This is a genomic window from Paracoccus yeei ATCC BAA-599 (assembly GCF_000622145.1).
GTDB classification, from domain to species: Bacteria; Pseudomonadota; Alphaproteobacteria; order Rhodobacterales; family Rhodobacteraceae; genus Paracoccus; species Paracoccus yeei.
In genome coordinates, this window is record NZ_JHWH01000001.1 from 21,447 (window position 1) to 76,776 (window position 55,330).

53 protein-coding genes, 2 tRNA genes and 2 pseudogenes (1 of these 57 running past the window's edge) are annotated in these 55,330 nt (G+C 67.4%); 28 read left to right on the top strand and 29 right to left on the bottom strand.

Annotation, left to right across the window (positions count from 1 at the left end):
• Positions 1-277: transposase (locus BU28_RS0100090; RefSeq protein WP_211254151.1), on the top strand; the 277-nt coding region annotated here is incomplete at its 5' end.
• Positions 278-444: 167 nt separating this feature from the next.
• Here the strand turns inward: BU28_RS0100090 and BU28_RS21660 are convergent.
• Positions 445-1,260, bottom strand: a pseudogene (locus BU28_RS21660) (IS701 family transposase); the annotation flags it as partial.
• Between the two features lie 143 nt (positions 1,261-1,403).
• Between BU28_RS21660 and istA the strand changes: the two are divergent.
• The 4 genes and pseudogenes from istA to BU28_RS26740 all read left to right on the top strand — a co-directional run.
• A complete protein-coding gene (gene istA, locus BU28_RS0100110; RefSeq protein ID WP_036761711.1) occupies positions 1,404-2,654 on the top strand; it encodes an IS21 family transposase in 1,251 nt (416 codons plus the stop codon).
• Complete coding sequence (gene istB / locus BU28_RS0100115; protein WP_028717628.1) at positions 2,651-3,496, top strand: IS21-like element helper ATPase IstB; 846 nt, start codon at positions 2,651-2,653, stop codon at positions 3,494-3,496. Before istA ends, istB begins: the two co-directional genes overlap by 4 nt.
• Complete coding sequence (locus BU28_RS26735) at positions 3,468-4,088, top strand: hypothetical protein (RefSeq protein ID WP_423208177.1); 621 nt, start codon at positions 3,468-3,470, stop codon at positions 4,086-4,088. Before istB ends, BU28_RS26735 begins: the two co-directional genes overlap by 29 nt.
• An 18-nt stretch (positions 4,089-4,106) precedes the next feature.
• Positions 4,107-4,322, top strand: a pseudogene (locus BU28_RS26740) (transposase); the annotation flags it as partial.
• A 283-nt stretch (positions 4,323-4,605) separates the two neighbouring features.
• Here BU28_RS26740 and BU28_RS0100125 read toward each other — a convergent pair.
• From BU28_RS0100125 to rsmI, 7 genes are all read right to left on the bottom strand, one after another.
• Positions 4,606-4,680, bottom strand: a tRNA-Val gene (locus tag BU28_RS0100125).
• Between the two features lie 51 nt (positions 4,681-4,731).
• Entirely contained in the window at positions 4,732-5,088 is a 357-nt protein-coding gene (locus tag BU28_RS24065; RefSeq protein ID WP_081791235.1) for an HU family DNA-binding protein, read from the bottom strand.
• Between the two features lie 61 nt (positions 5,089-5,149).
• Positions 5,150-7,567 carry an endopeptidase La gene (gene lon, locus BU28_RS0100135; RefSeq protein WP_028717629.1) on the bottom strand — a complete coding sequence of 806 codons (2,418 nt, stop codon included), beginning with the start codon at positions 7,565-7,567 and terminating at the stop codon, positions 5,150-5,152.
• A gap of 212 nt (positions 7,568-7,779) precedes the next feature.
• Complete coding sequence (locus tag BU28_RS0100140; RefSeq protein WP_028717630.1) at positions 7,780-7,980, bottom strand: CsbD family protein; 201 nt, start codon at positions 7,978-7,980, stop codon at positions 7,780-7,782.
• Between the two features lie 132 nt (positions 7,981-8,112).
• On the bottom strand, positions 8,113-9,060 hold the full coding sequence (gene gshB, locus BU28_RS0100145) for a glutathione synthase (protein ID WP_028717631.1): 948 nt from the start codon (positions 9,058-9,060) through the stop codon (positions 8,113-8,115).
• 66 nt (positions 9,061-9,126) lie between these two features.
• Positions 9,127-9,522, bottom strand: coding sequence for a YraN family protein (locus BU28_RS0100150; RefSeq protein WP_051577648.1), 396 nt, complete (start codon positions 9,520-9,522; stop codon positions 9,127-9,129).
• Positions 9,519-10,439 (bottom strand): 16S rRNA (cytidine(1402)-2'-O)-methyltransferase, encoded by a 921-nt coding sequence (rsmI, locus tag BU28_RS0100155; protein WP_081791236.1) that lies wholly within the window; start codon positions 10,437-10,439, stop codon positions 9,519-9,521. The genes BU28_RS0100150 and rsmI overlap by 4 nt, the downstream gene beginning before the upstream one ends.
• A gap of 113 nt (positions 10,440-10,552) precedes the next feature.
• On the opposite strand from rsmI, the gene BU28_RS0100160 reads away from it, so the two are divergent.
• Genes BU28_RS0100160 through murJ form a run of 3 tightly spaced genes read left to right on the top strand, consistent with a single transcriptional unit; the run spans position 10,553 to position 16,129 of the window.
• A complete protein-coding gene (locus BU28_RS0100160; protein ID WP_028717634.1) occupies positions 10,553-11,755 on the top strand; it encodes a penicillin-binding protein activator in 1,203 nt (400 codons plus the stop codon).
• 2 nt (positions 11,756-11,757) lie between these two features.
• The gene (locus BU28_RS0100165; RefSeq protein ID WP_036761714.1) at positions 11,758-14,565 is read left to right on the top strand and encodes a [protein-PII] uridylyltransferase; all 2,808 of its coding nucleotides are present in this window, start codon (positions 11,758-11,760) and stop codon (positions 14,563-14,565) included.
• A 19-nt stretch (positions 14,566-14,584) separates the two neighbouring features.
• On the top strand, positions 14,585-16,129 hold the full coding sequence (gene murJ / locus BU28_RS0100170) for a murein biosynthesis integral membrane protein MurJ (RefSeq protein ID WP_028717636.1): 1,545 nt from the start codon (positions 14,585-14,587) through the stop codon (positions 16,127-16,129).
• On the opposite strand, the gene BU28_RS0100175 is transcribed toward murJ, so the two are convergent.
• Positions 16,120-16,833, bottom strand: a complete 714-nt coding sequence (locus tag BU28_RS0100175; protein WP_028717637.1) for a rhomboid family intramembrane serine protease — start codon at positions 16,831-16,833, stop codon at positions 16,120-16,122. The genes murJ and BU28_RS0100175 overlap by 10 nt on opposite strands.
• Positions 16,834-16,924: 91 nt before the next feature.
• On the opposite strand from BU28_RS0100175, the gene trpS reads away from it, so the two are divergent.
• Both trpS and bmt read left to right on the top strand, forming a co-directional pair.
• The gene (gene trpS / locus BU28_RS0100180; protein WP_028717638.1) at positions 16,925-17,944 is read left to right on the top strand and encodes a tryptophan--tRNA ligase; all 1,020 of its coding nucleotides are present in this window, start codon (positions 16,925-16,927) and stop codon (positions 17,942-17,944) included.
• Positions 17,945-18,012: 68 nt separating this feature from the next.
• Positions 18,013-18,969 (top strand): betaine--homocysteine S-methyltransferase, encoded by a 957-nt coding sequence (gene bmt, locus BU28_RS0100185; protein WP_028717639.1) that lies wholly within the window; start codon positions 18,013-18,015, stop codon positions 18,967-18,969.
• Here the strand turns inward: bmt and BU28_RS0100190 are convergent.
• Complete coding sequence (locus BU28_RS0100190; protein ID WP_028717640.1) at positions 18,966-20,048, bottom strand: PA0069 family radical SAM protein; 1,083 nt, start codon at positions 20,046-20,048, stop codon at positions 18,966-18,968. The two genes, bmt and BU28_RS0100190, sit on opposite strands and share 4 nt — an antisense overlap.
• A 145-nt stretch (positions 20,049-20,193) precedes the next feature.
• Between BU28_RS0100190 and BU28_RS25915 the strand changes: the two genes are divergently transcribed.
• Complete coding sequence (locus BU28_RS25915) at positions 20,194-20,355, top strand: hypothetical protein (RefSeq protein WP_167553423.1); 162 nt, start codon at positions 20,194-20,196, stop codon at positions 20,353-20,355.
• An 18-nt stretch (positions 20,356-20,373) separates the two neighbouring features.
• Here BU28_RS25915 and BU28_RS0100200 read toward each other — a convergent pair whose 3' ends face one another.
• On the bottom strand, positions 20,374-20,904 hold the full coding sequence (locus BU28_RS0100200; RefSeq protein ID WP_028717641.1) for a c-type cytochrome: 531 nt from the start codon (positions 20,902-20,904) through the stop codon (positions 20,374-20,376).
• A 144-nt stretch (positions 20,905-21,048) separates the two neighbouring features.
• On the opposite strand from BU28_RS0100200, the gene BU28_RS0100205 reads away from it, so the two are divergent.
• A complete protein-coding gene (locus tag BU28_RS0100205) occupies positions 21,049-21,918 on the top strand; it encodes a prephenate dehydratase (protein ID WP_028717642.1) in 870 nt (289 codons plus the stop codon).
• 6 nt (positions 21,919-21,924) lie between these two features.
• Here the strand turns inward: BU28_RS0100205 and BU28_RS0100210 are convergent, their stop codons facing one another.
• A complete protein-coding gene (locus BU28_RS0100210; protein ID WP_028717643.1) occupies positions 21,925-22,386 on the bottom strand; it encodes an SRPBCC family protein in 462 nt (153 codons plus the stop codon).
• Positions 22,387-22,532: 146 nt separating this feature from the next.
• Between BU28_RS0100210 and BU28_RS0100215 the strand changes: the two genes are divergently transcribed.
• Entirely contained in the window at positions 22,533-24,395 is a 1,863-nt protein-coding gene (locus BU28_RS0100215) for a bifunctional 2',3'-cyclic-nucleotide 2'-phosphodiesterase/3'-nucleotidase (protein WP_028717644.1), read from the top strand.
• Between the two features lie 463 nt (positions 24,396-24,858).
• Here the strand turns inward: BU28_RS0100215 and clpX are convergent, their stop codons facing one another.
• Both clpX and BU28_RS0100225 read right to left on the bottom strand, forming a co-directional pair.
• Positions 24,859-26,124, bottom strand: coding sequence for an ATP-dependent Clp protease ATP-binding subunit ClpX (gene clpX / locus BU28_RS0100220; protein ID WP_028717645.1), 1,266 nt, complete (start codon positions 26,122-26,124; stop codon positions 24,859-24,861).
• A gap of 163 nt (positions 26,125-26,287) precedes the next feature.
• Positions 26,288-26,917: an ATP-dependent Clp protease proteolytic subunit gene (locus BU28_RS0100225; RefSeq protein ID WP_028717646.1), complete on the bottom strand. Its 630-nt coding sequence runs from the start codon at positions 26,915-26,917 to the stop codon at positions 26,288-26,290.
• Positions 26,918-27,110: 193 nt separating this feature from the next.
• On the opposite strand from BU28_RS0100225, the gene pth reads away from it, so the two are divergent.
• Together pth and BU28_RS0100235 are read left to right on the top strand one after the other, a co-directional pair.
• Positions 27,111-27,815, top strand: a complete 705-nt coding sequence (gene pth, locus BU28_RS0100230) for an aminoacyl-tRNA hydrolase (RefSeq protein ID WP_028717647.1) — start codon at positions 27,111-27,113, stop codon at positions 27,813-27,815.
• Positions 27,816-27,840: 25 nt separating this feature from the next.
• On the top strand, positions 27,841-28,209 hold the full coding sequence (locus BU28_RS0100235; protein WP_088239212.1) for a DUF2237 family protein: 369 nt from the start codon (positions 27,841-27,843) through the stop codon (positions 28,207-28,209).
• Positions 28,210-28,253: 44 nt separating this feature from the next.
• Here BU28_RS0100235 and BU28_RS0100240 read toward each other — a convergent pair.
• The 10 genes from BU28_RS0100240 to coaBC form a co-directional block, all read right to left on the bottom strand.
• Positions 28,254-28,330: transfer RNA gene (locus BU28_RS0100240), tRNA-Arg, on the bottom strand.
• 47 nt (positions 28,331-28,377) lie between these two features.
• The gene (locus tag BU28_RS0100245) at positions 28,378-29,589 is read right to left on the bottom strand and encodes a cysteine desulfurase (RefSeq protein ID WP_028717649.1); all 1,212 of its coding nucleotides are present in this window, start codon (positions 29,587-29,589) and stop codon (positions 28,378-28,380) included.
• Entirely contained in the window at positions 29,586-30,173 is a 588-nt protein-coding gene (locus BU28_RS0100250) for a Yip1 family protein (RefSeq protein WP_028717650.1), read from the bottom strand. Before BU28_RS0100250 ends, BU28_RS0100245 begins: the two co-directional genes overlap by 4 nt.
• A complete protein-coding gene (locus tag BU28_RS0100255; protein ID WP_028717651.1) occupies positions 30,170-30,655 on the bottom strand; it encodes a hypothetical protein in 486 nt (161 codons plus the stop codon). Before BU28_RS0100255 ends, BU28_RS0100250 begins: the two co-directional genes overlap by 4 nt.
• A 3-nt stretch (positions 30,656-30,658) precedes the next feature.
• Positions 30,659-31,993 carry a SufB/SufD family protein gene (locus tag BU28_RS0100260; protein ID WP_081791237.1) on the bottom strand — a complete coding sequence of 445 codons (1,335 nt, stop codon included), beginning with the start codon at positions 31,991-31,993 and terminating at the stop codon, positions 30,659-30,661.
• Positions 31,993-32,748, bottom strand: coding sequence for a Fe-S cluster assembly ATPase SufC (sufC, locus tag BU28_RS0100265; protein ID WP_028717653.1), 756 nt, complete (start codon positions 32,746-32,748; stop codon positions 31,993-31,995). Before sufC ends, BU28_RS0100260 begins: the two co-directional genes overlap by 1 nt.
• A gap of 11 nt (positions 32,749-32,759) precedes the next feature.
• Positions 32,760-33,071 (bottom strand): heavy metal-binding domain-containing protein, encoded by a 312-nt coding sequence (locus BU28_RS0100270; protein ID WP_028717654.1) that lies wholly within the window; start codon positions 33,069-33,071, stop codon positions 32,760-32,762.
• Entirely contained in the window at positions 33,068-34,594 is a 1,527-nt protein-coding gene (sufB, locus tag BU28_RS0100275) for a Fe-S cluster assembly protein SufB (protein ID WP_028717655.1), read from the bottom strand. Before sufB ends, BU28_RS0100270 begins: the two co-directional genes overlap by 4 nt.
• 1 nt (position 34,595) lies before the next feature.
• Positions 34,596-35,663, bottom strand: a complete 1,068-nt coding sequence (locus tag BU28_RS0100280) for a cysteine desulfurase family protein (RefSeq protein ID WP_028717656.1) — start codon at positions 35,661-35,663, stop codon at positions 34,596-34,598.
• The gene (gene coaBC / locus BU28_RS0100285; protein WP_028717657.1) at positions 35,660-36,919 is read right to left on the bottom strand and encodes a bifunctional phosphopantothenoylcysteine decarboxylase/phosphopantothenate--cysteine ligase CoaBC; all 1,260 of its coding nucleotides are present in this window, start codon (positions 36,917-36,919) and stop codon (positions 35,660-35,662) included. The genes BU28_RS0100280 and coaBC overlap by 4 nt, the downstream gene beginning before the upstream one ends.
• 132 nt (positions 36,920-37,051) lie before the next feature.
• On the opposite strand from coaBC, the gene BU28_RS0100290 reads away from it, so the two are divergent.
• Positions 37,052-38,566, top strand: coding sequence for a YifB family Mg chelatase-like AAA ATPase (locus tag BU28_RS0100290; RefSeq protein ID WP_028717658.1), 1,515 nt, complete (start codon positions 37,052-37,054; stop codon positions 38,564-38,566).
• A gap of 12 nt (positions 38,567-38,578) precedes the next feature.
• Here BU28_RS0100290 and BU28_RS24070 read toward each other — a convergent pair whose 3' ends face one another.
• Positions 38,579-39,730 carry a calcium-binding protein gene (locus BU28_RS24070; protein ID WP_051577649.1) on the bottom strand — a complete coding sequence of 384 codons (1,152 nt, stop codon included), beginning with the start codon at positions 39,728-39,730 and terminating at the stop codon, positions 38,579-38,581.
• Positions 39,731-39,882: 152 nt separating this feature from the next.
• On the opposite strand from BU28_RS24070, the gene BU28_RS0100300 reads away from it, so the two are divergent.
• The 4 genes from BU28_RS0100300 to BU28_RS0100315 all read left to right on the top strand — a co-directional run bounded on the left by BU28_RS0100300 (position 39,883) and on the right by BU28_RS0100315 (position 43,704).
• Positions 39,883-40,857, top strand: a complete 975-nt coding sequence (locus BU28_RS0100300; RefSeq protein ID WP_028717659.1) for a bile acid:sodium symporter family protein — start codon at positions 39,883-39,885, stop codon at positions 40,855-40,857.
• A gap of 87 nt (positions 40,858-40,944) precedes the next feature.
• Positions 40,945-41,397, top strand: coding sequence for a hypothetical protein (locus tag BU28_RS0100305; RefSeq protein ID WP_028717660.1), 453 nt, complete (start codon positions 40,945-40,947; stop codon positions 41,395-41,397).
• 1 nt (position 41,398) lies between these two features.
• Entirely contained in the window at positions 41,399-42,448 is a 1,050-nt protein-coding gene (locus tag BU28_RS0100310; RefSeq protein WP_028717661.1) for a hypothetical protein, read from the top strand.
• Positions 42,445-43,704, top strand: a complete 1,260-nt coding sequence (locus tag BU28_RS0100315; RefSeq protein WP_028717662.1) for a hypothetical protein — start codon at positions 42,445-42,447, stop codon at positions 43,702-43,704. The genes BU28_RS0100310 and BU28_RS0100315 overlap by 4 nt, the downstream gene beginning before the upstream one ends.
• A 145-nt stretch (positions 43,705-43,849) precedes the next feature.
• Here BU28_RS0100315 and BU28_RS0100320 read toward each other — a convergent pair whose 3' ends face one another.
• The 3 genes from BU28_RS0100320 to BU28_RS0100330 all read right to left on the bottom strand — a co-directional run bounded on the left by BU28_RS0100320 (position 43,850) and on the right by BU28_RS0100330 (position 46,321).
• Positions 43,850-45,349 carry a hypothetical protein gene (locus BU28_RS0100320; protein ID WP_028717663.1) on the bottom strand — a complete coding sequence of 500 codons (1,500 nt, stop codon included), beginning with the start codon at positions 45,347-45,349 and terminating at the stop codon, positions 43,850-43,852.
• A 196-nt stretch (positions 45,350-45,545) separates the two neighbouring features.
• Positions 45,546-45,902, bottom strand: a complete 357-nt coding sequence (locus BU28_RS0100325; RefSeq protein ID WP_036761720.1) for a YigZ family protein — start codon at positions 45,900-45,902, stop codon at positions 45,546-45,548.
• A complete protein-coding gene (locus BU28_RS0100330; protein WP_028717665.1) occupies positions 45,899-46,321 on the bottom strand; it encodes a Fur family transcriptional regulator in 423 nt (140 codons plus the stop codon). Before BU28_RS0100330 ends, BU28_RS0100325 begins: the two co-directional genes overlap by 4 nt.
• 89 nt (positions 46,322-46,410) lie before the next feature.
• On the opposite strand from BU28_RS0100330, the gene BU28_RS0100335 reads away from it, so the two are divergent.
• From BU28_RS0100335 to BU28_RS0100370, 8 genes are all read left to right on the top strand, one after another.
• Entirely contained in the window at positions 46,411-47,304 is an 894-nt protein-coding gene (locus tag BU28_RS0100335) for a metal ABC transporter substrate-binding protein (RefSeq protein ID WP_028717666.1), read from the top strand.
• Positions 47,297-48,154: a manganese/iron ABC transporter ATP-binding protein gene (locus tag BU28_RS0100340; protein WP_028717667.1), complete on the top strand. Its 858-nt coding sequence runs from the start codon at positions 47,297-47,299 to the stop codon at positions 48,152-48,154. Before BU28_RS0100335 ends, BU28_RS0100340 begins: the two co-directional genes overlap by 8 nt.
• Positions 48,151-48,999, top strand: coding sequence for a metal ABC transporter permease (locus tag BU28_RS0100345; RefSeq protein ID WP_028717668.1), 849 nt, complete (start codon positions 48,151-48,153; stop codon positions 48,997-48,999). The genes BU28_RS0100340 and BU28_RS0100345 overlap by 4 nt, the downstream gene beginning before the upstream one ends.
• Positions 48,999-49,823: a metal ABC transporter permease gene (locus BU28_RS0100350; protein WP_036761721.1), complete on the top strand. Its 825-nt coding sequence runs from the start codon at positions 48,999-49,001 to the stop codon at positions 49,821-49,823. The genes BU28_RS0100345 and BU28_RS0100350 overlap by 1 nt, the downstream gene beginning before the upstream one ends.
• Before the next feature lie 60 nt (positions 49,824-49,883).
• A complete protein-coding gene (locus tag BU28_RS0100355) occupies positions 49,884-51,107 on the top strand; it encodes a glutathionylspermidine synthase family protein (protein ID WP_028717670.1) in 1,224 nt (407 codons plus the stop codon).
• Positions 51,108-51,110: 3 nt separating this feature from the next.
• Positions 51,111-51,707 (top strand): DUF1190 domain-containing protein, encoded by a 597-nt coding sequence (locus BU28_RS0100360; RefSeq protein WP_028717671.1) that lies wholly within the window; start codon positions 51,111-51,113, stop codon positions 51,705-51,707.
• A gap of 176 nt (positions 51,708-51,883) precedes the next feature.
• Positions 51,884-52,522 (top strand): bifunctional 4-hydroxy-2-oxoglutarate aldolase/2-dehydro-3-deoxy-phosphogluconate aldolase, encoded by a 639-nt coding sequence (gene eda, locus BU28_RS0100365; protein WP_028717672.1) that lies wholly within the window; start codon positions 51,884-51,886, stop codon positions 52,520-52,522.
• Positions 52,523-52,526: 4 nt separating this feature from the next.
• Positions 52,527-53,741: an MFS transporter gene (locus BU28_RS0100370; protein ID WP_028717673.1), complete on the top strand. Its 1,215-nt coding sequence runs from the start codon at positions 52,527-52,529 to the stop codon at positions 53,739-53,741.
• Between the two features lie 75 nt (positions 53,742-53,816).
• On the opposite strand, the gene xseA is transcribed toward BU28_RS0100370, so the two are convergent.
• Positions 53,817-55,330, bottom strand: partial view of an exodeoxyribonuclease VII large subunit gene (gene xseA / locus BU28_RS0100375; RefSeq protein WP_028717674.1) — the 3' portion only. 49 nt of this gene lie beyond the right edge of the window; only the last 1,514 of its 1,563 coding nucleotides appear in the window; its start codon lies off the right edge, out of view; the stop codon is at positions 53,817-53,819.

Consider the following 55,330-nt stretch of genomic DNA (forward strand, 5'->3'; position numbering starts at 1 on the left):
CCCCTCGGCCGGGGCGTTGCTTGCAGACCGGGGCCATGACGCCGACTGGTTCCGCAACGCGCTGATCGAGAGGGGCATTTCGCCGTGCATCCCCTCCCGCACCGGCCGCAAGGCCCCGATCCCGCACGACGCCAGCATCTATCGCCTGCGTCACCGGATCGAGAACATGTTCGCACGCCTCAAGGATTGGCGGCGGATCGCAATCCGATACGACCGCTGCCCGATCCTGTTCCTCTCAGCCTGCGCTCTCGCCGCAACCGTCATCTATGGGTTGTGAGCCCTGACTCTAGCATTACGGTTGCGTTTTCGGTTTGATATGAGCCTGTCTTGCGGCGGCCTGATGCGCCCTTCGCCACAGCGACCACGCGATGATCTGTGCGGGCTAGATTTGACGCTGTGCCATGCGATTGGCGATGGGGTGGATTTCCTGGACAGACCATCGGATCAGGGGTGGCGATGGGTCCTGCGCATCATTTTTGGGGGCGGCGCGGCATTGGCATGATGGCGGATGACGGCCATCATGGCGAAGGCCAGCATGACCAGGGAAACATGGCAGTGCCAGCCGTGCCACGAGCGCGTCTCGTTGTGATCGAGGCCCAGCTCGTTCTTCGCGGTCTCGAAGCTGTCCTCGATCGCCCATCGGTGCTCCTCCACCCGCACCAGTGTTTCCATAGACGTGCCCTGCGGACACCAGATCGAAAGAAGGCCAGATCGCCGTCAGAGATATTGCGGCGGATCAGCAGACCTCAGGTCCAGAGTCTGCCGAAATCCGCGTCGAAATCCGCGGCATCGAGATCGGCGAGTTCGATATAGGCCCAGTCATGGAGACGCTCTCCCTTCGTGCCCGTGCCAGCGGACAGGCGTCGCCAGGCATGCGGGGGCAGGTCTGCGGCGATATCCTTCGCGGTTCCGGCGACGGCACAAGGTTTGTCCCAAGAGTTGAACCAATGCTTTGCGCTGACCCCAAGCAAATATCCCTTGCCGGCACGCCGCAGCGCCATCTCGATATCGCCGACCCCATAGACGCTGTCCGCCGCCACCCAGGAAAACGGCACCTCTGCTGCCAGCGCGCGCTCGATCATGTTGCGCGCGATCGCGGGGTTTGGTGGCGAAGCCGAGTTCCTGCGGCACATGCGCCTTGCGGCGCCGTTCGGGGTCGCCCGCCCAAGCCTTCGGCAGATAGAGCGTCCGGTCGATGAAGGCATGTCCATGACGTGAAACATAAGCGGCGAAGACCCCGATCTGGCAATTGGTGATCTTTGTGAGTGCTGGCCGTAATCTCCCAAAACGGCTGGATGAAAAATCCCCAGTCCTTCGCTTTTGCCGATGATCCGGGGGGCATGCCCCCCGGATCATCGGAAGCGCAGAATTCCCCCTGCTGATGCCATGGGAAAGGCGCGCAGGTGGTTCGATTGAGGGAGATTGTGATGATCTTGGAGTTGAGGCGGCAAGGGCTTGGAGTCAGCGCGATTGCGCGACAGACCGGGCTCGATCGCAAGACGGTCCGGAAGTATCTCGCCCAGGGGCTCGAGGCGCCGGTCTATGGCCCGCGCGCCCGGGGTGAACGACTGGCGGAGCAATTCAGGGCCTATCTTTCCGAACGAGTCGAGGCCTTTCCGGGTCTCTCGGCGCGCAGGCTGCATCGAGAGGTCCGGGCGATGGGCTATAAGGGCGCCTATTCCTCGCTGACGGAATATCTGCGGCTGATCCGGCCCGCCGCCCCAAGGCAATTCGAGCGGCGCTTCGAGACGGCGCCGGGCCAACAGGCGCAGGTCGATTTTGCCGAGTTCCAGGTGGAATTCGCCGTCGAGCCGGGCATCCTGCGCAAGGTCTGGCTGTTCAGCATGGTGCTCGGGCACAGCCGCTGGCTCTGGGGACGGTTCTGCCCGAACCAGACGCTGGAAACGGTGATGCGCTGCCACATCGCCGCATTCGACGCCATGGGCGGGGTCTGTCGCGAGATACTCTATGATCGGATGAAGACCGCCGTCATCGGCGAAGATGCTGCGGGGGTGGTGACCTACAACGCGTCCCTGGTGGCCTTGCTGGGGCATTACGATTCGGCGCCCCGGGCCTGCCAGCCCTACCGGGCCAAAACCAAGGGCAAGGTCGAGCGGCCCTTCCGCTATGTGCGGCAGGACTTCTTCCTCGGCCGCAGCTTCCAGGATCTCGACGATCTGAACGCCCAATTCGATGAATGGCGCCTGACCATCGCCAATCCCCGTCTGCATGCCACGACCCAGAAGATCGTGGACGCGCATTTTGAGGAAGAACGCCCCCAGCTGCTGCCCCTGCCGCCCCGTCCCTATGAGGCGGTTCTGACCGTCGAGCGGCGGATCAGCCAGGAAGGCATGGTCGCCGTGGGCGGCAACCAATACAGCGTTCCCGACACCACCCGGCGGCGCATCGTCGAGGTCCAGAACCACCCTGCCGAGGTCAGGATCTTCGAGGATGGCGCATTGATCGCCAGCCACCCGGTGCTGGAAGGCAAGAACCAGCGCCGGGTCGATCCCAGCCATCGCAAGCCGGTCCTGACCGCGCAGCGCGCCCTGCGACTGCCATCCGTGACCGAGGCTGCGGTCGCCCGCCGACCCTTGGCCTTCTACGAGGCAGTCGGACAGCGTTTGGCAGGCGCGCCGGAGCATCGCCCATGATCCCGGTCATCGAGAGGATCCGCCAGAGCCTGGTCTGCCTTCACATGGCCCGCGCCCTCGAGACGCTGGATCAGATCCTCAGCCGGCTGGAGAAGGGCGAGATCAGCGCCATCGAGGCCATCGACGAACTCCTGGCCGAGGAACTGAGCCTGCGCGAAGGTCGCCGCATCGGCGTTGCCCTGCGCACCGCCCGCCTGATGCCGATCAAGACGATGGAAAGCTTCGACTTCTCCTTCCAGCCGTCGCTTGACCGGAACCGCATCATGGCACTCGCTCAGCTCGAGTTCATCCGCCGTGCGGAGGTCCTGCACTTCCTCGGTCCGCCTGGGACGGGGAAATCCCACCTTGCCACAGCCACCGGCGTTGCCGCCGTGAAGACCGGGCGAAGCGTCTATCGCTGCACCCTCGCAGAGCTGATCGAGGCCTTGGCCAAGGCCGAGCGAGAGGGACGTCTCCCCGAAAAAATCCGCTTCCATGCCCGGGCCTCCCTGCTGATCGTCGACGAGATCGGCTACCTGCCCATCACCACGGGCGGGGCCAACCTGTTCTTCCAACTCGTCAATGCCCGCTATGAAAAGGGTGCCATGATCCTGACCTCCAATCGCGGCTTTGCCGAATGGGGCGAGATCTTCGGGGATCCCGTGGTCGCGACCGCACTTCTGGATCGGCTGCTGCATCACGCTGTCGTCATCCAGATCGAAGGGGCCAGCTACCGCCTGCGGGCGCATGCCGATCTGATCCCGGAACACACCCGCTCACATGCCGCAATCACTCCGCCGCCGCCGCCAAAGCGCCGTGGTCGGCCGCCCAGAAATGGAGGCGCCCATCACCTGCAAGGCTGATCGCCAAACCCGTAAAGTGGGGAATTTTGCGCCAGCACTTCTGGGAAAAGTTGATCCAGCATTTACAACTCTGCTGACGGCGGCGGAAAGGCTGCAATACGAGGGCTTTCGGCACCGCCAGCAGACCAATCGGATGGTGCGGAAGATGGCCGGTGAGGGATTGCCCATCAAGCGCATCGTCCGCTCGACTGGTCTCAGCCGAAAACTCGTTCGTCAAATCCTGCGTGGGGAACGCGAAGATGTGTTCCGCATCCGCGAAAGCAGCCTGACACCCTGGCTGCCGCGACTGGAACGGGAATGGAGCGGCGGCTGCCGGAATGGCGCCGAACTTTGGCGCCGCCTCAGAGCCGATGGTTTCCGCGGCAGTCTTCGGGTCGTCGGAGAATGGGCGACACGCCAGCGCCGCGCCGGGCAAGCTGTGCCAAATGGGACAGGCAAGTCACCACCCGCCCGTAGGATTGCCCGGCTCATGACCATTGGGCGGGATCACCTCTCCAGAGCCGATGCGCTTCAGGTCGCGCAGATCGAAGCGGCATCGCCAGCCCTTGCGACCGCCCGGGCGCTCACCGACAGGTTCACGGATATGGTTTGAAACGGGCGTGAGGATGTCTTGGCCAGCTGGCTCGATGAGGCGGCAGACAGCATGATTGCTTCCTTTGCCCGTGGCCTCCGCAGCGACTGCGCCGCCGTTGCCGCCGCCCTGCGCGAACCTTGGTCGAACGGGCAGACAGAGGGGCAGATCAATCGGCTGAAGACCCTCAAACGCCAGATGTATGGCCGCGCCAACATCGATCTGCTCAGAGCAAGGCTCCTCGCCCCGGCGTAAACCGGAAAATGCACCAACTTTGAGTCAGACCCACGTTTGGATGCCGATTGACAGCTTCATGGCGGTTCGGCGATCCGGCCCCAAGGGCGCGCCTAGTTCCGTCTTGCCGGCGATGACGCGTAACTCTCGGGGCACCACCAACCTGGCGAAGATCTGCCGTTTCGGTTCAGAAGGTATCGTTGCGCGCCAGCCGTCACACACCCGCTTTGTAACATGGTTTGTAACAGCAAAAAGGAATATCCCCAGCAAAACAAGGCATTTCTAGCGTTTGCTGGGGGAGTAATGGTGGGCGATAACGGATTTGAACCGCTGACATCTTCGATGTGAACGAAGCGCTCTACCGCTGAGCTAATCGCCCGGTTCGCGCTAGATAGCCGCAGCGCGAACGGGCTGCAAGAGGGAAAAACCCCTAATCGTCGTCGTCCTCAATGCCGTCGGCCAGGTCGCGTTGGCGGCGGCGCAGACGCAGGACGATGACCTCGGCCCCCGACACGTCGCGCTGCCGGTTGATGCGGGCGCGCCCCAAGGGCGGCAGGGCCAAGGTCTGCCCCGAGGCGATGGCTTCGCCCAATTCGGCCAGGGTCGCCTCGACGATGTCCTTGACCTGGGCCGACCGCATTCCCGCGCGCGCGGCCACATGGCTGACGAACTGGCGCTTCTGCAAGACGCGCGCGGCACCGGGGTCCTCGCCCCGCCTGCCCCGGGCCTTGCCGGCCGGGCGCGCGGTCCTGCCTTTCACCGGTTCTGCATCACGGCCCTTCGCCATGCGACCTCCTGCGGCACCTTGTAAAAAAAGCCGCGCGAATTGCTTCGCGCGGCCATCCTTGTCAATGGGCGACTGCCGCCCCGCTGCCGGGGCCGCGGATCGCGGCCAGGCGACTGGCCTCGGCCGCGGCCTCCTCGGCCGCTTCGTCCCATTCGATGGGCTCGGGCATCCGCACCAGCGCGTGCTTCAGAACTTCGCGCACATGGCTGACCGGAATGATCTTGAGCCCTTCCTTGACGTTGGCCGGGATGTCGGCCAGGTCCTTTTCGTTATCGACCGGGATCAGCACCGTCTTGATGCCGCCCCGCAGCGCGGCCAGCAGCTTTTCCTTGAGCCCGCCGATGGCCATCGCATTGCCGCGCAGCGAAACCTCGCCGGTCATGGCGATGTCCTTGCGCACCGGGATCTGCGTCAGCACCGACACGATGGACGTGACCATCGCCAGCCCCGCCGACGGTCCGTCCTTGGGCGTCGCGCCGTCGGGAACGTGGACGTGGATGTCGATCGTGTCGAACTTGGGCGGCTTGACCCCGATCTGCGGCGCGATCGAGCGGACGTAGCTCGATGCGGCGTCAATCGATTCCTTCATCACGTCGCCCAGTTTCCCGGTCGTCTTCATCCGGCCCTTGCCCGGAAGCTTAAGCGCTTCGATCTGCAAGAGATCGCCGCCAACCTGAGTCCAGGCCAGACCCGTCACCACGCCGACCTGATCGTCCTTTTCGGCCAGGCCATAGCGGTGGCGACGCACGCCCAGGTATTCCTCGGCCTTCTCGGGCGTCACTTCGACGGACTTTACCTTGCCCTTCAGGATCTCGGTCACCGCCTTGCGGGCGAGCTTCGCGATTTCCCGCTCCAGCGAGCGCACCCCGGCTTCCCGCGTGTAATAGCGGATCACATGGGTCAGCGCCTCGTCAGTCACCGAGAATTCGCCCTTGCGCAGGCCATTCGCCGCGATCTGCTTGGGCAGCAGGTGCTGGCGCGCGATCTCGCGCTTCTCGTCCTCGGTGTAGCCGGCCAGAGAGATGATCTCCATCCGGTCCAGCAGCGGGCCGGGCATGTTGTAGCTGTTGGCCGTGGTCACGAACATCACGTTCGACAGGTCGTATTCCACCTCAAGATAGTGGTCCACGAAGGTCGCGTTCTGTTCGGGGTCCAGGACCTCCAGCATGGCGCTGGCCGGGTCACCCCGGAAATCCTGCCCCATCTTGTCGATCTCATCCAGCAGGATCAGCGGGTTGGTCGTCTTGGCCTTCTTCAGTGCCTGGATGATCTTGCCTGGCATCGAGCCGATATAGGTCCGGCGGTGGCCGCGGATCTCGGATTCGTCGCGCACGCCGCCCAGGCTGATGCGGATGAATTCACGACCCATCGCCTTGGCCATGGACCGTCCCAGCGAGGTCTTGCCGACGCCCGGAGGGCCGACGAGGCACAGGATCGGACCCTTCAGCTTGGCAGAGCGGTTCTGCACCGCCAGATACTCGATAATCCGTTCCTTGACCTTCTCCAGACCATAATGGTCGGCGTCCAGCACCTGTTCGGCCTTGGCGAGGTCCTTGCGGGTGCGCGACTTCACGCCCCACGGCAGGCTCAGCAGCCAGTCCAGATAGTTGCGGCTGACGGTGGCCTCGGCCGACATCGGCGACATCGACTTCAGCTTCTTCAGCTCGGCCTCGGCCTTTTCGCGGGCCTCCTTGCTGAACTGGGTCGCCGCAATCTTTTCTTCCAGCTCGGTCAGCTCGTTGCTGCCATCCTCGCCATCGCCCAACTCCTTCTGAATGGCCTTCATCTGCTCATTCAGATAGTATTCGCGCTGGGTCTTCTCCATCTGGGTCTTGACGCGCGACTTGATCTTCTTCTCGACCTGCAGGACGGACATTTCGCCCTGCATCAGGCCATAGACCTTCTCCAGCCGCTCGGCGGTGTCGAGCGTCTCCAGCAGTTCCTGCTTCTTGTCCAGCGCGATGCCCAGGTGCCCGCTGACCAGGTCGGCCAGGCGCGCTGGATCGCGGGTTTCCGCGACGGCCGAGACAACTTCCTCGGGGATGTTCTTGCGCACCTTGACGTAACGCTCGAACTCCTCGGCTACGGCGCGGGTCAGCGCGGTGCGGGTGTCGGCGTCGCCCTCGACCTCGGCCAGGGGTTCGCAGGCAGCCTCGAAATAGTCGTCATTGTCGACAAAGCGCGTGACGCGCACGCGTTCGCGTCCTTCGACCAGCACCTTGACGGTGCCGTCAGGCAATTTCAGCAGTTGCAGGACATTGGCCAGTACGCCGGTGCGGAAAATTCCATCGGCCGCGGGCTCATCCACGGCGGCATCCTTTTGCGCGGCCAGCAGAATCGGGCGGTCCTGCTCCATCACCGCCTCAAGCGCGCGGACGGATTTCTCGCGTCCCACGAACAGCGGCACGATCATGTGCGGGAACACCACGATGTCCCGCAAGGGCAGGACCGGATGGGTGGTCTGGGCGAATTCATTCATGGAATCAATCCTTTCTAGCCAGAAGACGTGGCCCCGGGATCAGCAGCGCAGGCCCTCTGCTCCCGGACAAGATAGGAATGGCTGGCGCGGGGTTCAATGGTCCGTCGGTTCTCAATCTGTTCCTGCAGGCGGCGATGAAAAAAGGCCCCGGAGGTCCGGGACCCGACCTTAGCACCTTTTGTCGCGATAGCCGAGAGCCAGCCGGTCCGTCGTCAGACCTTATCGCGGAAAAAGCTGTCTATCTGGTGCTCGGCATCGTCCTTGGTCCAGCCGTAGCGTTCCTGCAGCTTGCCCGAGAGCTTGTCGCGCCGACCGGCCATCTCGGTCAGTTCGTCATCGGTCAGGTCGCCCCACTTTTCCTTGACCGAGCCCTTGAATTGGTCCCACTTGCCCTCGACGATATCCCAGTTCATGGCGGTTCCTTTCGCTCAAGCATGTTGCCTTGATGAAAGGCAAACCCGCGCGCCGCCCTGGGGTTCCAGGCCGGGCGGGATGCGCGCTTCATCGTGAAGCGGCTAAAGCTTGGAAGGGCCCGGAACAGCCGATCAGCGGGCGGCAAGCCGGCGTTCGACAGCGTCCCAGATCAGCGCGGCGGCATTGATGCCGTCGAAGCGCTCCAACTCCTGGATGCCGGTCGGAGAGGTCACGTTGATCTCGGTCAGCCAGCCGTCGATCACGTCGATACCGGTAAAGACCAGGCCCTTGTCGCGCAGGACGGGCCCGATGATCGCGCAGATCTCGCGCTCGCGCTCGGTCAGGCCGATCTTTTCGGGCCGGCCGCCGACATGCATGTTCGACCGGGCCTCGCCCTCGGCCGGGACACGGTTGATGGCGCCCACGGGCACGCCGTCGACCAGGATGATGCGCTTGTCGCCCTTGACCACGGCAGGCAGGTATTTCTGCGCGATCACCGGTTCGCGGTTCATGCCCGAGAAGGTCTCGATCAGCGCGGACAGGTTCGGGTCGCCGTCGCGCAGGTGAAAGATGCCCGCCCCGCCGTTGCCGTAAAGCGGCTTGATGATGATTTCGCCGTGGCGCGCGCGGAACGCCTTGATGCGCGCCAGGTCGCGGGTGATGACGGTCGGCGGTGTAAGGTCGGGAAAGTCCAGCACCAGCAGCTTTTCGGGGCAGTTGCGAACCCAGAAGGGATCGTTGACCACCAGGGTTTCCCGGCCCGCCCGTTCCAGCAGATGGGTGTTGGTGATATAGCCCATGTCGAAGGGCGGATCCTGACGCAGCCAGACCACGTCGAACTGGCCCAGCTCGACCTCGGCCCAGTCGCCGAAGGTCACATGGTTGCCCTGTTCGCGGCGCAGCGTCACCGGACGGCCGCGCGCGACGATGCGGCCTTCGTCATAGGCAAGCTGGTCGGCTGTGTACTGGAACAGTCTATGTCCCCGCGCCTCGGCCTCGAGCCCCAGGCGAAAGGTGCTGTCGCCCGTGATCGAGACATGCTCGATCGGGTCCATCTGAAGGGCCACATAAAGACTCATGCTATCGACTCCGGCCTTGTTCGGCAGGTGTTGTCGCCCGCCCTGCCCGGCTTTGCAAGCGCCCGATCAGGCGGCGCCGAAGGCGTTCTCGATGACCTCGACCCGGCCAAACTGGTCCACCAGCGCCGCATCGAAGCGCATCAGCGTCATCAACCCCTGCGCCATCTCGGCGCAGAACTCCAGGGCGGCATTGCAGATGCGGTCCATCTGCCGGCGGCTGATGCGTTCCGCGGCATAGCCGTGCCGCGCCGCCTTCTTGACCTCGACAAAGACATACTCGTCGCCCCGCCGCATGATCAGGTCGATTTCGCCAGAGCGCGTCCGCCAGCGGCTGGCAAGCAGCGTATAGCCCCGTTCGAGGTACGAGCGGCTGACCGAATCTTCACCCATCAAGCCGGCCGAATGGGCGATCCGCCCCCGTTCCCGCTGCCCGGCATCGACCCTGGAATCAGCTGCGATCATTGGTTTTCCTTCCTGATGGCCAGGGCAAGGGCATAGACGTCGCGGCGCGGCAGACCGAAGCGGGCGGCGATCCGCGCCGCCGCCTCTTTCACCGGCAGGTCGGCGGGCAGGTCGGACAGGGCGTGGCGCAGATCGTCTTCGCCCACCTCCTTCTGCGGAGGGTGACCGAACAGGACGACGATCTCGCCCCGCAGCCCTTCGTCGGGTATCCGCTGCATCAGTTCCTCGGCCGTCCCGCGCATCACTTCCTCGAACCGTTTGGTCAGTTCCCTGCAGATCACCGTAGACCTGTTCGCCTCAAGTTCGCACAAATTTCCCAACAGTTGCTTAACGCGCCTCGGGCTTTCGAAGGCGATGACCGTCGCTTCGATCCCCAGCCAGCTTTCGATCCATTTCCGGCGCGCGCCCTGGGCCGAGGGTGGGAAGCCCACGAACAGGAAACGGTCGCTCGGCAGCCCCGAGACGCTGAGCCCGGCCAGCGCCGCCGAGGGTCCGGGCAGCGCACGCACGATCAGCCCCGCCTCGGCCACGTCCCGCGCCAGGCGATAGCCCGGGTCGGCCACCAGCGGCGTCCCCGCATCCGAGGCATAGGCCACCGAAAGCCCCTCGCGCAGCGCCGCGAGAATTGCAGGCCGGGTTCGGTCGGCATTGTGATCGTGATAGGCGATCAGCCGCCGCCCCCTGACCGGAATGCCATGGATATCAAGAAGGTGGCGCAAGTTCCTCGTGTCCTCGGCGGCCAGCACGTCGGCCGCATTCAGCACGTCCAGCGCGCGCAGCGTGATGTCGCGCGCCGCGCCGATGGGAGTGGCCACGAGATGCAGGGCCGCTTCGGGCCGGTCGGCCTGGATCGTCAGCGGGACCGTCCGCGCAGGGCTTGCTCCGCCCTGCCCCTCGTCGCCAGTGCCGGTGCCCATGATGCTGTTCCCTTCCTGTCCGCGTGCCCGGCCGGGCACGTTGCCATCCCACGGTTATGCCAATAACCTGCAAAGGTTAAGCTTCAAGCCCCCAAGGGACAGGGAATCACGACATGACCGCCAAGACCACGATCCGCGGCCTTATCGACTTGCGCCGCCCCTTCGCCCGCATCGCCGCCATGGCCTCGGCCGTGGTGCTGGCGGCCTGTCAGCCGCTCGAGACGGCCGGCACCGGCGGTTCGACCGGCCAGACCATCGACCCGTCGCAGCCCGTCCCGGTGGCGCTTCTGGTGCCGGGCGGGACCGGCAGCGCCGACCTGGACTGGCTGGCGCGGTCGCTGAGCAATGCCGCCAAGATGGCCGCCGCCGACGCCCAAGGCGCGCGCATCGACCTGCGCATCTACGATTCGGGGTCCGAGCCGGGCACGGCCGTCGCCCGCGCCACCCAGGCTGCGGACGAGGGCGCCAAGATCATTCTGGGGCCGCTGTTCGCCGACAGCGCCAATGCGGTCGGCAATGCCATGGCGCCGCGCGGGATCAACGTCCTGTCCTTCTCGAACAATGCCGACATCGCCGGGGGCAATGTCTTCGTCCTGGGCAACACCTTCGACAACGTCGCGAACCGGCTGGTGCGCCATGCCGTCGCCAACGGCAAGCGCCGCATCCTGGTCGTGGCCGAGGACGATGCGGCGGGCCAGATCGGCAGCGCGGCGATCCAGCGCGCGATCCAGGCCAACCGCGCGACCCTGGCCGGCACGGCGGTCCATCCGCTGTCCCGGCAGGGCATCGACGGCGTGGTGCCGAACGTGGCCCAGGCGGCCCTGTCGGGCAATGTGGATGCCGTGTTCCTGACGGCGAACCAGGGCGCCGTCCTGCCCTATCTGACGGACAAGCTGGCGGATGCCGGCGTCACCTCGGCCTCGGTCCAGATGATGGGACTGACGCGCTGGGACACGCCCGCCTCGCGGCTTGCGCTGCGCGGCGTCCAGGGCGGCTGGTTCGCCCTGCCGGACACCCGGATGAAGGCACAATTCGACCAACGCTATCGCTCCGCCTATGGCGAGGCGCCGCATGAACTGGGCTCGCTGGCCTATGACGGGGTCGCGGCGATCGCCGCGCTGGCGCGCGCGGGCAAGCGCAACGCCCTGACCACCGCGGGGCTGACCCAGAACGCAGGCTTTGCCGGCATCACCGGCGCCTTCCGGCTGAAGCGCGACGGCACCAACGAACGCGCTCTGGCAGTCGCCACGATTCTGAACGGCCAGGTCCAGATCCTTGACCCGGCCCCCAGCAGCTTCGGCGGATTCGGGTTCTGACCTTGGCCGAGACCGCTGACCGCCTGCCGCAAAGCGCCCCGGCCCTGCCCGGGGCGCACGCCCTTTTCACGCCCGAGGTCTTCCTGCCCGAACTCAGCCGCCGGCTGGCCGAGGCGCCAGACGCGCGCACGGTGCGCAGCCTGACCGTCCAGATCCTGGCCCAAGCGCGCGCCGATGCCATGGCCGACATCGTGACGGGCTTCCGCTCGCACCCCCGCGCGGCGCGGGAAACGGTGCGCGCCATCGCCAGCCTGACCGATGCGACGGTGGTGGCGGTCCACCATGTCGCCACCACCATCCTGCATCCGAACACCACGCCCACGGACGCCGAAAAGCTGGCCGTGCTGGCCATCGGCGGCTATGGCCGTGCCGAGATGGCGCCGCAGTCGGACGTGGACCTGCTGTTCCTGACCCCCTGGAAAATTACCGGCTGGGCCGAAAGCGTGGTAGAATCCATGCTTTACATGCTGTGGGACCTGAAGCTGAAGGTCGGCCAGTCCACCCGCACCATCGACGATTGCATCCGGCTGGGCGGGGGCGACATCACCATCCGCACCAGCCTGCTGGAGCATCGCCTGGTCTGCGGCCATGCCGCGACCGCCGAAACCCTGCGCGACCGGCTGTGGAGCGACCTGTTCGACAACTCGGTCCCCGAATTCATCGAGGCCAAGCTGACCGAGCGGGCCGAACGCCACCGCCGCCAGGGCGGGCAGCGCTATGTCCTGGAACCCAACGTGAAAGAGGGCAAGGGCGGCCTGCGCGACCTGCAGACCCTGTACTGGATCGCGAAATACATCCACCGCGTCGACCGGGCGGCCGAACTGGTGGAACTGGGCTTCTTCACCCGCGACGAACACCTGACCTTCTGGCAGGCCGAGGATTTCCTGTGGGCGGTGCGCTGCCACCTGCACCTGCTGTCCGGGCGGCCGACCGATCAGCTGACCTTCGACATGCAGGTCGAGGTGGCGCGCGCCATGGGCTATCGCGACCAGGGCGGACGGCGGGCGGTCGAAATCTTCATGCAGCATTACTTCCTGCACGCAACCCGCGTGGGCGAACTGACCCGCGTCTTCCTGGTCGCGCTCGAGGATCGGCATCTCTACAAGGCGCCGATCCTCAAGGGCTGGCTCAGCCGGCGCAAGCGGGTCGCGGCAGGCTTCAGCGTGGACCGGGGACGGCTGAACTATGCCGACGAACGCCAGTTCCTGTCCGATCCCCTGAACATCCTGCGCCTGTTCCAGGAGGCGCTGCGCACGGGCCTTCTGCTGCATTCCGACGCCATGCGCACGGTGGCGGCGAACCTGGACCTGATCGACGACCACCTGCGCCAGGACCCCGAGGCGGTGCGCATCTTCCTGGACCTGCTGCTGAAGCACGGGAACCCCGAACGCTCGCTCAGGCGGATGAACGAACTGGGCCTCTTGGGCGCTTTCATCCCCGAATTCGCGCCGGTCGTGGCGATGATGCAGTTCAACGTCTATCACCATTACACGGTGGACGAGCACCTGATCCAATGCGTCGCCGCCCTGTCCGAGATCGAGCGCGGCGAACAGCTGGACGACCTGCCCACCGTCAGCCGCATCATGAAGGGCAAGATCAACCGCCGCGTCATCTATCTGGCGGTGCTGCTGCACGACATCGGCAAGGGCCGGGCCGAGGATCACTCGATCCTGGGTGCGCGGCTGGCGCGGCGGGTCTGCACCCGCTTCGGTCTGCCGGCCGAGGAGATCGAGACCATCGAATGGCTGGTGCGCAACCACCTGCTGATGTCGGACGTGGCGCAGAAACGCGACATCAGCGACCCGCGCACGCTGCGCGACTTTGCCAAGCTGGTCAAGACGACCAAGCGGCTGGACCTGCTGACCGTGCTGACGGTCTGCGACATCCGCGGCGTCGGCCCCGGCACCTGGAACAACTGGAAGGCGGCCTTGCTGCGCAAGCTGCATTCGGAAACCGAACGCGCGCTGAAAAACGGGCTGGAGGAGCTGAACCGCGACCGGCGCACCGGCGAGGCCAAGCGGTCCCTGCGGCATCTGCTGACCGCCAAGGGGTGGGAGCCCAAGGCGATCAAGGCCGAGCTTGCGCGCCATTACGACAATTACTGGCCCAGCCTGCCCACCGAGACCCAGTTCATCTTTGCCCAGCTGCTGCGGGGCCTGGGCGACGACGAAATCCGGATCGACCTGCATCCCGACACCGACCGCGACGCGACCCGCGCGGCCTTCGTGCTGGCCGACCATCCGGGCATCTTTTCGCGCCTGGCCGGCGCGCTGGCGCTGGTCGGGGCCAATGTGGTGGACGCGCGCACCTATACGACCAAGGACGGCTTCGCCACGGCCGTTTTCTGGCTTCAGGACAGCGATGGCCACCCCTATGACGTGGAGCGCCTGCCCCGCCTGCGCAAGATGATCGAACGCACCCTGGGCGGCGAGATCGTCGCGCGCGAGGCGCTGGCCGGCCGCGACAAGCCGAAAAAGCGCGACAGCGCCTTTCGCTTTCCGACCCATATCACCTTCGACAACGAAGGGTCCGACGTCTACACCGTGGTCGAGGTCGACACCCGCGACCGCCCCGGCCTGCTTTACGATCTGACGCGGACGCTGGCCGAAAACCACATCCAGATCGCCAGCGCGGTCATTGCGACCTTCGGGGCGCAGGTGGTGGATACCTTCTATGTCAAGGACATGTTCGGGCTGAAGCTGCACCAGCAGCAAAAGCGAGAAGCCTTGCGCAAGAAGCTCGAGAAGGCGATCAAGGACGGCGCCGAGCGCGCCGAGAAAGCCGAAAGGCCGCTGGGCGGCGCGTTCTAGGGACAGAAAAAAGACCGACATGCAGCCGATCAGACTTATCCGGGGGTTCCTGTCCGTCGGGGCATGGACTTTGGCCAGCCGCGTGGTGGGGCTGGTGCGCGACCTGATGATCGCGGCCTATCTGGGCGCAGGCCCTGTGGCCGAGGCCTATAACGTCGCCTTCCGCCTGCCCAACATGTTCCGCCGCTTCTTTGCCGAAGGCGCGTTCAACACCGCCTTCGTGCCGATGTTCGCAAAGCGGCTGGAGGCCGGAGAGGATCCGCGCGCCTTTGCCGAGGAAGCGTTCTCGGGGCTGTTCACGGTGGTCCTGGTGGTCTCGGTCATCGCGCATTTCACCATGCCCTGGCTGGTCTTTGCGCTGGCGGCGGGCTTTGTGGGCGACGAACGGTTCGACCTGGCGGTGACCTATGGCCGGATCTGCTTTCCCTATATCCTGTTCATCTCGCTGACGGCGCTGCTGTCGGGCCTGCTGAACGCGGGCGGGCGCTTTGTCGCGGCGGCGGCGGCGCCGGTCCTGATGAACGTCATCCTGATCGCGGCCATGCTGCTGGCCGACCTGAACGGCTGGGACATGGGCGGGGCGATGGCCTGGTCCACGCCCGTCTCGGGCATCGCACAGTTCCTGACCGTCTGGTGGGCGGCCAAGCGCATGGGCTTTCCGCTGCGCCTGCGCTGGCCAAGCCTGTCGCCCGAAATGAAACGGCTGGTCGCGATCGCCACTCCGGCGGTGATGGCCGGCGGCGTGGTGCAGCTGAACCTGATCGTCGGACAGCAGGTCGGATCGTTCTTTGACGGCGCGGTGGCCTGGCTGACTTATGCCGACCGGCTGTATCAGTTGCCGCTGGGCGTCGTCGGCATCGCCATCGGCATCGTGCTGCTGCCCGACATCTCGCGCCGGCTCAAGGCGGGGGATACCGGCGGGGGCCGGCACGCCTATAACCGCGCCACCGAATTCGCGCTGTTCCTGACCGTGCCGGCGGCGGTCGCGCTGGTGGTCGCGGCCTATCCGGTGATCTGGGTCCTGTTCAAGCGCGGGGCATTCCTGGCATCTGACGTCGGGCCCACCGCGCTGGCGCTGGCGATCTATGGTGTCGGCCTGCCGGCCTTTGTCCTGCAAAAGGTGTTGCAGCCGCTTTACTTCGCGCGCGAGGACACGAAAAGCCCGTTCCGCTTTGCCCTGTGGTCCATGGCGGTGAACGCCGTCCTGGCCCTGGGCCTGGCGCCGCTGATCGGGTTTTCCGCCGCTGCACTGGGCACCACCGTCGCCGGCTGGACCATGGCCTGGCAATTGTGGCGCGGCACCCGAGCCTATGGCGAGGCGGCGGCCTTTGACGACCGGCTGCGCCACCGCCTGCCGCGCATCGTGGCGGCGTCGGCGGTGATGGGGGTCGCGCTGTGGGGCGTGATGGCCGGGTTGGGCGATCTCCTTTACCGGCCCGGCATGCGCTATCCGGCGCTGGTCGCGCTGGTCCTGGCGGGGATGCTGTCCTATGGGGTGGCGCTGGTCGCGATGGGCGGTTTCAGCCTGTCAGAGCTGCGCGCCGGATTCCGGCGTCAGCGCTGACGGATCTGGCGCATCACCCGCGCCACGCCGCCGGGGATTAGCACGAAGGACAGCCCGAAGCCTGCCCCAAAGCCCGCCACCTCGGCGATCCAGGTGGTGTTGCCGTCCTGGAACAGGATGCCGAACACCAGCTGGAATGCCAGCAGCATCCCGATCAGGGTGAATGCCCGCATCCGGTTGGCGTTTTCCTGACCCAGCCGCGTCCACAAAAGGAAGGTAAAGGCCCCGACCAGCCCATAGACCGCCGGATAGCCACCGATCAGCGGGCGAAAGTTGAACTGCGGCAGCAGGCCCGCGACCAGCGTATAGACCAGCGCCCCCAGGATCGCCGAGCCGAAGAACAGCGCGATCACCGCCCAAGCCCGGAACTGGCTGGCGATCAGGTTCCCCAGCGCCAGGGTGAAGACGATGACAAAGACCGCGTGCATCAGCGACAGGTGGACAAAGGAATAGCTCAGGATGCGCCAGCTTTGATCCCACAGGAACACCCGCATCTGCCACAGCCGCAGCAGCAGGTCGGGGATATAGGCGGTGCGCTCGACCGCGATCTGGCGCATGGCAAGGCCCGTCCCCGGTGCGCCGCCGCCGACAAAGCCCAGTTGCGCCAGCCCGAACACCGCCTCGGCCGCGATCATCGGCAGCACCAGGGCCCAGACCACGGCTGGCACGGGGTTAAGCGGCGATTCGTCGTAACCGGGGCGCATGGTCGTCCTTTCCTGCACTGCCTGCGGGCGGTTGCGCCCGCGCGGGTCAAGGGGTAAGCCAGCCCCCGGGATTTTCCAAGCAGGTAGTGCCATGACCACCAGTTTCGCCAAGCGCATCTTCTCTGGCATCCAGCCGTCGGGCGGGCTGACGTTGGGGAACTATCTGGGCGCTCTGAAGCGCTTTGCGGACTATCAGGGACAAGGGGCCGAGACGATCTATTGCGTCGTGGACCTGCACGCGATCACCGTCTGGCAGGACCCCGAGAAGCTGACCCACAACACCCGCGAGGTGGCGGCGGCCTTCATGGCCTCGGGCGTCGACCCCGAGGTGTCGATCCTGTTCAACCAAAGCCAGGTCAGCCAGCACGCCGAACTCGCATGGCTCTTCAACACCGTGGCGCGCGTGGGCTGGATGTACCGGATGACGCAGTTCAAGGACAAGGCGGGCAAGAACAGCGAGAACTCCTCGCTGGGGCTTCTGGCCTATCCCTCGCTGATGGCAGCCGACATCCTGGCCTATCACGCGACCGCCGTGCCCGTGGGCGAGGACCAGAAGCAGCACCTGGAGCTGACCCGCGACATCGCGGCCAAGTTCAACCACGATTACGGCGTCGAGTTCTTCCCGATCACCGAGCCGCTGATCGAGGGTACCGCCACCCGCGTCATGTCCCTGCGCGACGGGTCCAAGAAGATGTCGAAATCCGACCCCTCGGACGCCGCGCGCATCAACCTGACCGACGATGCCGACGCCATCGCGCAGAAGATCCGCAAGGCGCGCACCGATGCGGACCCGCTGCCCGGAGCCATGGAAGGGCTGAAGGACCGGCCCGAGGCCCGCAACCTGGTCAACATCTACGCCGCGCTGTCGGGCGAGACGGCCGACCAGGTGCTGGCCCGGTTCGAGGGCCAGGGCTTTGGCGCCTTCAAGCCCGCGCTGGCCGAGGTCGCGGTCGAGGTCATGGCCCCGATCACCGCCCGGATGAGCCAGTTCATGGCCGACCCGGCCGAGATCGACCGCATCCTGGGCCGCGGCGCCGACCAGGCGGCGGCCATCGCCCAACCCATCGTCGAGCGCACGAAACAGATCATGGGCATGATCCGGTCGCGCTGACCGGCAGGAAACCAATCACCTTCGCGCGGCATGTAGTATCATGCCCCTGTGCGAGAACGGAAAAGACCATGACGGACCTGCTGTCCCGGTTGCTCGGTGAGCGCCCCTGGCTTCTGGCCGACGGCGCCACCGGCACCAACCTTTACAACATGGGGTTGGCGCCGGGCGCCGCCCCGGACCTGTGGTGCGAAACCCATCCCGACCGGGTGCGCGACTTGCACCGCCAGATGATCGGGGCCGGGGCCGACCTGATCCTGACCAACAGCTTTGGCGCCAATGCCAGCCGGCTTCGGCTGGCGGGCGCTTCGGACCGGGTGGCCAGCCTGAACCTCGCGGCCGCCCGGCTGGCGCGCGAGGCCGTGGCCGAAGCCGGCCGGCCGGTGGTCGTCGCAGGCTCGATGGGCCCCACGGGCGAGATCATGGCCCCGATGGGCCGCATGACCGAAGCCGAGGCCACGCGCCTGTTCACCGAACAGGCCGAGGCGCTGAAGCAGGGCGGCGCCGACCTTCTGTGGATCGAGACGATCAGCGCGGCCGAGGAAATGCGCGCCGCGGCCCGCGCCGCGCAGATCGTGGACCTGCCCTGGTGCGGCATGATGAGCTTCGAGCCCGGCGGGCGCAGCGTGATGGGCGTCAGCCCGCCACAACTGGCCAAGCTGATCGACCGGCTGCCGCACCCGCCGGTAGCCTACGGCGCGAACTGCGGCACGGGCCCCGCCGAACTGCTGCTGGCGGTCGCGGGGTTTTCGGCGGCGGGCTGCGAACGCGCGCTGATCGCCAAGCCGAACGCCGGCGTCCCCCGCTATCAGGACGGCGGGCTGATCTATGACGCGGGGCCCGAGGTCATGGCCGAATTCGCCGTCCTGGCGCGCGATCTGGGCGTGCGGATCGTGGGCGGCTGCTGCGGCACGACGCCCGCGCATCTGTCGGCCATGCGCGAGGCATTGCAGTCCCGCCCCCGGGGCCCCCGCCCGACGGCGGACGCCATATCGGCCCGGATCGGCGCACTGATGACGGAGCGCTAGAACAGCGAAAGCTGATCGCCCGCGCGTGGCGGCGGACCAAAGCGGCTGCAATCCAGCACGGCGCTGTCGCGGGACAGGCCCAGCCGGCGCCGCGCCAAGCGAAACCGCTGGTGCAGCAGCTCGGCCTCGGGGCCCTCGCCGCGCATCCGGCTGCCAAAGCGGGGATCGTTGTCGCGCCCGCCGCGCATGGCCTGGATGCGCGTCATGACATGGGCCGCCTTGCCCGGGTGATGGGTCTCCAGCCAGTCGCGGAACAGCGGCGCGACTTCAAGCGGCAGACGGACCGGGATCATGCTGGCCATGGTCGCGCCCGCATCGCGCGCGGCCTGCAGGATGCGCTCGATCTCGTGGTCGGTCAGCACCGGGATGACCGGGGCGACCATGACCCGGACGGGAACGCCGGCCCGGGCCAGCCCCTCGATCATGCGCAACCGCATGGCCGGCGCGGGCGCCCGGGGTTCCAGCGTGCGGCAGGTCGCCGGGTCCAGCGATGTCACCGAGACGCCGACCGCCACAAGCCGCCGCGCGGCCAGATCGCCCAGCAGATCCAGATCACGCAGCACCGTCGCCCCGCGCGTGACCAGGCTAAGCGGGTGGTTCCAGTCCGACAGCACCCGCAGACAAGCCCGCATGATCCTCAGCCTCGCCTCGGCCGGCTGATAGGGGTCGGTGTTGGTGCCGAAGGCGATGGGGGCGACCGCATAGCCCCGCCGCCCGATCTCGGCCGCCAGCCGCTCGGGGGCGTTCGGCTTGGCGGTGATGCGGGTTTCGAAATCCAGCCCCGGCGACAGACCCAGAAAGGCATGGCTGGGCCGGGCAAAGCAATAGATGCAGCCATGTTCGCAGCCGCGATAGGGGTTGACCGAGCGGTCGAAGGGCACGTCCGGAGAGCTGTTGCGCGCGATGACTGAGCGCGCCTGCTCCAGGGCGATCTCGGTCCGCAGCAGGCTCTGGTCCTCGGGGATGTCCCAGCCGTCGTGTTCGCGGACCCGGGCATAGGGCTCGAACCGGCCATCGGGCTGGCGGTCGGTACCGCGCGCGCGCAGGATCTGGTCCGGGTTTCTGGGCGGCAGGCTCATGCCGCCAGATTAGGCGAGAAACAAGAACATTTCAAGAACAAGGGAACGCGCGGGCCCCATGCCGGGTTGCACCTGTACGGACGCGAAATGAGGGCTTCCGATTCCCTTCCTCCGCGCCCATAGTCCTGTGCGAACGGAGGATGCCATGCCCTTGCCGCAATTCCTTGTCCTGATCTGCGCTGTCATCGTTGCAGCGGCGCTGACGATCTGGGTCGCCAGCGCAATCGGCGTTCCGCTGCTGGCCCTGGGACTGGTGGCATTGACCGCCGCCGCCATCACCCACCTGGCGATGCGCGAGGACCACTAGCCCCCCGCGCGGCACGCCTTAGTTCAGCGTTTGCAGATAGGCGACCAGGTTGGCCCGATCCTCGACCTTGGGCAGGCCTGCGAAAGCCATCTTGGTACCCTTGACCACCGCCTTGGGGTTGGTCAGGAACTCCTGCAGCGCCTCGGGCGTCCAGTCGCCGCCATGCGCCTTCATCCCATCGGAATAGTTGAAGCCCTCGATGCTGGCCACGGGACGGCCAACCACGCCGTTCAGGTGCGGGCCGGTGCTGTCCGAGCCGTCGATCTTGTGGCAGGCCTTGCACTTGCCAAAGACCTTCTCGCCCGCCGCCGCGTCGGCCGAGGCCATGACGGTGGCGAAATCGGGGCCCTCGTCCTTGGCTTCCTCGGCGCCGCCTGCGGCTTCCTCGACCGGGATCGTATAGGCCTGGGCATGTTCCTCTCCCTCGGCGGCATGGCCGGAGGGGCCGACATGAAAGATCCCCGAGGCTGCCCAGTTCATCAGCAGCAGGAACAGGAGCGCGCCGATCAGCGCCCCGGCTGCCTTGGTGATCGTCATCGTGTCGAACATGTCTGCGGATCCCTTGTGCGGTCTTTCCGTGGAGTCGCTGTATCTATGCGCTTTTGTTCGATCCGTTCAAGGTATAGTTCTCGGCCCGCAAGGAACGGACGGGGCCTGTGACACAAGTCACACCCCGGAGAGAGGGGCTTTCAGATGACCGAAAACGTGATCGCATTCCAGGGCGAGCCGGGCGCCTACAGCCATCAGGCCTGCCGCGACTATCGTCCCACGATGGAGGCCCTGCCCTGCCGCACCTTCGACGACACCATCGACGCCGTGCGCGAAGGCCGGGCCCGGCTGGCCATGCTGCCCGTTGAAAACTCGACCTATGGCCGGGTGGCGGACATCCATCACCTGCTGCCCGAAAGCGGGCTGCACATCATCGACGAAGGCTTCGTCCGGGTTCGGATCGCCCTGATGGGCGTCCCCGGCACCCGGCTGGAGGAGGTGACCGACGCCATGAGCCATCCGGTCCTGCTGGGCCAGTGCCGGGGCTTCATGCGCCGGCACGGCATCCGCAGCATCGTGGGGCCCGACACCGCCGGCTCGGCCCTTGAGATCGCCCGGCGCGGCGAAAAGTCGCTGGCCGCCCTGGCCGCGCCACTCGCCGCCGAGATCTACGGGCTCGACGTGCTCGCATCGGGGATCGAGGACCGGCAGAACAACACCACGCGCTTTCTGGTCATGTCGCGCGAACCCGACCTGTCGCGCCGTCCGAACGCGCAGGGCGAGGCGACGATGATGACGACCTTCGTGTTCCGGGTCCGCAACATCCCCGCCGCGCTTTACAAGGCGCTGGGGGGGTTCGCCACGAACGGCGTCAACATGACCAAGCTGGAAAGCTACATGGTGGACGGGATCTTTACCGCGACCCAGTTCTATGCCGACATCGAGGGCCACCCCGAAGACCCGCCCGTCGCCCGCGCGCTTGAGGAACTGGCCTATTTCACCTCGAGCCTGCACATCCTGGGCGTCTATCCTGCCGATCCGCTGCGCGCCTTGCAGGCGGCCGGCCAGTCCTGAGGGCGCTCAGGCCGCGCCGCGCATGGCCAGGTTGTCCACGAACTGGGCGATGCGCTGCGCGAACTTGCGATCAAGCTGCGCCTTGCCCAGCTTTGCCGTCTGCAACAGCAACCGCGCCTTCATGCCGCGCGGCTGCACGTCGACCTCGAAGATCAGGCGCGACTTGCTGGGCGCCAGCGCGACGACCGTCATCAGGATCGACAGGCTGAACTGGTCCGAGCTTCCCGAAAACGCCATCCGCTCGGGGGGCTGGTATTCCGCCAGGGTCAGCGACAGTTCGCGCGCCTTGCCCCGCCAGTCGAAACCGATCTGCCAGGCGCTGCCGACGGCGGCGGCACCGTCCCCGTCCAGCCGGCGCACCTGCGCGCCCCGGCGCATCAGCATCCGCTCCATCTTGGGAAAATCGCTGAGTCCGTGAAACAGCGCCTCGGCAGAGATGTCGGTATCCTGTCGGGTGGAAAATTTCATCGAAAGCCATCTGCAGAGGGGAAAAGGGTTCTCTGCTGTAAAGCGCAATCCCGCGGGGCTTTCAAGACCGCGACAAATTTGCCGCCTGGCTGCGCGGCAAGCAATCGCAGGTTGCATTAAGCCGATTATGACCGCATCAAGGATGGATGATACCGCAGCACTTCCCGGTCGAAAATCCCGCCACGGGCGCCGCTATCAGGTTGAAAATCCTGGCGACGACCGACCTGCACATGCACATCCTGGGATTCGACTATTACGCGGACCGGACGGCCGAACAATTCGGCCTCTCCCGTGTCGCCGCCCTGATCTCTGCCGAACGAATGGGCAGCCCCAACGTGCTTTTGTTCGACAACGGGGACTCTCTGCAAGGCGGGCCGATGGGCGACTATCTGGCCGAGGCGGCCGAGCTGGGCCCGCGCGAACGCCATCCCGCCATCGTCGCGATGAACGTGCTGGGCTATGACGCGATCACGCTGGGCAACCACGACTTCAGCTTCGGTCTGCCCTTTCTGCGCCGGGCGCTGATGGGGGCCGAGTTTCCGGTGGTGGCGACGAACCTCTGGGCGCGTCGCCCCCTGCCCGTCTGCGCCCATGCCCTGCTTGAACGGCGGATGCTGGACGAGGCCGGGACCCCGCATCTGCTGCGGATCGGCGTCCTGGGCTTCATGCCGCCGCAGACCACCGAATGGGAGCCCGAGTTGCGGCCCCATCTGCGCATCGCCGATATCGTCGAATCGGCCCGGACGGCGGCTGCCGCGCTTCGCCGCCAAGGGGCCGATCTGGTCATCGCCCTGTCCCACAGCGGCATCGGCCCGCCCGAGCCGAGCCCGCTGATGGAGAACGCCGCCACCGCCCTGGCCGCCGTCGAGGGCGTGGATGCAATCATCGCAGGGCACACGCACCGCCTGTTTCCTTCGCCCGGCCATCCCGGCGGGCGGGGCGTCGACGCGCTGTCAGGCGCGCTGGTCGGCAAGCCTGCCGTGATGCCTGGGTTCTGGGGGTCCCACCTGGGGGTGATCGAGCTGGCCCTGACCCGGACGCCCGCCGGAACATGGCGCGTCCGGGGCCATTGCTGTCGGCTGGAAAGCGCCCACCGCCAAGCCGAGCATGGCCTGGTCACCACGCCGCTTGCCGTCACGCATCGCAAGACCCTACGCCATTTCCGCCGCCGCATCGGGCGGACCCGGGTGCGGCTGGGCAGCCATTTCACCCTGCTGGGCCACGATCCCGGCCTGCGCCTGGTGGCGATGGCGCAGCGCTGGTTCGCCCGGCGCGCACTGCGCGGCAGCCGATGGCAGGACCTGCCGATCCTGTCGGCGGTCGCGCCGTTCCGCGCCGGGGGTCGGGGCGGGCCGGACCACTACACCGACGTGCCCGCCGGGCCGCTGACCCTGCGCAACCTGGCGGATCTTTATGTTTTTCCGAACCGGCTTTGCGCGCTGCTGATGGACGGCGCGGCGCTGCGCGACTGGCTGGAACGCTCGGCCGGCCAGTATCGCCAGATCCGCCGCGGGCTGGCCGACCAGCCGCTGATCGACCCCGAATTTCCCAGCTACAACTTCGACCTGATCGAGGGGCTGCAATGGCAGTTCGACCTTGAGGCCCCTGCCCGCTATGCGCCGGACGGCAGCCTGCGCGATGCCACCGCCCGCCGGGTCCGCGATCTGCGCCATCGCGGCCAGCCGGTCCGGGACGATCAGCGCTTTGTCCTGGTGACGAACAGCTATCGCCTTGCCGACAGCGGGCTGTTCGCGCCGGTCGTGGCGAGGCGCCCGGTCGTCATCCCCGCCAAGCTGCGGACAAGGGACGTGCTGCGCCGCTATATCCTGCGCCGCCGCGACCTCGCCCCGCCGAGCGATCTGGGGTTTCGTTTCGCACCGTCGCAGGGCAGCTCGGTCCTGTTTCCCAGCAGCCCCTTGGCAGCCGAACAGATGCCCGAGCTGCCGCTTGCCGTCGACTTGGTGGGGGTCGATGCCGACGGGTTCGGCATATTCCGGTTGACGTTGTAACGGCGGGGCGTGGGCCGCTTGGTATTGTCGAGAATCGTTTCGGTGGATGCGCGAAGTGTTGGCACGCCGATGTTCGAAAGGCGCGGCCATTAGTCCGGACGCTGGGGCTGAAGGGCGAGGGCCCGCCCTGAGAAAAGGCACGCATCCCAGAAGCTAGCCCCGATGAAAGCAGCGCCCGATGGAGGGCTACACTCTACTCATGGCTTTGCTCAAGCGAGACTGCATCTTGCGCACAAACCGACCAACGGACGCACGGGCCTCTTGCACAGAAGCACCGTTCAGCGCACAAGACTGCCGTTCACGTGGACCGCGATCCCAAGCCGAAGTCTGTCCTTCGCGGAACGTGTCGCGGCACTCCTTGATGACCGCCAACGTGATCGACAGGTAGCCACCGACAGCTCCCTCATCAAAAAAGCCGCGCCAGATGGCACGGCTTTCCCGGTTCACATCCCATCCGCCGGCATCAGACCGCGGTGGCGGTTTCCTTCTTGGGGTCGGCGTGGATCAGCAGCGGCTTGGCCGCAGGATTGTCGACCGCCTCTTCGTTGACGACGACCTCTTCCACGCTGTCCAGCCCCGGCAGTTCGAACATCGTGTCCAGCAGGATATCCTCCATGATCGAGCGCAGGCCCCGGGCCCCCGTCTTGCGCTTGATCGCGCGGCGGGAAATGGCGACCAGCGCATCCTCGGTGAAGGTCAGCTTCACGTCCTCAAGGTCGAACAGCCGCTGGTATTGCTTGACCAGAGCGTTCTTGGGCTTGGTCAGAATGTTGATCAGCGCGTCCTCGTCCAGGTCGCCCAGCGTGGCGATGACCGGCAGGCGGCCGACGAATTCCGGGATCAGGCCGAACTTCAGCAGGTCCTCGGGCTCGAGCTGCTTGAACAGCTCGCCCACGCCCTTGTCGTCGTTCTCCTTGACGCTGGCGCCGAAGCCCATCGCCGTGCCCTTGTTGCGCTGCGCGATGATCCGGTCGAGGCCGGCGAAGGCGCCGCCGCAGATGAACAGGATGTTGGTCGTGTCCACCTGCAGGAATTCCTGCTGCGGATGCTTGCGGCCGCCCTGCGGCGGCACTGAGGCCACCGTGCCCTCCATGATCTTCAGCAGCGCCTGCTGCACGCCCTCGCCCGAGACGTCGCGGGTGATCGAGGGATTGTCGGACTTGCGGGTGATCTTGTCCACCTCGTCGATATAGACGATGCCGCGCTGCGCCCGCTCGACGTTGTATTCACTGGCCTGCAGAAGCTTCAGGATGATGTTTTCGACATCCTCGCCGACATAGCCGGCCTCTGTCAGCGTGGTCGCATCGGCCATGGTGAAGGGCACGTCCAGAATGCGGGCCAGGGTCTGTGCCAGCAGCGTCTTGCCGCAGCCGGTCGGGCCGATCAGCAGGATGTTCGACTTCGCCAGCTCGATATCGGTCTTGGACGAGTGGTTGAGCCGCTTGTAGTGATTGTGCACCGCGACCGAGAGCACGCGCTTGGCATGTTCCTGGCCGATGACGTAATCGTCCAGGACATTGCAGATCTCGCGCGGGCTGGGGACACCGTCACCGGACTTCAGGGCCGACGACTTGGTTTCCTCGCGGATGATGTCCATGCACAGTTCGACGCACTCATCGCAGATGAATACGGTCGGACCGGCAATCAGCTTGCGCACCTCATGCTGGCTTTTGCCGCAGAAGCTGCAATAAAGCGTATTCTTGCTGTCGCCGCCGGTCGAATTGGCCATCAGTTGATCCTCGTCTTGCCCCGGAGGCCCGGCAGAATCGCCGGACACCCGCCTGTCATTGGCATGGCCGGGGCCACGCCGCGCGTCATCCTGTATGTTACGGGCCGGTCCAGCCCGTCACAATCCCCAAAAAGACCCAAGTTTGGCGATCCCGCGGGTGTGATCACGTCGTGGGCTCGGCCTTGCCGCGTGCCTCCAGGATTTCGTCGATCAGGCCCCACTCCTTGGCTTCCTCGGGGGACATGAAGCGGTCGCGCTCCAGCGCCTCCTCGACCTCCTCCAGAGTGCGGCCGGTGTGCTTCACATAGATCTCGTTCAGCCGCCGCTTCAGCTTCTCGGTCTCGCGCGCATGGATCAGGATGTCGGTCGCCTGGCCCTGGAACCCGCCCGACGGCTGGTGCACCATCACCCGGCTGTTGGGCAGCGAATAGCGGCTGCCGGGCTGGCCGGCGCAAAGCAGCAGCGACCCCATCGACGCCGCCTGCCCCACCACCAGCGTCGAGACGCGCGGCTTGATGTATTGCATCGTGTCATAGATCGACAGGCCGGCCGTCACCACGCCGCCGGGGCTGTTGATGTACATGCTGATGTCCTTGGTCGGATTCTCCGCCTCGAGGAACAGCAACTGTGCGGAAATCAGGGTGGCCATCCCGTCATGGACAGGGCCCGCCAGGAAGATGATCCGTTCCTTGAGCAGGCGCGAAAAGATGTCATAGGCCCGTTCGCCCCGGCTGGTCTGTTCGACGACCATGGGGACGAGCGTGTTCATGTAGAATTCTGCCGGATCTTGCATGTCTTTCCTTGCTTTTGTCCCTGCATGGCGGGGGCTGGCCGATTCGCCCAAGGGGGACGAACCCCCGCTCATGAGATAGTGTCGAAACCTTGACAGAGTCTTAGTAATCCCCGCCCCCGAGAACAAGAGAGCGATAGAAATTGCCCCCGGTCGCCCGCACCGGTATCCTGCGGCCAAGGCGACGGAGAATGCGATGATACTGCTGGTCGGCCTGGGCAATCCGGGCGCGAAATACGAACGCAACCGCCACAACGTGGGCTTCATGGCGGTCAATCGCATCGCGGCCGACCATGGTTTCACCCCCTGGCGGGCGCGGTTCCAGGGCCAGGTCGCCGAGGGACGCCTGGGCGACACCCGCACCGTGCTGCTGAAACCCGGCACCTTCATGAACCTTTCCGGCCAGTCCGTGGGCGAGGCGATGCGCTATCTGAAGCTCGACCCCGCCCAGGTCCTGGTGCTGCACGACGAACTGGACCTTGCCCCGGGCAAGGTGCGGCTCAAGCTGGGCGGGGGGCACGCGGGGCACAACGGCTTGCGGTCCATTCACCAGCACATTGGCGACGCCTATCGGCGGCTGCGCATCGGCATCGGTCATCCGGGGCACAAGGATCGGGTCGCGGGCTATGTCCTGTCCGACTTCGCCAAGGCCGAGGAGGCGGGGCTGGACGACCTGCTGCGCGGCATCTCGGACGGGGCCGAGGCGCTGGCGGCGGGCGACGACGCGCGCTTCATGAACGCCGTCGCGGCCCGCGTGGCGCCGCCGCGAAACTCTGGCACCCGCCCCACGGCCAAGCCCGAAACGCGGCCCCAGCCCGCAACCCTGCCCAAGCCCGCCCCGGAACCCGCCGCGCAAAGCCTGAGCGACCGGCTGCGTGCCCTGGGCGAGCGCTTCAGATGAGCCGCCCCTGCCCGGAGGACCCCTGATGGATGCCGCGCTCAACGTTCTGGGCGAGACCCTGCAGCCCTGCTCGACCCGGCCGATGACGGGATTTTACCGCGACGGCTGCTGCAACACCGGCCCCGAGGACGGCGCGCTTCACACGGTCTGCGTGGTGGTGACGGCCGAGTTTCTGGCGTTTTCCAAATACCTGGGCAATGATCTTAGCACGCCGCGTCCCGAATACCGCTTTCCCGGCTTGAAACCTGGCGATCGCTGGTGTCTGTGCGCGGCCCGGTTCCTGCAGGCAGCCCAGGAATTCGCCGCCCCCTCGGTGGTGCTGGACGCCACCCACCAGCGCACGCTGGACATCGTGCCCATGGCGCTTCTGCGCGCGCATGCGATCAAGGAATAGCACGCTCCGCCCCAAGGGCGGCCGGTGACGGTCAGCGGGGGAAATGGCGGTCCCAACACGATTCGAACGTGTGGCCTCTACCTTCGGAGGGTAGCGCTCTATCCAGCTGAGCTATGGGACCGCAAGCCCCCGCTGATTAGCCGCAAACGCGCGGCTCTGCAATGGGGTTCAGGCGAAAAGCTCACGGCAGAATGCCAGCCCGTCGACCAGCGCGTCGACGTCGGCCTCGGTGTTGTACATCGCGAAGCTCGCCCGGGCCGAGGCCGAGACGCCAAAGAAATCCATCAGCGGCATGGCGCAATGGGTACCGGCGCGCACGGCGATGCCGCGCTTGTCCAGAATGGTCGAAATGTCATGGGCATGCGCGCCATGCATGGTCATGGAAAAGATCGCGCCCTTGTCGGGCGAATCGCCTTGCACGGACAGCCAGTTCAGGCTGCGCAGCCGGTCGCGGGCCCGGTCGCGCAGGGCGCGTTCGTGCGCGGCGACATTCTCCATCCCCAGACCCATCAGGTATTCCAGCGCGGCGCCCAGGCCGATCTGGTTGACGATGCCGGGGGTTCCGGCCTCGAACCGCAGGGGCGGGTCGGCATAGTCGATGCCGTCCCGCGTGACCGTGCGGATCATGTCGCCGCCGCCCAAGAACGGGCGCATCTCGGCCTGGCGCTCGGCCCTGATCCAGATCGCGCCTGACCCGGAGGGGCCGTAAAGCTTGTGCCCGGTGATGCAGTAGAAATCGACGCCCAGCGTCGACAGATCGACCGGCATGTGGACGGCGGCCTGGCTGCCATCGGCCAGCACGGGCACCGAGGTCGCGCGGGCGATGGCGCCCACGTCCACCACGGTGCCGGTGACGTTCGACATGTGGGTGACGGCGATCAGCCGGGTACGCGGCCCGACGGCGGCCAGCACCTTCTCCGGCGGCAGGCTGCCGTCGGGCTCGGGCTCGACCCATTTCAGCACCACGCCCTGACGTTCGCGCAGGAAGTGCCAGGGCACGATGTTGGCGTGATGTTCCAGCACCGAGACGACGATCTCGTCCCCCGGCTGCAACCGGGGCGCGGCCCAAGCATAGGAGACCATGTTGATCCCCTCGGTCGAGCCCGAGGTGAAGATCACCTCATCCTCGCGCGGGGCGTTCAGAAAGCGGGCGATGATGCCGCGGACGCGCTCGTAATTCTCGGTCGCGAGGTTCGACAGGTAATGCAGCCCGCGATGCACATTGGCATACTCGCCTTCGTAGGCGCGGGTGATGGCGTCGATCACGACGCGGGGCTTTTGCGCGCTGGCGCCGCTGTCCAGATAGACCAGCGGCTTGCCGTTGACCTGCCGCGACAGGATTGGGAAATCGGCGCGGACCTTTTCGATGTCGAAACTCATGGCGTTACCTCGGGCAGGATGCCGAATGCGGCGGCGATCAGCGACAGCAGAAAGCCCATGACGAAAATGCCGCCGATGAAGGTGACGGCGACCTTGGCGGTGCTGGAGAACCCGTGCAGCGCCCGCGTCAGCGCGATCGTCAGATAGATGGACATGCCAAGCGCCACCAGCGACATCAGCGAGCCGGTGCCGGGCAGCACGACCATCAGCGCCAGTTGCGCCGCCTGCAGGCCCACCAGGATCAGCTCGACCCAGGCGATCAGCAGCAGGGCGTCGTCGAAGGTGCCCGCACCGCCGAACAGGCGGCCGATCGCGGTGATCAGCGCGGCCAGAAAGGCCAGGGCGCCGAACTGCACCGTAGCCAGCATCGCGGGCGATGCCAGAAGCCCGGCCAGCGGATCGTCGGCAGGCAAGGGAAAGGCCAATCGCGCCAACATGGCCAGCAGCGTCGACAGGCTGACCGCCAGCGCGAGCGCCATCCAGCGCGCGCCGGTCGGTGGATCGACCCGCCGCATGGTCCGGACGAATCCGGAGGGATCGCGCAGAGTCAGGACCACCAGATCGCCAAGTTCGCCAAAGGTCATGCCATCCTCGTCACTGCATGCAGACCCGCGCCCCATATCACGAGAAAACCGATCCCCGCCACCGCCCGCGTCACGCCAAGAGCGGCACCGGGCCCGACCAGCCCTGCTGTCAGCCCCGCCAGCAGCATCGCGGGCGACACCGCCAACAGCGCCCAGAACAGCGCCAGCCGCGAATCCTGCGGCGACACCGGTCGACCCGTCACGCGCGACAGCACGGCAACGATCAGGGCCACGCCATAGGCCAGCAGCGGCATGATGAACATGACGGCCAGCAGCGCACCCCCCATGCGGGCCTGCAAGGGCACCGAAGGGTCGAGATGGGCCGCACGGGCATGTTCCGGCGCCTGGGCGACCAAAAACATCAGCATCGCCCCCATCAGGATGGCGATCAGCCCCCGGTCGGGCATGCCGCGCAGGCCGCGCACCACGCGGCCCGGCGCCCACCAGCTTTCAACGATGCGCGGGACGATCCCGGAGCGCATGGCTCAGCGCGCGGCCCGGCTGGTCAGCCATTCGTCCAGCCGTCCCAGGATGCGGTCGCGCAGGGTCTCGTCCTCGATCTCGTCCAGGGCGTCGGCCAGGAAGGACAGGACCAGCAGCACCACGGCCTGTTCGCGCGGCACGCCGCGCGAGCGCAGGTAGAACAGCGCCGTTTCGTCCAGCGCCCCTGTGGTCGAGCCGTGCGAGCACTTCACGTCGTCGGCATAGATCTCAAGCTCGGGCTTGGCCAGGAACTGGCTGCCTTCGTCCAGCAGCAGGCCCTGGCTGATCTGGTAGCCGTCGGTTTTCTGCGCGCCGGGTTTGACCAGGATCTTGCCCTGGAAAATGCCGTGGGCGCCGTTCTTCAGCACCTTCTTGTAAACCTGACGGCTTTCGCAGCGTTCGGCCCCATGGGTGATAAAGACCGTGTCGTCGTGATGGAACGCGCCTTCGTCCCCGTCGCCCAGGACGGCGGCGGCGATATGGGCGGTCGCGTCATCGCCCCGAATGTCGATGACGCCTTCGTTGCGCATGACGCGACCGTTCACCGCCAGCGCAAAGGACTTGAACAGCCCCCCGGCGCCCACACGGGCGAACAGATGGCCGATGCCCACGCGATCGTCGTCCGCACGCTTGCTGGCGACATGGTGGAACCGCGCCCCCTCGGCCACGTCGACCTCGATGACGGTGTTCGACCGCGCGCCCAGCCCGCCGGTTTCCAGGAGCGTCAGCTCGGCCCCCGGCTCAAGCTTGACGACATGGTGCAGCATGACATCCGCCGCGTCCGAGGACCGGCGATAGAACAGGTGAACAGGGCGCGAGACCTTGCCCGTCACCCGGATCAGCGCGCCGTCGCGCGCGGCCAGGGTGTTCAGGATCGCGAAGGGCCGCTTGACCGGGTGCTGCCCCGCCTGCTCCAGCGCGCCGTAAAGCCCTTCGGCCCAATGCGGGCCGGCAGCATCGGCGGCGGCCAGCGTCGCAATCTCCAGCCCCTCGCCCGTCAGCGGGTCCGAGGCAGAGGCGTCGAATTCCCCGTCGACAAAGACCAGCCGCAGCCGGTCGATGTCGTCGAACAGCGTCGCTTCGCGAGCCGGCACCGGCAGGGCCGCGGGCGCCACCGCATTGAACGGCGCGGGGTCGGTATAACGCCAGTATTCATCGCGCGCGCCGGGCAGGCCCGTGGCCTGCAGACGGGCGGCCGCATCCGCGCGGGCGGCGGCGGTAAAGCCGCCCTGCGGCAGGTCCAGCGCATCCAGACGCGCGGCCAGGGCCGCGTCGCCCGGACGCGCCCTGCCCTCGACCGTCGGGGTCTGGGCATCAAGCACAGCCGTGTCCGCCATCAGCCGACCTCCGCCAGCAGGTCGCCATAACCGTTCCGCTCGACCTCCAGCGCCAGTTCGGGACCGCCGGACTTCACGATCCGGCCGTTCGACATGATGTGCACCACGTCGGGTTTGATGTGGTCCAGCAGGCGCTGGTAATGGGTGATGACCAGGAAGCTGCGGTCGGGCGCGCGCAGCGCGTTCACGCCCTCGGCCACCAGTCGCATCGCATCCACGTCCAGGCCCGAGTCGGTTTCGTCCAGGATGCACATGCTGGGTTCCAGCATGGCCATCTGCAGGATCTCGTTGCGCTTCTTCTCGCCACCCGAAAAGCCGACGTTGACCGGACGCTTCAGCATCTCGCTGTCGATCTGCAGCGTCTTGGCCTTTTCGCGCACGACTTTCAGGAAGTCGGCCGCGCTCAACTCCTCTTCGCCACGCGCCTTGCGCTGCGCGTTCACGGCGGTGCGCAGGAAGGTCAGGTTGCCGACGCCCGGAATTTCGACCGGGTACTGGAAGGCCAGGAACAGGCCGGCGGCGGCACGCTCCTCGGGTTCCATGTCCAGCAGGCTTTCGCCGTCCAGCGTTGCCTGCCCCTCGGTGACCTCATAGCCATCGCGGCCCGAAAGGACATAGGAGAGGGTGGATTTTCCCGAACCGTTCGGGCCCATGATCGCATGGACCTCGCCAGCCGGGACGGTCAGATCGACGCCTTTGAGGATCTGTTTGCCCCCATCCTCAAGCTCGACGTGCAGATTCTTGATTTCCAGCATGTTTTCGGTTCCTATTCGACGGTCACGGCGGTGCCCGAGGCAGACACCATCAGCATGTTGTTGATGACTTCATAGTCCAGATCGACACCGACCACGGCATTGCCGCCCAAGGCGGTGGCGCGGTCCTGCATCTCGGACAAGGCGGTTTCGCGGGCCGAGGCCAGCGCGGATTCGTAGGCACCCGAACGGCCGCCCACGATGTCGCGGATCCCTGCGAAAAGGTCGCGAAAGATGTTGGCGCCGATGATCGTCTCGCCCGTCACCACGCCATGATAGGCGCTGATGCGACGGCCATCGATGCCGGGAGTGGTCGTGACGATCATCCGACTGACCCTTCCAGGCTGATGGCGACCAGCGACTGCGCCTCCATCGCGAATTCCATCGGCAGGGCTTGCAGCACTTCGCGGCAGAAGCCGTTCACGACCAGCGCGACCGCTTCTTCCTCGTCCATGCCGCGGGCGCGGCAATAGAACAGCTGGTCGTCGTCAACCTTGCTGGTCGTCGCCTCGTGCTCGACCCGGGACGAGGTGTTCTTGACCTCGATATAGGGCACGGTATGGGCGCCGCATTCGCTGCCGATCAGCAGGCTGTCGCACTGGGTATAGTTGCGGCTGTTCGTCGCGCGCGGGTGCATCGTCACCAACCCGCGATAGGTGTTCTGCGCCTTGCCCGCCGAAATCCCTTTGGAAACAATGCGCGAGCGCGTGTTCTTGCCAAGATGGATCATCTTGGTGCCGGTGTCAGCCTGCTGCATGTTGTTGGCGATGGCGATGGAATAGAACTCGCCCTGGCTTTCCTCGCCCCGCAGGATGCAGGACGGGTATTTCCAGGTGATCGCGCTGCCGGTTTCAACCTGCGTCCACATCACCTTGGCGCGCGCCTCGCGGCAATCGGCGCGCTTGGTCACGAAGTTGTAGATGCCGCCCTTGCCTTCCTCGTCGCCGGGGAACCAGTTCTGGACGGTCGAGTATTTCACCTCGGCATCTTCCAGAATGACGATTTCCACCACGGCCGCGTGCAGCTGCGCGGTATCGCGCTTGGGCGCGGTGCAGCCCTCGAGGTAGCTGACGTAGCTGCCCTTGTCGGCGATGATCAGCGTGCGTTCGAACTGGCCGGTGTTTTCGGCGTTGATGCGGAAATAGGTCGAAAGCTCCATCGGGCAGCGGGTGCCCGGCGGGATATAGACGAAGCTGCCGTCCGAAAAGACCGCCGAGTTCAGCGTGGCAAAGAAGTTGTCCGACTGCGGCACGACGCTGCCCAGGTATTTCCTGACCAGTTCGGGATGTTCGCGGATCGCCTCGCTGATCGAGCAGAAGATCACGCCGGCCTTGGCAAGCTCGTCCTTGAAGGTCGTGCCGACGGACACGCTGTCGAACACCGCATCGACCGCCACCCGGCGCGCCTCGGCCGGAGCGTTTTCGGCGCCCTCGACCCCGGCCAGGATCATCTGCTCCTTCAGCGGGATGCCCAGTTTTTCATAGGTGGCCAGCAGCTTGGGGTCGACCTCGTCCAGCGACTTCGGCTTGACCTCCATGCTTTTCGGGCGGGCATAGTAATACTGGTCCTGATAGTCGATATCGGGATAGTTCAGCATCGCCCAGCGGGGTTCCGTCATGGTGACCCAGCGGCGATAGGCCTGCAGCCGCCATTCGGTCATCCATTCGGGTTCTTCGTTCTTTTGCGAGATGAGGCGGACGATATCCTCGCTCAGCCCCTTCGGCGCATAGTCCATCTCGATCTCGGTGTCCCAGCCGTATTTGTAGGACCCCATGTTCTGGACGGTTTCGACGGTCTCGCGGTCTACGCCCTCGCGGACTTCGATTGCCTCGCCGATCTCTACAGCCATCTCACATCCTTCCCGCGGTCGCCCGCTGATCATTCCTCTGCCGCCAGCGGGCATGGGCCGCCAACCAGGCATCTGCAAAACGCATGACGTCCCGATGGTCCGTCGTCGGCCCGATCGAGACGCGGATCGCATCGCCCGCACAATCCGGCGCATACCCCATGGCCGTCAGCACCGAACTGGGCCGGACCTTGCCCGAGGAGCAGGCCGAGCCCGCCGAAACGGCAAAACCGGCCAGATCCATCTGCATCACCTGCGTCTCTCCGCGCCAGCCTGGCGTCAGGATCGACAATGTGTTCGGCAAGCGTCGGGATTCGCGCCCCGGGAATGTAATCAATTCCGCCCCGGATTCCAGACGTGCTGCAAGGGAATCGCGGATCTCGGCCATTTTTTCGCCGCTTCCTTGATCCAGATCATTTTGTGCCGCCGCCGCCGCCGCCGCAAAGCCCATGATGCCGATCAGGTTCTCGGTTCCGGCGCGGCGGCCCTGCTCCTGTCCGCCGCCCTTCAGCCGGGCCTCGATCTCGGTCCCGCGCCTGACGACCAGCGCGCCCACCCCGCGCGGGCCGCCCAGCTTGTGGGCGCTGACGAAGCCGGCCTCGATCCCCAGCCAGTTGAAGGCGAAAGGGATCTTGCCGAAGGCCTGGGTCAGGTCGCTGGCCGCCAGCCCCTGCGGCAGGTCCTGGACCACGCCGGTTTCCGGGTTCGCCAGTTGCAGGGTCGAGGCGCCGGGCGCAGCGACCGCGACGCGCCCCGACGGGTCCGTCTGCAGCGAGGCGCGGCACCAGCCCAGCACGGCGGCATGTTCGACGCCCGCACAGGCCAGGTCGCGCCCCGCCAGGATCAAAGCCGCCGATTCCGTGGCGCCCGAGGTGAAGATGACATCCGCCCCCTCGGCCCCCAGGGCCGCGGCCACCTGTTCGCGGGCGCGTTCCAGCGCGGACTTGGCGGCCCGCCCTTCGGCATGGACCGAGGACGGGTTACCCACGATCTCGGTCGCGGCCAGCATCGCCTCGCGCGCCTCGGGGCGCAGGGGGGCGGTGGCGTTCCAGTCCAGATAGGTGCGGTTCATGGCACATCCCCCGCCAGGGTATCGGCGATGCGTTCGGCCAGGCGGCGCGCGACCTCGGGCTTGGTCATGCGCGGCCAGGGCTCGGCCCCGGTCTCGGTAATCAGGGTCACGGCGTTCTCTGGCCCGCCCATGATGCCGGTTTCGGGCGAGACGTCGTTCGCCACGATCCAGTCCGCGCCCTTGCGCAGCCGCTTGGCCTTGGCATTGGCCAGCACATCGTCGGTCTCGGCCGCAAAGCCCACCACGAGGTCGGGGCGCCCGTTCGTCAGCCGGCCCAGCCAGGCCAGGATATCGGGGTTCTCCGCGAACTCCAGCATGGGCGCCACGCCCTGGGCGTCCTTCTTGATCTTGCTGTCGCGGGCGTTCAGCACCTGCCAGTCGGCCACCGCCGCCGCCATCACGGCGGCATCGGCGGGCAAGGCGCGCTCGACCGCATCGCGCATCTGCCGGGCGGTTTCGACCCGGATCACCTCGACGCCCTCGGGGGGCGGCACCTCGGCCGGGCCGGTCACGAAGCTGACCCGCGCGCCCAGGTCGCGCAGCGCGGCCGCGATGGCCGTGCCCTGCGCCCCGCTGGAGCGGTTGGCGATATAGCGCACCGGGTCGATGGGTTCATGCGTCGGCCCCGAGGTCACGATGACATGATGCCCCGACAGCCGCCCCTGCGCGGGGGGCAGCGACACCACCGCCTCGGGCGGCAGGCGCAGCGGGCGGTCGCGGCCCAGCGCGGCAAGGATCGCGTCGCGGATCGCCTCGGGCTCGGCCATGCGGCCGGGGCCGTATTCGCCGCAGGCCATGTCGCCCTCGTCGGGGCCCACGAAGCGGATGCCGTCCTCTTCCAGCAGGTCGCGGTTGCGGCGGGTCGCGGGATGGTTCCACATGCGGACGTTCATGGCCGGCGCGGCCAGCACCGGCTTGTCGGTCGCAAGCAGCAGCGTGGTGGCCAGATCGTCGGCCATGCCCGCCGCCATCCGCGCCATCAGGTCGGCGGTCGCGGGCGCCACCACCACCAGGTCGGCGTTCCGCGACAGCTGGATATGGCCCATCTCGGATTCGCGGGTCAGGTCGAACAGCGCGGTGTGGCAGGGCGCCTCGGCCAGGGCGGACAGGGTCAGGGGCGTGACGAACTCGGCGCCGCCCGAAGTCAGCACGGGTGTGACGGACAGACCCTCGCGCCGCAGCATCCGGATCAGTTCGGGGATCTTGAAGGCGGCGATGCCCCCTCCGACGATCAGCAATATGCGGCTTCCCGGCATGGTCGCTCCTTCAGACTGGTCGCCCTGCACATAGGCCGAACCGAGGCACCGGGCAAGGAAGCCCGGCCGTTAACCTTTCCTTAAGAACGCGCCGTTAACCAAAGGTTCGATTGCGGGTCCCGGGAGAGATGCATGGCCGCCACCGCCTACACCGTCGCTTTCGAGGGGGTCGAGGCCCGCCTGGTCGAGGTGCAATGCTCGATCACGGCGGGTTTGCCGGGCTTTGCCATCGTGGGCCTGCCCGACAAGTCGGTCAGCGAGGCGCGCGAACGGGTGCGCGCGGCCTTTGGCGCCATGGCGATCGCGATGCCATCGCGGCGCGTGACGGTGAACATGTCGCCCGCCGACCTGCCGAAAGAGGGGTCGCATTTCGACCTGCCCATCGCGCTGGCCGTGCTGGGCGCGCTGGAGGTGCTGCCGCCCGACGCCCTGGGTCACGTTGTCGCATTGGGGGAACTGGCGCTGGATGGGCGGCTCGCACCCGTGGCGGGCGCCCTGCCCGCCGCCCTGGCCGCGTCCGAGGAGGATCGGGCTCTGATGGTGCCCCGGCCCTGCGGTCCCGAGGCGGCCTGGGTCGGCTCGGTCCCCGTCTTTGCGCCGCGCAGCCTGCGCGAGGCGGTCGACCACCTGACCGACCGCGCGCCCCTGGCCCGGGCCGAGCCGGGCGAGGCCGAGGATCGCGACATCTTCGACGACCTCGCGGACGTCAAGGGCCAGGAACGCGCCCGCCGCGCCATCGAGATCGCGGCGGCCGGGCGCCACCACCTGCTGATGGTGGGTCCCCCGGGCGCCACCAAGACCATGTTGGCGAGGCGCCTTCCGGGGCTGCTGCCGCCCCTGTCCCCGCAGGAGGCGCTGGAAACCTCGGTTATCCGCTCGGTCGCGGGGCAGTTGCGCGACGGCGGCATTTCGCGGACCGCGCCGTTCTGCCAGCCGCACCACACCGCCTCGCAGGCCGCGATGATCGGCGGCGGGCGCCATGCCGGGCCGGGGCAGGTCAGCCTGGCGCATAACGGCGTGCTGTTCCTGGACGAGTTGCCCGAGTTCGAGCGCCGGGTGATCGACGCCCTGCGCGAGCCCATCGAGACGGGCGAGGTGCATGTTTCGCGCGCCAATGCCCATATCCGCTATCCCGCCCGGTTCCTGCTGGTCGCCGCAGCCAACCCCTGCCGCTGCGGCAATCTGGCCGATCCGGCGCAGTCCTGCGCCAAGGTGCCGCTCTGCGGGGCGGATTACATGGCGCGGATTTCCGGGCCGATGATGGACCGTTTCGACATGCGCATGGAGGTGCCGCAGATCACGCTGGAGGAGATGCAGCTGCCCGGCCAGGGCGAGACCTCGGCCAGCGTCGCGGCCCGGGTGGCGGCGGCGCGCGCAATCCAGCGCGAACGCTTTGCCGGCCACCCCAAGGTGCGGGTCAATTCCGACGCGACCGGCCGCCTGGTCGAGGAGATCGCCCCCCTCGACGCCGAATGCAGCGCCCTGCTGGCGCGCGCGGCAGAGCGCTTTGGCATGACGCCGCGCGGCTATCACCGCATCCTGCGCTCGGCCCGGACCATCGCCGACCTTGACGGCGCGGCGGCGATCCGCCCGCCGCACCTGGCCGAGGCCCTGTCGTTCCGCATCACCTTCGGCAAGCAGGACTAGCCTGGCTGCGGGTCACAGCAGGAAATCGCTGGCCAGCAGCGCCTGGTTTCCCGCGACCAGGAAGGCCATGTCGGCCACGCGGTCGCCGTTGGTGTCGGCCTGAACGATCACCCCGCCGGCCACCCGGCCATAGCGCAATTCGCCCGCCGCGCCGCTGAAGGCGTCGGTCCCGACATAGCGGAAGGCATCGTTGTCGTAGCCGTCGCGACGGTCCGCGTCGATGGCCGACAGGTCGATCCGGTCGCCCTGCGCGCGCGAGAAGTCCCGGATCTGGTCGCGCATCTGCGGCGCGCTGTCCGAGGCCGCCAGGAAGACGAAGCGGTCGGCGCCCAGGCCGCCCCAAAGCTGGTCCGCACCCTGCCCGCCGGTCAGGATGTCGTTGCCCGCCTCGCCCAGCAGCCGGTCGGCGCCGGCACCGCCCAGAAGGCGGTCGTTGCCCACCCCCGCCGCCAGCAGGTCGTTCTGCGCGCCGCCCTCGAGCGTGTCATAGCCCGCGCCGCCCCACAGCGTATCCGCACCCGCGTCGCCCTTCATCCGGTCGTTGCCGGCCTCGCCGAACAGTCGGTCGTTTTCGGTGCCGCCCGACAGATCGTCGTTGCCGAAGCCGCCGGACAGGGTGTCAAAGCCGGCCCCGCCCAGGATTTCGTCATTGCCGGCCTCGCCCTTGAGCAGGTCGGCGCGATTGAAGCCCTCGATGGTGTCGTTGCCCAGCCCGCCAAAGATCTGGTCGCGGTCGATCCCGCCCCACAGCATGTCGTTGCCGCCCTGGCCATGGATCGTATCGTTGCCAGCGAAACCAACCAGGAAATCGGCGAGGTTCCCGCCCGTCATCCGGTCGCTGCCCGAAAGCGCGCGGGCCATCAGGTCGATGTCGTCCTCGGACGTATAGGTCCAGGCCACGGCGGTAAGCGCGGCGGCCGAGATGGCAATGTTGTCGATGGAAAAGACCGTCGTTGCGCCAAGCTCGCCGCGGGCCCCGGTGATCGTGCCGGCTATCGGCATGCCATAGGCGTCGTAGCGCAGGCCGCTGCCGGTCAGGACATCGCGATACCCCGTGCCGTAATCGACCACCAGCCGGCTGGAACTGCGCGAATAGCTGTCGCCATACAGCAGTTCGCTGAAATCCAGCGCCGAGATATCCAAGCCGTAATTCGGATTTACCATAATCGTTGCCATGTTTCACCATAAAATCTTGAACCGGCTTGACTAAGCCCAAGGGCCGGTATTCATGCAATCTGTCCTTTTCGGCGAGTCGGGCCCTGTTCCTTGCCGCTGGCGGCCGGCCCGCGGGACGCAAGCGCGAAAGGTCCCCCGTCATGAAGTTTCTCAAGCGCATCGGTGTCGACGGCTACATGCTGCTTCTGGTCCTGACGGCCGTGGCGGGAGTGGTGCTGCCGGCGCGGGGTCTGGCGGCCGGCGTGCTGGGCCATGCGACCTTCTGGGCGGTGACGCTGCTGTTCTTTCTTTACGGCGCCAAGCTTGACCCGGCGGCGGTGCGGGCGGGGCTTTTGAACCTGCGCCTGCAGACGCTGACCTTTCTGGCGACCTATCTGCTGTTTCCGGTGCTGGGCCTGGGCCTTGCCGCCGCGTTCGGCGGCGTCCTGGGGCCGGCGATGACGATGGGGCTGCTGTTCCTGTCGGTCCTGCCCTCGACGGTGCAAAGCTCGATCGCCTTCACCTCGATGGCGGGGGGCAACGTGCCGGCGGCGATCTGCGCGGCATCGCTTTCCAACATCGTGGGCGTGGTGCTGACGCCCCTGCTGGTCGCGCGGCTTCTGCATGTCGATGGCGGCGGCGTCAGCCTGGACGCGATCGAGAAGATCGGCGTCCAGATCCTGCTGCCTTTCGTCGCGGGCCAGCTGCTGCGGCCGCTGATCGGCGGGTTCGTGCGGCGCCACCGGCTGCTGACCATGGTGGTGGACCGCGGCTCGATCCTGCTGATCGTCTATTCGGCGTTCAGCGGCAGCACGAACTCGGGCCTGTGGTCGCAGATCCCGGTCCCGGCCATGGTGCTGAGCCTGCTTGCGGTGTCGGTGTTTCTGGCGCTGGCCATGGCGATCATGGCCGGGACGGGCCGGCTGATGCGGATGCCCCAGGCCGACCAGGCGGTGCTGTTCTTTTGCGGATCGACGAAAAGCCTGGCCAGCGGCCTGCCCATCGCCAGCGCGATCTTTCCCGCGGCGACGGTGGGCGCGACCGTCCTGCCGGTGATGATGTATCACATGCTGCAGCTTCTGGTCTGTTCGGTGATTGCCCAGCGCATGGCGCGGCGCGCGGTGCCGGGCGGCTGAAGGAGCGTTGCTTGGGCCGCATCGGCAACGCGGGCAAACAGCCCCGATAATGGCCGCGACCGATGCATGTAAGCCCAGGAGCTGCGAATGCCGAACAAAGCCATTGTCACCGGCGTCCTTGTCGACGCCACGCTTGCCCCGATTTCCCAGGGAAAGATCGTCGCGACGCTGAACGGATCGGACATCTTCGACGGCGGCGTGCGCATCGTGACCCAGAAGGTCGAGGCCACGACCGACACCGAGGGGCGCTGGCAGATGCCGCTGATCGTCAATGCCGAGGGCGACACAGCCGCCACCACCTGGTCGATCGAGGGCTACAACCAGTATGTCACCAAGGTCTTCGAGGTGAAGTCCCTGTTCATCGCCAGCAGCCTGTCCGTCTCGCTGGGCGATCTGGAAAAGACCAGCGCGCAGAACCTGAAGGCGGCCAAGGACGCCACCATCTCGCGCCTTCTGGTGGTGACGGACTATACCGATTACTCCGCCCTGCCCGACACGCAGAAGCGGCCGACCGACATCGTCCTGGTCCGGGGAGCCTGAGATGGCGGTCATCATCCATTCCGACATCGGACGCGCCGTCTTTTCGGGCCTGCGCGCCGCCTATTTCGGCGATCAGCCGGTGTCCCTGCGCAACAGCACCGGCATCCTGCTGGTGGGCACCGACCAGCCGGTCGCGCCGACCATCACCCGCCAGCCCAGCATCCTGCCGCAGGAGGCCGGCATCGGCGACAGCATCACCCTGGACATCGGCGAGGCCGCGGGCCTGCCCGCGCCGGTGGCAAGCTGGGACTTCACCCTGAACGGCGTCTCGATCAAGGGGCGGCTGGACCGCGGCGCCACGACCATCGAACTGGCGGAAACGGGCATCTACGAACTGACCGTCGCCTGGACGAACAGCGCCGATTCCGTGATGGCGAATACCGTCGCGCTGACTGTCGCGCCCCCCCTGGTGCCGGCCATCGACTATGCCCGGGTCGCGCTGGCCTATATCGACGTCTCGGCCACCATCACGGGAAGCGACGCCGACGTCGGCGCGATCACCGCCCGGGGAACGGGGGCCTATGTCTTTACCAAGGCGGGCAGCGGCACGGCGATCCGCCGCACCAGCGACGGCTTTGCCTTTGCCGACGGCGCCTATGTCCAGACGCAGGTCCTGAGCGCCCAGCCGACCACGGACGGGCTGTTCGCCGTGGCCGACCTGACGTTGACCAGCTACGGTTCGAACGTGGGCCAGATCATCGACGGCACGGGGGTCAACCTCAAGCTGCGCAACAGCGCCGGGGCGATCCAGGTACTGGGGCCCGTCTCGGGCCAGGGGGCGCTGTCGCTTGGCACGGTCGCGTATGGCACCCGCGTGATCGTGGCAGGCCAACTCGACGATGTGGCGGACCTGCTGTCGGGGATCAGCATCGCGGGTACTGCCGTGTCGGCCCCGCATACCGGCCTGGTCGACCCGCTGCCCACGCGCTTTACCATGGGGCGCTATCTGAACGGCACGCTGCACCGCCTGGCCATCGTCGGCCGCCCCGAAGGCGGCGCCTGGCCCGTCACCATGGCCGAGGTCGTCGCGGATTTTCGGCGGGGGGCGTGACGGCCCCCAGACCCTCCGTCACCTCTCTGGAAATCCTGCCGGTCTATGGCCAGTCGGAAAACCGCTCGTCGCCCGATCCGCTGGCGGCAACGCTGGACGCGGCGACGCCCGAGCAGGTCTATTACACCCTTGGCATGGTCACCACGGCGGGCCGGGCGGTCGACACGTCCGGGGCGGGCTGGGACGCCGCGGCCAACGCCATGGCGCAGATCGACCAGACCCGCCCGGCCAGCGGCCTTGCGTCGGCTGCGAACCTGGGGCGCGTCTCGCCCGCGTTCACGCTGCAATATTGCCGGGCGGCGTCCTGGCGCGACAAGGGAGAGAGCGGCCGCGGCGTCGTCATCGGCGATCACGGCTATGGCGGGCGCTATATCAACGAATGGCGGCTGGAGGACGCCTCGCCCATCGGGCGCAACCAGGCGTTCTGGCTGGCCGAAAGCAAGCGGCTGGCGGACAGCTTCGGCATCGCGATGACCTGCCCCTATGTTTATCTGTTCCAAGGCTCGTCGGCCAAGGACCAGCCGGGCACGGTCTATCGCGCCGATTTCGACGTCGCCCATGCCGAGACCGTCGCGCAATGCACCGCCCTGTTCGGCGCAGCGCCCCGGTTGGTGGTGGTGGTGAACGGCGGCGACGTGAACACGGTGGGCGACCTTTATGCGACGCCGGGTGTGCAATACCGTCTCGCGCTGGATTATGGCGCGATCATCGCCACCTGGCAGCGGGCCTATCCGATCAACGACCGCAACGCCCATGTGGACGGCGAGACGAAGGTCCTGATCGGAGAGACCACCGACTGGGCGATCAGCGAGGTCGAGGCTGGCCGCCCCTGGACCATCACCTATGACGTCCAGAAAGCGGGCGCGGTGGTCACGGTCAGCTTCGCCTTGCGGCCAGGCGAGACCTTGATGCAGCGCACGACGCTTTACGACACCTTCGGCGGGGCGGCGACCTGCGCCGATTTCGGCTTCGAGGCGGATGGCGGCATCGTCAGCGCGGTGCCCGATTTCGGGGGCAATACGGTCACGATCACGCTGGCTTCGGCCGATGCGACCTGGCTGCGCTTTGCCCACCAGGTGCAGGATTGCTACGACATGGCCGATGCGGCGGGCTATACCATGTCGGCCCATCGCACGACGCTGTTCGGCAGCCACACCCGGGCCAGCCGCTTCGTGCCGGGCCAGACGCTGTGGCGGCCCCTGCCCGGGTTCCGGGGCACGTTCCGCGACGGCGTGTTCGTGGACGACGCGGGCTGAAGCGCATCTCAATGGACCAAAGCATGGCGCGTCGGGTTCGTCCCGGCGCGCGTTTCTTCATGGCCGCTGCCGATCGAACGGGGCTGCACGGGGCATGAAAAAACGCGGCCCAAAGGCCGCGTTTCGTGTTGGTCGGCACGTTGCCCTATTTCTGCTGGATCCAGCCGGCGGGGCCGCGCACCATCAGCCGGCCGTCGTTGCGATAGGCGCGGCTTGGGCCATAGACCGGGTCGTTGACACCGTGGCTGGCGGTGTTCAGCTCTTTCGCGGTGACCTGGCCGTGCAGCAGCCGGTCCTCGAACCAGATCTCGTTGTAACGGCCGGCGTTCACATGCCCGGTCGAGACGCGCACCGGCGGCGTCGCCACATGGTCGAGCGAGCCGCCCAGCCGGAACACGCAACCGCCCACGCCCGAGCCGGACAGATCGACCAGCGCGGGACGCGCGGCCTCGCCCAGGCGGCTGCCGCCCTTGATCTGGGCGGTGATGCGCGCCCGGCGCAGGGTACCGGGCGCCCGGATGAAGGCGCGGGGCAGGCTGCGCGTACCCCGCCAGCCAAAGCCCTGCTGTTCCAGGCGGCCGCCCCCGGCCTCGTCAATGTCGCCCGAGAACACGATGCCGACGTTTCCGTTCAGTTGCAGGCCGGGACCCCAGCTGTCCTGGGTCGAGATGTTGTTCATCATGATCGTCTCGGTCCCCGGGTCGGGCAGATGGATGGCCGCGCCGATACCCTGGACCGCGCGCTGCATGCCGCAGAACCACACCTTCGAGTTCGTCCAGCGCAGGTTGCCCGCGCCGGCGCGGATCTCCACCCCGCTGTCGCCGGACAGATAGCAGGTCAGGTCGCTGAGGAAGCAGTCCGGGCTTTGGATCAGGAAGGCCGACTTGCCAGTCTTGCGGATTTCGACCCCGCGCGCGAAGTTCTCGCCCCGGCCCGACATCTGGAAGCCATAGCCGGCGATGTTGGTGAAGCAGACGTTCTCGATCCGGCCATGCGCGTCCGATCCCGCGTCGCGCACGGCGGCGTCCAGAGGACCGCCCGCGGGGGTCGCAAACACCAGGCCGCGCTGGGTCATGCGGGCCGGGTCATAGTGCCAGTTGCCGTTGCCGTCGCGGCTGTGGTTGCGCAGGTTCCAGCCGCCGTCGATGGTCAGGTCGGCCACGATGTTGTAGCCGTTGCCGCCGATGCCGCCGCTTACCGCCGGGGCCGCAAGGACGTCCACGAAGGGCTCGGCGTCGCTGGCGGGCTGGCAGAGCTGCCGGATGCGCGAGGAAAACTTGCCCGCCCCCCGGATCGAAGCGCCGCGCGGCAATTCCACGACGCCCCAGAGATCCAGCGAACCGCTGGGCAGGTGGACCGCGCCGCCCGTCCGCGCCGACCATTCCAGCGCGCTGCCCAGCGCTTCGGTGTTGGCCCGCGCCACGGCCTCGGGCGCGCGCTGGTCAAGCGCGGTCAGCGTGACGCCGAAATGGCGCACATCAACCGCCGGGACGAACTGCTGACGCACGGCTGCGACGATGCCGTCCGACGCCGGAGTCAGATAGGGCGCGGCCAGCGCCGGCGTCTGCAGGGTGCCGGACCCCAGCGTGCGTTCGATGGCGTCAAGGCGCGCCAGGATTGCGGTGGTATCGTAAGCTTCGGGCATGAAAACCTCGGTCCGTTGTTATGCCGGACCCGCCTTGTGACGGGGCCCCGTGCGCCGGATCGGGAAGGGCCGGCGGATCGGGGAACCGCCCTGTCATGCCGACCCGCCGCCCGAAACGCACGGACCGGATTAAGGCGAAACGCGCCTAACCGACTGTTAACCCTGCGCCCGCTGCAACAGGCTGGGGCGCAACGCCTCAGGACATCCGAGCCAGGTAATGGCGCACCGCGTCGATCACATGGCGAAAGCGGTCGCCGCCCAGATGCTTGCCGCCATACCAGCGGGTGACGACGATCATGTGGTCCTGAAGCCCCGCGCGTTCCAGCATTTGCAGGATGATCTGGCCCGCGCCGCTTTCGCCGTCATCGTCGCGGACCCCTTCGCCCGACAGGATCGCGGCCCAGCTGTTGTGGGTGGCCCGGGCGAAGCGCTTGTTGCGTTTCAGCTCTGCCAGCAGGGCCTGCGCCTCGGCCCGGTCGCGCGCCGGCCCGCCCGAGACGGCATAGCGCGAGCCCCGGTCGGAAATGATCTTGTCATGCACCGTCAGCGTCATCGTTTGCGCCGGACGTAAAGCTCCAGCCGGTGGCGGACGATCTCATAGCCCAGTTCGTCGGCAATCTCGGCCTGAAGCCGTTCGATCCGGTCGTTGACGAACTCGGTCACCTCTCCGGTGTCGAGGTCGATCATGTGGTCGTGATGGGTGCCGTCGGCAGGCTCGAACCGAGCTGGCTCTCCCTCGAACTCGAGCTTCAGGATCACGCCCTGCGCCTCGAGCGCGGAAAGCGTGCGATAGACCGTCGCAAGCGACACCCCCGCCCCGGCATCGGTCGCGCGCTGGAACAGCTGGGTCGCGTCGGGGTGGTCCTCGGCCGCGGCCAGCACGCGCAACAGGGCGGCCCGCTGGCGGGTGATGCGCACGCCCGCGCGGCGCAACGCGTCTTCGAATGATCGGGCCCGGGCTTCGTGATCCATGCCTCTGTTTCGCCCAGATGCGAATGAATTGCAACGCGCTTGACAGTTGAGAACGATTCGCAGATGTTGGCGGCAACGAAAGGACGACCATGCAACGCAGGACCTTCATCGCCACGAGCCTCGCCTCGACCTTCGCCCTTGCCGCCCCGGCCCTTGCCCAGCGCCGGTTCAAGGTGGCGACCACCTTCACCATCATCGCCGACATGGCCCGCAACGTCGCGGGCGAGCGGGCCGAGGTGGTGTCGATCACCCGCCCCGGGGCCGAGATCCACAATTACGAACCCACCCCCAGCGACCTGATCGGCGCGCGCGGCGCGGATCTGGTGCTGCGCAACGGGATGAACCTGGAACTGTGGTTCGAACAGTTCCTGCGCAACCTGGGCGACGTCCCCTCGGCCACGGTCAGCGAAGGGATCGTGCCGATGCCGATTTCGGGCGGCAGCTATCAGGGCAAGCCCAACCCCCACGCCTGGATGGGGCTGGATACGGCGATGACCTATGTCGACAACATCGCCGCCGCCCTGTCGCAGATGGACCCGGACGGGGTCGGCGACTATGCCCGCAACGCCGGCACCTACAAGGGCAGCATCGCCCGCACCATCGGCCCGATCCGCGACCGCGCCCGCGCCCTGCCGGACGAGCGGCGCTGGCTGGTCACGTCCGAGGGCGCCTTTTCCTATCTGGCGCGCGACTTCAACCTGAACGAGCTTTACCTGTGGCCGATCAATGCCGAGGCGCAGGGTACGCCCCAGCAGGTGCGCCGCGTGGTCGATGCGATCCGCCAGCACCGGATCCCGGTCATCTTTTCGGAAAGCACGGTCTCGGACCGTCCCGCCCGCCAGATCGCCTCGGAGACCGGGGCGCGCTATGGGGGCGTGCTGTATGTGGATAGCCTGTCCGAACCGGGCGGGCCGGTCCCGACCTATCTGGACCTGCTGCGGGTCACGTCGGAAACCATCGTCTCGGGCCTGACCGATGGCTGATGAAGGGATCGCGGCGCAAGGCCTGACTGTCACCTATCGCAACGGCTTCACGGCGCTGCGCGATGCCAGCTTCACCGTGCCCAAGGGCTCGGTCACGGCGCTGGTGGGCGTGAATGGCGCGGGCAAGTCCACGCTGTTCAAGGCGCTGATGGGCTTTGTCCCGGCCTCGCGCGGGACGGTGCAGGTCATGGGCATGGCCGTGCCCGAGGCCCTGCGCCGCAACCTGATCGCCTATGTTCCCCAGGCCGAGGAGGTCGACTGGACCTTTCCCGTGCTGGTCCAGGACGTGGTGATGATGGGCCGCTATGGCCACATGGGGTTCCTGCGCCGCGCCCGGCCGCAGGACCGCGCCGCCGTGGACCAGGCCCTGGAACGCGTCGGCATGACCGAATTCCGCCACCGCCAGATCGGAGAGCTGTCGGGCGGGCAGAAGAAGCGCGTCTTCCTGGCCCGGGCGCTGGCCCAGGGCGCCGCCGTCATCCTGCTGGACGAGCCCTTCACCGGCGTCGACGTCAAGACCGAGGAAGCGATCATCGCCCTGCTGCGCCAGATGCGGGACGAGGGCCGGGTCATGCTGGTGTCGACCCACGACCTGGGCTCGGTCCCCGAGTTCTGCGACCGGGTGGTGCTGGTCAAGGGCACGGTGCTGGCCCACGGCCCGACGGCCGAGGTCTTTACCCCCCAGAACCTGCGCCTGGCCTTTGGCGGCGTCCTGCGCCATCTGGTGCTGGGCGCGGGCCAGATCCATGACGACGACGATCCGCGCGAACTGACCATGCTGTCGGACGACGAACGCCCGCTGGTGTTCTACGACGGCAAGGCCCGCACGCCCGAGGCCGCGCCCAAATGATCGACACCCTGCTGATTCCCTTCGAATACGGCTACATGCGCGACGCGATCTGGGTCTCGGCCCTGGTCGGCGCGGTCTGCGCGTTCCTGTCGGCCTATCTGATGCTCAAGGGCTGGTCGCTGATCGGCGACGCGCTCAGCCATTCCATCGTGCCGGGTGTCGCGGGGGCCTACATGCTGGGCCTGCCCTTTGCGCTTGGCGCCTTCCTGTCGGGCGGGCTTGCGGCGCTGACCATGCTGTTCCTGAACCAGCGCACCGGCCTCAAGGAGGACGCGATCATCGGCCTGATCTTCACCGGCTTCTTCGGCCTCGGGCTGTTCATGGTGTCGCTCAATCCGATGGCGGTGTCGGTCCAGACCATCACCATGGGCAACATCCTGGCCATCACCCCCGGCGACACGATCCAGCTTGCCCTGATCGGAGGCATCTCGCTGCTGGTGCTGGGGCTCAAGTGGCGCGACCTGATGGTGGTGTTCTTCGATGAAAACCATGCCCGCACCATCGGCCTGAACCCGGGGCGGCTGCGGGTGCTGTTCTTTACGCTGCTGTCGGCCTGCACGGTCGCCGCCATGCAGACGGTGGGCGCCTTCCTGGTCGTAGCGCTGGTGGTGACGCCGGGCGCGACCGCCTATCTGCTGACCGACCGCTTTCCGCGCCTGATCGCGGTGTCGGTGGCGATCGGGGCGGTGACCTCGGCGGTCGGGGCCTATGTCTCGTTCTACCTCGACGGGGCGACGGGGGGCGTCATCGTCTGCCTGCAGACGCTGCTGTTCCTGCTGGCCTTCCTGCTTGCGCCCAAGCACGGGCTGCTGGCGGCCCGCCGGCGCGCGCGGAGGGCCGTGTGATGGACTGGATCGCCATGCCCTTTTCCTTTCCCTTCATGCGCGACGCGGCACTTCTGGGGCTGATGATCGCGCTGCCGGCGGGGCTTCTCAGCTGCTTCCTGGTGCTGCGCGGCTGGTCGCTGATGGGCGACGCGGTCAGTCACGCGATCCTGCCCGGCGTGGTGCTGGCCTATGTCGCGGGCCTGCCGCTGATCGTCGGAGCCTTCGCGGCGGGCTTCGGCTCGGCCCTGGCGGCGGGCTGGCTGCAGGGCAACAGCCGGGTCAAGCGCGACACCGTGCTGGGCGTCGTCATGTCCGGCATGTTCGGCCTGGGCGTCGTGCTGTACACCGCGATCCCGTCGGACCTGCACCTGGACCACATCCTGTTCGGCAACATGCTGGGGATCGGCCCGGGCGACCTGTGGCTGGCCGGCGCGATCTCGCTGCTGGTCGGGGGCGCCCTGCTGCTGAAATGGCGCGACCTGGCACTGGTGGGCTTCGACCCGGTGCAGGCGCGCGTCTCGGGCCTGCGGGTGCGCTGGCTGGACTACGGCCTGCTGGCGATGGTCTCGGCCACGGTGGTCGCGATGCTCAGCGCGGTCGGCATCATCCTGTCGGTGGCGCTGCTGATCGCACCGGGGGCCGTGGCCTATCTGGTCACCCGCAGCCTGGGGCGGATGCTGGCCGTGGCCGTGCTGGTCGCCGCCATCAGCACACTGGCCGGCGTCTGGTCCAGCTTCTGGCTGGACAGCGCGCCCGCCCCCACGATCGTGCTGATCCTGCTTTGCCAGTTCGTCCTGGCCTTCCTGTGGCGCAGCGCCATGACCCGGCGCGCCATGCAGTGAAATCGGCGGGACGGGTTGCGAAACCCGGCCCGCTGCGCCATGTCGTGGGCAGGAGGCACCATGGAAAAACGCACCCTGCCCGAGCGCGCCGGCTGGCGCGACGAGGCCCAGAAGCTCGGCTTCACCTTTGCCGACATGGCGGGCGAGCCCTATTGGGACGAAACCAGCGCCTATCGCTTTACCCTGCGCCAGATCGAGCAGGACCTGGAAGCGCCGGCGACGGAACTGCACGCGCTTTGCCGCGAGGCGGTGGACCGCGTCGTCCGGGACGAGGCCTGGATGACCCGCCTGGCCATCCCGCCCGAGCACTGGGACCTGGTCGCCGACAGCTGGCGGCGCGCCGAGCCCGAGCTCTACGGCCGCATGGACCTGTCCTACGACGGGCGCGGCCCGGCGAAACTGCTGGAATACAACGCCGACACGCCGACCTCGCTTTACGAAAGCGCCTCGTTCCAGTGGCTCTGGCTGGAACAGCAGCAGGCGGCGGGGGTGCTGGGCCCGGACACCGACCAGTTCAACGCCATCCATGAATCCCTGGTCGCCCGCTTCGGCGATATCTGCGCCCCGGCCGAGGACGTGCATTTCGCCGCCGACCCCGAGAACCCCGAAGATTACGCCACGGTCGAGACCCTGGCCTGGGCCGCGCGCGAGGCGGGGCTTGGCGCGCATTTCACCGCGCTTTCGCAGATCGGCCTGACCCCCGAGGGACAGTTCGCGGACGACGCCTCGCGCGTGATCGGCACGCTCTTCAAGCTCTACCCGTGGGAGGACATGCTGCGCGACGACTTCGCCGCGCATCTGCAATCCTCGGGCACCCGCTTCATCGAACCGCCGTGGAAGGCGGTCCTGTCGAACAAGGGCATCCTGCCCCTGCTGTGGCAGATCGCGCCGGGCCATCCGAACCTGCTGCCGGCCTTTTTCCTGGACGACGTGCGGGACGCGCTGACAGACGGCAGCCCCGCGCCCGCCGTCGCCGAAAGCTTCGCCGCGGCCGAGGCGGGCTTGCGCGCCGGCCATGTGACCAAACCCATCTTCTCGCGCGAGGGGGCGGGCGTCACCATCACGGAAAACGGCCGCACCACCGCCGAAACCGGCGACGACAGCTATTCCCACCACCCGATGATCGTCCAGGGGCTGGCGCCGCTGCCCGAATTCGACAGCTTCCATCCCGTCGTCGGCGCCTGGATCGTGGGCGAGGCGTGCTGCGGCATCGGCCTGCGCGAGGACCGCGCCCGCATCACCCACAACCTGTCGCGCTTCAAGCCGCATTTCATCGAGGGCTGACCCATGATCCCACGCAAACGCTCGCGCCATGTGGCCCTGATCCTCGCCGGCACGGCCACACTCGCCCTTGCCGGATGCGAGGACGACCGGGTCGACGCCCAGGCCTTTCCCGACCTGGAAAGCTGCATCGCCGCCAGCAAGGAAAGCAACCTCTGGTTCACCGAGGACGACTGCCGCAAGAACTTCGAGGCCGCCAAGCAGGAATTCGTCGAAACCGCGCCGCGCTATGCCTCGAAGGAACTGTGCGAACAGGAACATGGCGCAGGAAACTGCGGCGACGACCCGGCCGCGCAGCAATCGGGCGGCGGCGGCTTTTCCTTCATGCCGCTGTTCATGGGCTACATGCTCGGCTCGATGATGTCGCGCGGCGGGATCTTTTCCCAGCCGATGGTGCGCACGGCCGACGGCCGCTATGCCACGCCCAAGGGTGACCAGAGCTTTGCCAGCAACCGCGGCGCGGGCAAGGTTTCGCCCCAGACCTTCCAGCGCGCGCCCTCGACGCTCGGCAAGCCGCCGATGACGGCCTCCCAGGTCAGCCAGCGCGGCGGCTTCGGCGCCTCGGCCACCTCGTCGGGGGCGCGGCGCAGCCTGGGGGGCTGAATTTCTTTCTTGCCCAAATATCCCGGGGGGACGCCTTGCCCGCCCCGTTCAGGGGCGGGCAAGGCGTGGGGCCAGAGCCCCCCCGCCAACCCCGCAGTTAACGCTAACGCCCGCCCTTGCGCAGCCGCTCGGAAAAGCGCACCCTGCGCGCAGCTTGCGAAAACCACGAGGCCGCCATGACCCCCGAGATCCAGTCCCAGAAAAGCCGCGCGCTTTGCGAACGCGCCCCGGTGATCCCGGTGCTGGTCGTGCCGGACGCCGCACGGGCCGAGGGGCTGGCGACGGCGCTGGTGGCGGGCGGGCTGCCCGTGCTCGAAATCACGCTGCGCACGCCCGCCGCGCTGGACGCGATCCGGCAGATGGCCCGCGTCAGCGGCGGCCATGTCGGCGCCGGGACCGTGCTGACGCCCGACGACGCCAAGCGCGCGCGCGACGCGGGCGCCAGCTTCGCCGTCTCGCCCGGCGCGACCGAACGCCTGGTCATGGCCTGTTCCGACATCGGCCTGCCCCTGCTTCCCGGGGCGGTGACCGCCTCCGAGGTCATGCGGGCGATGGAGATGGGCTATTCCATGCTCAAGTTCTTTCCGGCCGAGGCCGCGGGCGGCGCGAAGGCGCTGAAATCGCTGGCCGGCCCCCTGCCCCAGGTCAGCTTCTGCCCGACGGGCGGCGTGACCCCGGCGAACGCGCCCGATTACCTGGGCCTGCCCAATGTCGTCTGCGTGGGCGGCAGCTGGATCGCGCCGGATGCCGAGGTGGCGGCCGGCGACTGGGCCGCCATCGAGGCCCGGGCGCGCGAGGCGAGCGGGCTGCGCTGACGCCATGACCGCCGATCCCGCGATGCGCCGTGCCTGGCGCAATGTTGCCGTGCTGCTGCTTGCGCAGGCGGTCATGGGCGCGCAGATGTCGATGATCTTCATCGTGGGCGGGCTGACCGGGCAGATGCTCAGCCCCAACCCCTGCATCGCCACGCTGCCGTTGTCGATGATCGTCCTGGGCTCGGCCCTGTCGGCCCGACCGCTGGCGGGCTTCATGCGCCGGCACGGCCGCCAGCGCGGCTTTGTCCTGGCCTGCGTCATGGGCGCCCTGGGCGCGGCCGGGGCGGCGGCGGGGATCGTGCTGGGCAATTTCTGGCTGTTCATGCTGAGCGGGCTGCTGACCGGCATCTATCAGGCCGCGCAAGGCTTCTATCGCTTTGCCGCGACCGATTGCGCGCCGCCCGAGTTCCAGTCCAGGGCGATCTCCCTGGTGCTGGCGGGCGGGCTGGTCGCGGCCTTCACCGGCCCCTTCCTGGTTCGGCTGACGGCCGAGGCGACGGCGGTGCCCTTCCTTGCGACCTATGCCGCGATCATCGGGCTGAACCTGGTGGGGCCGGTGCTGTTCGCCTTTCTGGACATTCCCCGTCCCCCTGCGCCCGAGCCGGGCCACCCCCAGGGCCGGCCCCTTCGGGAACTCCTGCGGGTGCCGCAGATCACCGTCGCGATCATCTGCGGCATGGTGTCCTATGCGTTGATGAACCTGGTGATGACCTCGACCCCGCTGGCGGTGGTGGGCTGCGGGTTTCAAACCTCGGATGCGGCGAATATCGTGGCGCTGCATGTGCTGGCGATGTTCGGCCCGTCCTTTTTAACCGGCCATCTGATCGCGCGCTTTGGCGCCGCGCGGATCGTGATGCTGGGGCTGGCGATCCTGGGCGGCGCGGGGGCGGTCGCCCTGTCGGGGGTCGCCCTTGGGCATTTCTATGTCGCGCTGATCCTGCTGGGGCTGGGCTGGAACTTCGGCTTCATCGGAGCCACCGCCATGCTTACCCGCGCCTACCGCCCCGAGGAGCGCGAAAGGGTGCAGGGCCTGAACGACGCCGTGGTCTTCGGCGGGGTGTTCCTGGCCTCGCTGTCCTCGGGCGGGTTGATGAACTGCCTGGGCGGGACCCCGCAGGCGGGCTGGAACGCGGTCAACCTTGCCATGCTGCCGTTCCTGGTGCTGGCGGGTGGCGCGCTGCTGTGGCTGATGCTGCGCCCGCGCGACCTGGCGCGCTAAGGGGGCTCCGCCCCCTTTTTCGCTTTTTCCGGCCGCTCGGAAGCCCCCGGGATATTTGGGCAAGAAAGAAATCCGCTAGAACAGGCTTTGCTGACCTTTGGGGGGCTTTTGCGCACGCGCGGGCTTCGGCGGCGTGGCATCGGGGCGGGCGGCAATGCGGCCGTCGGCGAACTCGATCTGCCAGCGGGGGACGCGGGCGGCGTCCTCGGCGCTGGTGATCGGGGCATTGGGTCCGTGGACCACGGCGAAGCCGCGCTTCAGCGTTTCCTTGTAGCCGAGCGTCTGGCGCAGCCGGTCGAGACGCTCCAGCCGGTCGCGGCGGGGCGGCAGCAGCCGGGTTCCCGCCGCCGCCAGCCTGCGCGCCAGAAGACCCATGCGGTCGCGGTCGCGCCCGATCCCGCGCAGGGCATCGGCGAGCGCGCGGGCGCGGGCGCGGTCCAGGCGTTCGGAGAGGGTCTTGAGGCGCTCGGCCCGGCGACTGCGGTCGCGCGCCAGCGACAGCGGCAGGCGCCCGCCTTGTTCGGCCAGCCGCTCGCGACGGGTGCGCAGGCCGCTGCGCAGCACGGCAAGCGACAGGGGCAGCGCCGCCAGCCGGTCGCGGCGGCGGCGGACAAAGCCTTTCAGCGCCGGCTCGAGCCGTTCGGCGAACAGGTCGAACCGCTGCCGCGCCGGGTCGGTCAGCGCCTGCGGCCGGCCGAGCGCCCGGCCGAGGTCGGACAGGCGCTGGCGCTGGCGTTGGCGGTGATGTTCGCCCGCCCGCAGCATCCGCGCGCCCTGCTCGGCCAGCCGGGCCGCCAGTTCCGCCCGGACCGGCACCGCCATTTCGGCCGCCGCCGTCGGCGTCGGCGCGCGGCGGTCCGAGGCGAAGTCGATCAGCGTGGTATCGGTTTCGTGCCCCACGGCCGAGATCAGGGGAATGCCGCTGGCCGCCGCCGCCCGCACCACGGATTCCTCGTTGAAGCCCCAGAGGTCCTCGAGGCTGCCGCCGCCGCGAGCGACGATGATGAGATCGGGGCGCAGGATGGGGCCCGCGGGGTCGAGCGCGTTGAAGCCCTGGATCGCCGCCGTGACCTGGGGGGCGCAGCCCTCGCCCTGGACCGCCACGGGCCAGATCAGCACGCGCGTCGGAAAGCGGTCGCGCAGGCGGTGCAGGATGTCGCGGATCACCGCGCCCGAGGGGGATGTGACGACCCCGATCACGCGCGGCAGATAGGGCAGCGGGCGCTTGCGCGATTCGTCGAACAGCCCCTCGGCCGCCAGGGCCTTGCGGCGCTTTTCCAGCATCATCATCAGGGCGCCGGCGCCGGCGGGCTCGATCTCGTCGACGATCAGCTGGTATTTCGACTGGCCCGGGAAGGTGGTCAGGCGGCCCGTGGCAATGACCTCGATCCCCTCCTCGGGGCGGGTCGAGAGGCGGGCGGCCTGGCCCTTCCAGGTGACGGCCGCGATGCAGGCGCGGTCGTCCTTGAGATCGAAGTAGAGATGCCCCGAGGACGGGCGCGACACCCGCCCGATTTCGCCGCGTACGCGGACGCGGCCGAACTGGTCCTCGAGCGTGCGTTTGATCGCGCCCGAGATTTCCGAGACGG

Bases quoted from the DNA above. Each gene is read 5' to 3' on its own strand.
- istB (WP_028717628.1), top strand. From the start codon at position 2,651: ATGATCCCGGTCATCGAGAGGATCCGCCAGAGCCTGGTCTGCCTTCAC.
- BU28_RS26735 (WP_423208177.1), top strand. From the start codon at position 3,468: ATGGAGGCGCCCATCACCTGCAAGGCTGATCGCCAAACCCGTAAAGTG.
- BU28_RS24065 (WP_081791235.1), bottom strand. From the start codon at position 5,088: ATGGCGAAGGGCCGTGATGCAGAACCGGTGAAAGGCAGGACCGCGCGC.
- lon (WP_028717629.1), bottom strand. From the start codon at position 7,567: ATGAATGAATTCGCCCAGACCACCCATCCGGTCCTGCCCTTGCGGGAC.
- BU28_RS0100140 (WP_028717630.1), bottom strand. From the start codon at position 7,980: ATGAACTGGGATATCGTCGAGGGCAAGTGGGACCAATTCAAGGGCTCG.
- gshB (WP_028717631.1), bottom strand. From the start codon at position 9,060: ATGAGTCTTTATGTGGCCCTTCAGATGGACCCGATCGAGCATGTCTCG.
- BU28_RS0100150 (WP_051577648.1), bottom strand. From the start codon at position 9,522: ATGATCGCAGCTGATTCCAGGGTCGATGCCGGGCAGCGGGAACGGGGG.
- rsmI (WP_081791236.1), bottom strand. From the start codon at position 10,439: ATGGGCACCGGCACTGGCGACGAGGGGCAGGGCGGAGCAAGCCCTGCG.
- BU28_RS0100160 (WP_028717634.1), top strand. From the start codon at position 10,553: ATGACCGCCAAGACCACGATCCGCGGCCTTATCGACTTGCGCCGCCCC.
- murJ (WP_028717636.1), top strand. From the start codon at position 14,585: ATGCAGCCGATCAGACTTATCCGGGGGTTCCTGTCCGTCGGGGCATGG.
- BU28_RS0100175 (WP_028717637.1), bottom strand. From the start codon at position 16,833: ATGCGCCCCGGTTACGACGAATCGCCGCTTAACCCCGTGCCAGCCGTG.
- trpS (WP_028717638.1), top strand. From the start codon at position 16,925: ATGACCACCAGTTTCGCCAAGCGCATCTTCTCTGGCATCCAGCCGTCG.
- bmt (WP_028717639.1), top strand. From the start codon at position 18,013: ATGACGGACCTGCTGTCCCGGTTGCTCGGTGAGCGCCCCTGGCTTCTG.
- BU28_RS0100190 (WP_028717640.1), bottom strand. From the start codon at position 20,048: ATGAGCCTGCCGCCCAGAAACCCGGACCAGATCCTGCGCGCGCGCGGT.
- BU28_RS25915 (WP_167553423.1), top strand. From the start codon at position 20,194: ATGCCCTTGCCGCAATTCCTTGTCCTGATCTGCGCTGTCATCGTTGCA.
- BU28_RS0100200 (WP_028717641.1), bottom strand. From the start codon at position 20,904: ATGTTCGACACGATGACGATCACCAAGGCAGCCGGGGCGCTGATCGGC.
- BU28_RS0100205 (WP_028717642.1), top strand. From the start codon at position 21,049: ATGACCGAAAACGTGATCGCATTCCAGGGCGAGCCGGGCGCCTACAGC.
- BU28_RS0100210 (WP_028717643.1), bottom strand. From the start codon at position 22,386: ATGAAATTTTCCACCCGACAGGATACCGACATCTCTGCCGAGGCGCTG.
- BU28_RS0100215 (WP_028717644.1), top strand. From the start codon at position 22,533: ATGATACCGCAGCACTTCCCGGTCGAAAATCCCGCCACGGGCGCCGCT.
- clpX (WP_028717645.1), bottom strand. From the start codon at position 26,124: ATGGCCAATTCGACCGGCGGCGACAGCAAGAATACGCTTTATTGCAGC.
- BU28_RS0100225 (WP_028717646.1), bottom strand. From the start codon at position 26,917: ATGCAAGATCCGGCAGAATTCTACATGAACACGCTCGTCCCCATGGTC.
- pth (WP_028717647.1), top strand. From the start codon at position 27,111: ATGATACTGCTGGTCGGCCTGGGCAATCCGGGCGCGAAATACGAACGC.
- BU28_RS0100235 (WP_088239212.1), top strand. From the start codon at position 27,841: ATGGATGCCGCGCTCAACGTTCTGGGCGAGACCCTGCAGCCCTGCTCG.
- BU28_RS0100245 (WP_028717649.1), bottom strand. From the start codon at position 29,589: ATGAGTTTCGACATCGAAAAGGTCCGCGCCGATTTCCCAATCCTGTCG.
- BU28_RS0100250 (WP_028717650.1), bottom strand. From the start codon at position 30,173: ATGACCTTTGGCGAACTTGGCGATCTGGTGGTCCTGACTCTGCGCGAT.
- BU28_RS0100255 (WP_028717651.1), bottom strand. From the start codon at position 30,655: ATGCGCTCCGGGATCGTCCCGCGCATCGTTGAAAGCTGGTGGGCGCCG.
- BU28_RS0100260 (WP_081791237.1), bottom strand. From the start codon at position 31,993: ATGGCGGACACGGCTGTGCTTGATGCCCAGACCCCGACGGTCGAGGGC.
- sufC (WP_028717653.1), bottom strand. From the start codon at position 32,748: ATGCTGGAAATCAAGAATCTGCACGTCGAGCTTGAGGATGGGGGCAAA.
- BU28_RS0100270 (WP_028717654.1), bottom strand. From the start codon at position 33,071: ATGATCGTCACGACCACTCCCGGCATCGATGGCCGTCGCATCAGCGCC.
- sufB (WP_028717655.1), bottom strand. From the start codon at position 34,594: ATGGCTGTAGAGATCGGCGAGGCAATCGAAGTCCGCGAGGGCGTAGAC.
- BU28_RS0100280 (WP_028717656.1), bottom strand. From the start codon at position 35,663: ATGAACCGCACCTATCTGGACTGGAACGCCACCGCCCCCCTGCGCCCC.
- coaBC (WP_028717657.1), bottom strand. From the start codon at position 36,919: ATGCCGGGAAGCCGCATATTGCTGATCGTCGGAGGGGGCATCGCCGCC.
- BU28_RS0100290 (WP_028717658.1), top strand. From the start codon at position 37,052: ATGGCCGCCACCGCCTACACCGTCGCTTTCGAGGGGGTCGAGGCCCGC.
- BU28_RS24070 (WP_051577649.1), bottom strand. From the start codon at position 39,730: ATGGTAAATCCGAATTACGGCTTGGATATCTCGGCGCTGGATTTCAGC.
- BU28_RS0100300 (WP_028717659.1), top strand. From the start codon at position 39,883: ATGAAGTTTCTCAAGCGCATCGGTGTCGACGGCTACATGCTGCTTCTG.
- BU28_RS0100305 (WP_028717660.1), top strand. From the start codon at position 40,945: ATGCCGAACAAAGCCATTGTCACCGGCGTCCTTGTCGACGCCACGCTT.
- BU28_RS0100310 (WP_028717661.1), top strand. From the start codon at position 41,399: ATGGCGGTCATCATCCATTCCGACATCGGACGCGCCGTCTTTTCGGGC.
- BU28_RS0100320 (WP_028717663.1), bottom strand. From the start codon at position 45,349: ATGCCCGAAGCTTACGATACCACCGCAATCCTGGCGCGCCTTGACGCC.
- BU28_RS0100325 (WP_036761720.1), bottom strand. From the start codon at position 45,902: ATGACGCTGACGGTGCATGACAAGATCATTTCCGACCGGGGCTCGCGC.
- BU28_RS0100330 (WP_028717665.1), bottom strand. From the start codon at position 46,321: ATGGATCACGAAGCCCGGGCCCGATCATTCGAAGACGCGTTGCGCCGC.
- BU28_RS0100335 (WP_028717666.1), top strand. From the start codon at position 46,411: ATGCAACGCAGGACCTTCATCGCCACGAGCCTCGCCTCGACCTTCGCC.
- BU28_RS0100340 (WP_028717667.1), top strand. From the start codon at position 47,297: ATGGCTGATGAAGGGATCGCGGCGCAAGGCCTGACTGTCACCTATCGC.
- BU28_RS0100345 (WP_028717668.1), top strand. From the start codon at position 48,151: ATGATCGACACCCTGCTGATTCCCTTCGAATACGGCTACATGCGCGAC.
- BU28_RS0100350 (WP_036761721.1), top strand. From the start codon at position 48,999: ATGGACTGGATCGCCATGCCCTTTTCCTTTCCCTTCATGCGCGACGCG.
- BU28_RS0100355 (WP_028717670.1), top strand. From the start codon at position 49,884: ATGGAAAAACGCACCCTGCCCGAGCGCGCCGGCTGGCGCGACGAGGCC.
- BU28_RS0100360 (WP_028717671.1), top strand. From the start codon at position 51,111: ATGATCCCACGCAAACGCTCGCGCCATGTGGCCCTGATCCTCGCCGGC.
- eda (WP_028717672.1), top strand. From the start codon at position 51,884: ATGACCCCCGAGATCCAGTCCCAGAAAAGCCGCGCGCTTTGCGAACGC.
- BU28_RS0100370 (WP_028717673.1), top strand. From the start codon at position 52,527: ATGACCGCCGATCCCGCGATGCGCCGTGCCTGGCGCAATGTTGCCGTG.